This is a genomic window from Kitasatospora purpeofusca, assembly GCF_000718025.1.
In the GTDB taxonomy this organism is placed as follows: Bacteria; Actinomycetota; Actinomycetes; order Streptomycetales; family Streptomycetaceae; genus Kitasatospora; species Kitasatospora purpeofusca.
Genome location: NZ_JODS01000037.1, coordinates 1 through 57,671 on the forward strand (window position 1 = coordinate 1; position 57,671 = coordinate 57,671).

41 protein-coding genes and 1 pseudogene (1 of these 42 running past the window's edge) are annotated in these 57,671 nt (G+C 73.7%); 10 read left to right on the forward strand and 32 right to left on the reverse strand.

Annotated elements, in window-relative coordinates; translation table 11 throughout:
- Window positions 1–281: 281 nt before the first annotated feature.
- From IF01_RS0135290 to eccD, 10 genes and pseudogenes are all read right to left on the reverse strand, one after another.
- Window positions 282–1,967 (reverse strand): ribonuclease J, encoded by a 1,686-nt coding sequence (locus tag IF01_RS0135290; protein WP_030397706.1) that lies wholly within the window; start codon window positions 1,965–1,967, stop codon window positions 282–284.
- A 171-nt stretch (window positions 1,968–2,138) separates the two neighbouring features.
- Window positions 2,139–3,038, reverse strand: a complete 900-nt coding sequence (gene dapA / locus IF01_RS0135295) for a 4-hydroxy-tetrahydrodipicolinate synthase (RefSeq protein ID WP_030397707.1) — start codon at window positions 3,036–3,038, stop codon at window positions 2,139–2,141.
- Between the two features lie 260 nt (window positions 3,039–3,298).
- Complete coding sequence (gene thyX, locus IF01_RS51640; RefSeq protein ID WP_233290508.1) at window positions 3,299–4,561, reverse strand: FAD-dependent thymidylate synthase; 1,263 nt, start codon at window positions 4,559–4,561, stop codon at window positions 3,299–3,301.
- Window positions 4,562–4,657: 96 nt separating this feature from the next.
- A pseudogene (locus IF01_RS50490) lies at window positions 4,658–4,939 on the reverse strand (FAD-dependent thymidylate synthase); the annotation flags it as partial.
- Window positions 4,936–5,439, reverse strand: coding sequence for a hypothetical protein (locus IF01_RS0135305; RefSeq protein ID WP_233290503.1), 504 nt, complete (start codon window positions 5,437–5,439; stop codon window positions 4,936–4,938). The gene IF01_RS0135305 and the pseudogene IF01_RS50490, both read right to left, overlap by 4 nt.
- A gap of 7 nt (window positions 5,440–5,446) precedes the next feature.
- Window positions 5,447–6,193: a 4-hydroxy-tetrahydrodipicolinate reductase gene (dapB, locus tag IF01_RS0135310; protein ID WP_030397710.1), complete on the reverse strand. Its 747-nt coding sequence runs from the start codon at window positions 6,191–6,193 to the stop codon at window positions 5,447–5,449.
- 14 nt (window positions 6,194–6,207) lie between these two features.
- Window positions 6,208–7,596, reverse strand: a complete 1,389-nt coding sequence (locus IF01_RS0135315) for a M16 family metallopeptidase (protein WP_078880579.1) — start codon at window positions 7,594–7,596, stop codon at window positions 6,208–6,210.
- A 69-nt stretch (window positions 7,597–7,665) separates the two neighbouring features.
- A complete protein-coding gene (locus tag IF01_RS0135320; protein WP_030397712.1) occupies window positions 7,666–9,873 on the reverse strand; it encodes a polyribonucleotide nucleotidyltransferase in 2,208 nt (735 codons plus the stop codon).
- Window positions 9,874–10,338: 465 nt separating this feature from the next.
- A complete protein-coding gene (rpsO, locus tag IF01_RS0135325; protein WP_030397713.1) occupies window positions 10,339–10,629 on the reverse strand; it encodes a 30S ribosomal protein S15 in 291 nt (96 codons plus the stop codon).
- Window positions 10,630–10,814: 185 nt separating this feature from the next.
- Window positions 10,815–12,278: a type VII secretion integral membrane protein EccD gene (gene eccD, locus IF01_RS0135330; protein WP_030397714.1), complete on the reverse strand. Its 1,464-nt coding sequence runs from the start codon at window positions 12,276–12,278 to the stop codon at window positions 10,815–10,817.
- Between the two features lie 436 nt (window positions 12,279–12,714).
- Between eccD and IF01_RS0135335 the strand changes: the two genes are divergently transcribed.
- Both IF01_RS0135335 and IF01_RS0135340 read left to right on the forward strand, forming a co-directional pair.
- Complete coding sequence (locus IF01_RS0135335; RefSeq protein ID WP_030397715.1) at window positions 12,715–16,665, forward strand: type VII secretion protein EccC; 3,951 nt, start codon at window positions 12,715–12,717, stop codon at window positions 16,663–16,665.
- Between the two features lie 472 nt (window positions 16,666–17,137).
- Window positions 17,138–18,550: an APC family permease gene (locus tag IF01_RS0135340; RefSeq protein ID WP_030397716.1), complete on the forward strand. Its 1,413-nt coding sequence runs from the start codon at window positions 17,138–17,140 to the stop codon at window positions 18,548–18,550.
- A gap of 118 nt (window positions 18,551–18,668) precedes the next feature.
- Here the strand turns inward: IF01_RS0135340 and mycP are convergent, their stop codons facing one another.
- The 4 genes from mycP to IF01_RS0135360 form a co-directional block, all read right to left on the reverse strand.
- Entirely contained in the window at window positions 18,669–19,904 is a 1,236-nt protein-coding gene (gene mycP / locus IF01_RS0135345; protein ID WP_051742872.1) for a type VII secretion-associated serine protease mycosin, read from the reverse strand.
- Between the two features lie 89 nt (window positions 19,905–19,993).
- Window positions 19,994–20,287: a WXG100 family type VII secretion target gene (locus IF01_RS0135350; protein ID WP_030397718.1), complete on the reverse strand. Its 294-nt coding sequence runs from the start codon at window positions 20,285–20,287 to the stop codon at window positions 19,994–19,996.
- Between the two features lie 77 nt (window positions 20,288–20,364).
- Entirely contained in the window at window positions 20,365–20,667 is a 303-nt protein-coding gene (locus tag IF01_RS0135355) for a WXG100 family type VII secretion target (protein WP_037782395.1), read from the reverse strand.
- 207 nt (window positions 20,668–20,874) lie between these two features.
- Window positions 20,875–22,563: a type VII secretion protein EccB gene (locus tag IF01_RS0135360; RefSeq protein ID WP_030397720.1), complete on the reverse strand. Its 1,689-nt coding sequence runs from the start codon at window positions 22,561–22,563 to the stop codon at window positions 20,875–20,877.
- 169 nt (window positions 22,564–22,732) lie between these two features.
- Here IF01_RS0135360 and eccE point away from each other — a divergent pair, with 169 nt between their 5' ends.
- The 3 genes from eccE to IF01_RS0135375 all read left to right on the forward strand — a co-directional run bounded on the left by eccE (window position 22,733) and on the right by IF01_RS0135375 (window position 27,406).
- Complete coding sequence (eccE, locus tag IF01_RS0135365; protein ID WP_078880580.1) at window positions 22,733–24,130, forward strand: type VII secretion protein EccE; 1,398 nt, start codon at window positions 22,733–22,735, stop codon at window positions 24,128–24,130.
- Window positions 24,130–24,903, forward strand: a complete 774-nt coding sequence (locus IF01_RS0135370) for a hypothetical protein (RefSeq protein ID WP_030397722.1) — start codon at window positions 24,130–24,132, stop codon at window positions 24,901–24,903. The genes eccE and IF01_RS0135370 overlap by 1 nt, the downstream gene beginning before the upstream one ends.
- A gap of 151 nt (window positions 24,904–25,054) precedes the next feature.
- A complete protein-coding gene (locus IF01_RS0135375) occupies window positions 25,055–27,406 on the forward strand; it encodes a MinD/ParA family ATP-binding protein (protein ID WP_030397723.1) in 2,352 nt (783 codons plus the stop codon).
- Window positions 27,407–27,519: 113 nt separating this feature from the next.
- Here the strand turns inward: IF01_RS0135375 and IF01_RS0135380 are convergent, their stop codons facing one another.
- The 10 genes from IF01_RS0135380 to rimP all read right to left on the reverse strand — a co-directional run bounded on the left by IF01_RS0135380 (window position 27,520) and on the right by rimP (window position 41,088).
- Window positions 27,520–28,497 (reverse strand): bifunctional riboflavin kinase/FAD synthetase, encoded by a 978-nt coding sequence (locus IF01_RS0135380; protein ID WP_030397724.1) that lies wholly within the window; start codon window positions 28,495–28,497, stop codon window positions 27,520–27,522.
- A gap of 65 nt (window positions 28,498–28,562) precedes the next feature.
- On the reverse strand, window positions 28,563–32,327 hold the full coding sequence (locus IF01_RS0135385) for a hypothetical protein (protein ID WP_051756843.1): 3,765 nt from the start codon (window positions 32,325–32,327) through the stop codon (window positions 28,563–28,565).
- A 210-nt stretch (window positions 32,328–32,537) separates the two neighbouring features.
- Complete coding sequence (gene truB / locus IF01_RS0135390; protein WP_030397726.1) at window positions 32,538–33,467, reverse strand: tRNA pseudouridine(55) synthase TruB; 930 nt, start codon at window positions 33,465–33,467, stop codon at window positions 32,538–32,540.
- Window positions 33,468–33,577: 110 nt separating this feature from the next.
- A complete protein-coding gene (locus IF01_RS0135395) occupies window positions 33,578–34,690 on the reverse strand; it encodes a DHH family phosphoesterase (RefSeq protein ID WP_078880581.1) in 1,113 nt (370 codons plus the stop codon).
- A 2-nt stretch (window positions 34,691–34,692) separates the two neighbouring features.
- A complete protein-coding gene (gene rbfA / locus IF01_RS0135400) occupies window positions 34,693–35,136 on the reverse strand; it encodes a 30S ribosome-binding factor RbfA (RefSeq protein WP_030397728.1) in 444 nt (147 codons plus the stop codon).
- A 153-nt stretch (window positions 35,137–35,289) separates the two neighbouring features.
- Window positions 35,290–35,586: a DUF503 domain-containing protein gene (locus IF01_RS0135405; protein ID WP_030397729.1), complete on the reverse strand. Its 297-nt coding sequence runs from the start codon at window positions 35,584–35,586 to the stop codon at window positions 35,290–35,292.
- Window positions 35,587–35,722: 136 nt separating this feature from the next.
- Complete coding sequence (gene infB / locus IF01_RS46305; protein ID WP_078880582.1) at window positions 35,723–38,914, reverse strand: translation initiation factor IF-2; 3,192 nt, start codon at window positions 38,912–38,914, stop codon at window positions 35,723–35,725.
- Between the two features lie 212 nt (window positions 38,915–39,126).
- Complete coding sequence (locus IF01_RS0135420) at window positions 39,127–39,372, reverse strand: DUF448 domain-containing protein (protein WP_030397732.1); 246 nt, start codon at window positions 39,370–39,372, stop codon at window positions 39,127–39,129.
- Window positions 39,373–39,498: 126 nt separating this feature from the next.
- On the reverse strand, window positions 39,499–40,500 hold the full coding sequence (nusA, locus tag IF01_RS0135425; protein WP_030397733.1) for a transcription termination factor NusA: 1,002 nt from the start codon (window positions 40,498–40,500) through the stop codon (window positions 39,499–39,501).
- A gap of 57 nt (window positions 40,501–40,557) precedes the next feature.
- The gene (gene rimP, locus IF01_RS0135430; protein WP_030397734.1) at window positions 40,558–41,088 is read right to left on the reverse strand and encodes a ribosome maturation factor RimP; all 531 of its coding nucleotides are present in this window, start codon (window positions 41,086–41,088) and stop codon (window positions 40,558–40,560) included.
- Window positions 41,089–41,898: 810 nt separating this feature from the next.
- Between rimP and IF01_RS51645 the strand changes: the two genes are divergently transcribed.
- Both IF01_RS51645 and IF01_RS0135440 read left to right on the forward strand, forming a co-directional pair.
- Window positions 41,899–42,438: a ferritin-like domain-containing protein gene (locus IF01_RS51645; RefSeq protein WP_078880586.1), complete on the forward strand. Its 540-nt coding sequence runs from the start codon at window positions 41,899–41,901 to the stop codon at window positions 42,436–42,438.
- A 98-nt stretch (window positions 42,439–42,536) separates the two neighbouring features.
- Window positions 42,537–43,454 (forward strand): aminoglycoside phosphotransferase family protein, encoded by a 918-nt coding sequence (locus IF01_RS0135440; protein WP_030397736.1) that lies wholly within the window; start codon window positions 42,537–42,539, stop codon window positions 43,452–43,454.
- On the opposite strand, the gene IF01_RS0135445 is transcribed toward IF01_RS0135440, so the two are convergent.
- The 5 genes from IF01_RS0135445 to dxr all read right to left on the reverse strand — a co-directional run bounded on the left by IF01_RS0135445 (window position 43,427) and on the right by dxr (window position 49,099).
- The gene (locus IF01_RS0135445; RefSeq protein WP_051741697.1) at window positions 43,427–44,020 is read right to left on the reverse strand and encodes a GNAT family N-acetyltransferase; all 594 of its coding nucleotides are present in this window, start codon (window positions 44,018–44,020) and stop codon (window positions 43,427–43,429) included. The genes IF01_RS0135440 and IF01_RS0135445 overlap by 28 nt on opposite strands.
- A gap of 104 nt (window positions 44,021–44,124) precedes the next feature.
- Entirely contained in the window at window positions 44,125–45,000 is an 876-nt protein-coding gene (locus tag IF01_RS0135450; RefSeq protein ID WP_051741699.1) for a GNAT family N-acetyltransferase, read from the reverse strand.
- Between the two features lie 155 nt (window positions 45,001–45,155).
- Window positions 45,156–46,316, reverse strand: a complete 1,161-nt coding sequence (gene ispG, locus IF01_RS0135455; protein ID WP_030397739.1) for a flavodoxin-dependent (E)-4-hydroxy-3-methylbut-2-enyl-diphosphate synthase — start codon at window positions 46,314–46,316, stop codon at window positions 45,156–45,158.
- Window positions 46,317–46,456: 140 nt separating this feature from the next.
- On the reverse strand, window positions 46,457–47,761 hold the full coding sequence (locus IF01_RS0135460) for a M50 family metallopeptidase (RefSeq protein ID WP_037782398.1): 1,305 nt from the start codon (window positions 47,759–47,761) through the stop codon (window positions 46,457–46,459).
- 108 nt (window positions 47,762–47,869) lie between these two features.
- Window positions 47,870–49,099, reverse strand: coding sequence for a 1-deoxy-D-xylulose-5-phosphate reductoisomerase (gene dxr / locus IF01_RS0135465; RefSeq protein WP_030397741.1), 1,230 nt, complete (start codon window positions 49,097–49,099; stop codon window positions 47,870–47,872).
- A 129-nt stretch (window positions 49,100–49,228) separates the two neighbouring features.
- Here dxr and IF01_RS0135470 point away from each other — a divergent pair, with 129 nt between their 5' ends.
- Window positions 49,229–49,894 (forward strand): NAD(P)H-binding protein, encoded by a 666-nt coding sequence (locus IF01_RS0135470; protein WP_030397742.1) that lies wholly within the window; start codon window positions 49,229–49,231, stop codon window positions 49,892–49,894.
- Between the two features lie 73 nt (window positions 49,895–49,967).
- Here IF01_RS0135470 and IF01_RS0135475 read toward each other — a convergent pair whose 3' ends face one another.
- From IF01_RS0135475 to IF01_RS0135485, 3 genes are all read right to left on the reverse strand, one after another.
- Window positions 49,968–51,410 carry an aldehyde dehydrogenase family protein gene (locus tag IF01_RS0135475; protein WP_030397743.1) on the reverse strand — a complete coding sequence of 481 codons (1,443 nt, stop codon included), beginning with the start codon at window positions 51,408–51,410 and terminating at the stop codon, window positions 49,968–49,970.
- 152 nt (window positions 51,411–51,562) lie between these two features.
- Window positions 51,563–53,128 (reverse strand): PucR family transcriptional regulator, encoded by a 1,566-nt coding sequence (locus tag IF01_RS0135480; RefSeq protein WP_030397744.1) that lies wholly within the window; start codon window positions 53,126–53,128, stop codon window positions 51,563–51,565.
- 148 nt (window positions 53,129–53,276) lie between these two features.
- Window positions 53,277–55,340 carry a hypothetical protein gene (locus tag IF01_RS0135485; RefSeq protein WP_051756845.1) on the reverse strand — a complete coding sequence of 688 codons (2,064 nt, stop codon included), beginning with the start codon at window positions 55,338–55,340 and terminating at the stop codon, window positions 53,277–53,279.
- A gap of 240 nt (window positions 55,341–55,580) precedes the next feature.
- On the opposite strand from IF01_RS0135485, the gene gabT reads away from it, so the two are divergent.
- Both gabT and IF01_RS0135495 read left to right on the forward strand, forming a co-directional pair.
- Entirely contained in the window at window positions 55,581–56,936 is a 1,356-nt protein-coding gene (gabT, locus tag IF01_RS0135490) for a 4-aminobutyrate--2-oxoglutarate transaminase (protein ID WP_030397746.1), read from the forward strand.
- A gap of 204 nt (window positions 56,937–57,140) precedes the next feature.
- Window positions 57,141–57,671: the 5' portion of a phosphatase PAP2 family protein gene (locus IF01_RS0135495; RefSeq protein ID WP_078880584.1), read on the forward strand. The gene runs 360 nt beyond the window's last position; 531 of the gene's 891 nt are visible here — the first part of the coding sequence; its start codon is at window positions 57,141–57,143; its stop codon lies beyond the right edge, outside the window.

Sequence of the window (57,671 nt, forward strand, 5' to 3'; positions counted from 1 at the left end):
TTGAGTTCTCAAGGAACGGACACTTCCTTCAGGCGGCTTTCACACCGGCCCTCCGGGCGCTTCGTTCTTTCGTGTTCCCAGCTTATCAGATGTTTTCCGCTCCGTTTTCCGGAGTTTCATTCATCGAATTTGCTTGGGCCTTTCGGCGCTCCCGAACTCTACCAGAGTTTTTCGGGCCGTTTTCCCGCTCCGTTCTCGAATTTCATTTCGAGGACTTCGACTGGGGGCCGTCCCGTGGGGCAACCCGGAGAACATTACGCACCGGGTTGCCCCACGTCAAATCACACCTCGACGACGACCGGCAGGATCATCGGGCGGCGGCGGTAGTTGTCCGCGACCCACTTGCCGAGGGTCCGGCGCACCAGCTGCTGGACCTGACGGATCTCCAGCACGCCGTCGCCCGCCGAGCGGTCGAGCGCCTCCTGGAGCTTGGCCGCCACCGGGACGAACGCGGCGTCGTCGATGCCGGAACCCCGGGCCTGGATGCTCGGGCCGCCGACGATCTTGCCGTTGGTGGAGTCCACCACGACGAAGCAGGAGATGAAGCCCTCCTCGCCGAGGATCCTGCGGTCCTTGAGCGAGGCCTCGGTGATGTCGCCGACCGAGGAGCCGTCCACGTAGACGTAGCCGGCCTGCACCTTGCCGACGATCCGGGCGACGCCCTTCTCCAGGTCGACGCAGACACCGTCCTCGGCGATGACGACCCGGTTGCGCGGGACGCCGGTGGCGATGCCGAGATCGGCGGCCGCCCGCAGGTGGCGCCACTCGCCGTGCACCGGCATGAGGTTGCGCGGCTTGCAGATGTTGAAGAAGTACAGCAGCTCGCCGGCCGAGGCGTGGCCCGAGACGTGCACCTTGGCGTTGCCCTTGTGGACGACCTTGGCGCCCCAGCGGGTCAGGCCGTTGATCACCCGGTAGACGGCGTTCTCGTTGCCGGGGATCAGCGAGGAGGCGAGGACGACGGTGTCGCCCTCGACGATGCGGATCTGGTGGTCGCGGTTGGCCATCCGGGACAGCGCGGCCATCGGCTCGCCCTGCGAACCGGTACAGATCAGCACGACCTCCTTGTCCGGCAGGTCGTCGAGCTGCTTGACGTCGACGACCATGTTGCCGGGCACCTTGAGGTAGCCGAGGTCGCGGGCGATGCCCATGTTGCGGACCATCGACCGGCCGACGAAGGCGACCTTGCGCTTGTACTCGTGCGCGGCGTCCAGCACCTGCTGGATGCGGTGCACGTGGCTGGCGAAGGAGGCCACGATGATGCGCTTGTCCGCGTTGGCGAAGACATTGCGCAGCGCCGCGGAGATGTCCCGCTCGGACGGGATGAAGCCGGGGACCTCGGCGTTGGTGGAGTCCACCAGCAGCAGGTCCATGCCCTCCTCCGCCAGCTTGGCGAAGGTCGGCAGGTCGGTCAGCCGGCCGTCGAGCGGCAGCTGGTCCATCTTGAAGTCACCGGTGGCGACGACCATGCCGGCGGGCGTGCGCACGGCGACGGCCAGCGCGTCCGGGATGGAGTGGTTGACCGCGATGAACTGGCAGTCGAAGGGGCCGATCCGCTCGCGGTCGCCCTCGGCGACCTCCAGCACGTACGGGCGGATGCGGTGCTCGGCGAGCTTGGCCTCGATCAGCGCCAGGGTGAGCTTCGACCCGATCAGCGGGATGTCCGGGTTCTCCCGGAGGAGGAACGGGACGGCGCCGATGTGGTCCTCGTGGCCGTGCGTGAGGACGATGCCGTCGATCTTGTCCAGACGGTCCCGGATGTAGGTGAAGTCCGGGAGGATCAGGTCGACGCCGGGCTGCTCGTCCTCGGGGAAGAGGACGCCGCAGTCGACGATGAGAATGCGGTCCCCGTATTCGAAGACCGTCATGTTGCGGCCGATCTCACCGAGACCGCCGAGCGGGGTGATGCGCAGGGCGCCCGCCTTGAGGGCCGGCGGCGCGCCGAGTTCGGGATGCGGGTGGCTCAAAAGACTCTCCTCACGACGCACGCCATATGTCCGGGGTCCTCCCCCGTGAGACATATGGCGTGCGTTCTCCGTGTCGGTTTTCCTACCAGGTCTGTGCTCTCGCGCCTTCGGTCCGGTCCAGCGGCGGGCCCGTGAGGGTCCGGCGAGCCGGGGCGCGCACGTCTTCGTCTGTTACAGGTCTACCCCGCCGTCGGCGAGATCCTTCTTCAGTTGCGCGATCTCCTCCGGAGTCGCGCCGATCAGGGGCAGTCGCAGCGGCCCGGCCGGCAGACCCTGGAGGTCCAGCGCGGCCTTGGTGAGAATGACGCCCTGGGTGCGGAAGATACCGGTGAACACCGGCAGCAGGCGCTGGTGGACCGCCGTGGCCTTGGCCACATCCCCGGCCAGGTGGGCCTCGACCATGGCCCGCAGCTCGCCGGCCACCACGTGCCCGACCACGCTCACCACACCCGCGGCCCCGACCGACAGCAGCGGCAGGTTGAGGATGTCGTCGCCGGAGTACCAGGCCAGTCCGGAGCGGGCGATCGCCCAGGACGCGGCACCCAGGTCGCCCTTGGCGTCCTTGTTGGCGACGATCCGCGGGTGCTCGCCCAGCCGGACCAGCGTCTCGTGGCTCAGCGCGACGCCGCTGCGGCCCGGGATGTCGTACAGCATGACAGGAAGTTCGGTGGCGTCGGCGATCCGCACCGTGTGCCGGTACAGGCCCTCCTGCGGGGGCTTGCTGTAGTACGGCGTGACCGACAGCAGGCCGTGCGCGCCGGCGGCCGCGGCCTGCCGGGCCAGCTCGACGCTGTGGTGCGTGTCGTTGGTGCCGACGCCGGCCACCACGTGGGCCCGGTCGCCGACGGCCTCCACCACGGCGCGGACGAGCTGGGCCTTCTCGGCGTCACTGGTGGTCGGGGACTCGCCGGTGGTGCCGTTGACGACGAGGCCGTCGTTGCCGGAGTCGACGAGGTGCGCGGCGAGGCGCTGGGCGCCGTCGAGGTCGAGGCCGCCGTCGGCGGTGAACGGTGTCACCATCGCGGTCAGGACCCGGCCGAAGGGCGTCTGGGGGGTGGAGGTCGGAGCCATGTGTCCAAAACTACTCGTAGGCGGTGGGGCGACACCCAGGCCGGTCCACGGTTCGGACGGCCGTGCCTGCGGAACGGTCCGGGATCGTCCCGGTACGGGCCCCGCGGAACCGGTTCCAGCAGCGGAAACATGGGATTCCGGTGCTGCGTGCTCGGGGGTTCAAGCAGCACCGGAATCCGTGTTCACGAGCGTAGGGAGAGGTCAGAAATGCCGCAATCCAGACATGCCCGGCACTCCCCCCGGATGCCCGTCGTCGCAGGTCAGGGCGCGACCCGGCCGTGCTTCTCGAAGGCCGCATGGGTGAGCGGCATGAGCTCCGCCCACTGCTCCTCCATCCGCTCGGCGACCATCTCGATCTCGCGCTGCGGGAACGACGGCACCGCCGCGTACTCCCGCTTGGTCCGCAGCGACAGGAAGTGCATCAGCGAGCGGGCGTTGCAGGTCGCGTACATCGAGGAGAACAGCCCGACCGGCAGCACCGCGCGGGCGACCTCCCGGGCCACTCCCGCCGCCAGCATCTCCTGGTAGCGCTCGTAGGCCTCGGTGTAGGCGGACTCCATCGCGGCCCCGACGGTCCGGTGCTGCTCCGGGCTCCCGTCGACGAACTCGTACCGGCCCGGCCTGCCCTGCTGGACCAGCTTGCGGTCCTCTGCGGGCAGGTAGAAGACCGGCTGCAGCTCGCGGTAGCGCCCGGACTCCTCGTTGTACGAGTTGTGGACGACGATGCCGCCGGCCAGGAAGTTGTGCCAAGGCCCCTCCACCGCCAGGTCGTACGTCATCTCCTCGCCGTCCTCGACGATCCCGGTGACCAGGTCGGCCTCGGCGAGGGCGACCTTGCCACCGCGCCTGGCCAGGGCCTGTTCGCCCGCGCTCTTGGCGGCGTGGCAGTCTCCGCAGGCAGGCGCCAGGTTCTTCTCGTCCAGTGCCTTGCCCAGGTCGAGGGCGACCGGTACGACGTGGTCCAGCTCCAGCGCCTCCCGGGGGAACACGCGGGAACACAGGTAGCACACGTCCTGCTCGTCGATGAGCCGGTTCCGCTGCATCGAGGTCCACACACCGATGCCCCGCCGAAGGCTCGGCGGGACCAGCGCCTCCGACGGACGTGCCGCGGTACCACCGGTCATCACCGAGTCACCGACCGCCAGCTCACCCGCCTTGCGCCAGCCGTCCGGAGTGAGGATCGCGTGGTCCTTGCTGCACCGCAGCTGCTTGCCGCTCGCGGTGGTCAGCCGGAGGAGCTGCTTGACACCCGACTCCATCACGTCGACGATCCGCGCGCGCCCGGCCAGGAGCGTGCGCTCGTCGAAGCAGCGGACGTGGTTTCGCCGGACCGACTCCAGCTTCCGGGTCCGCTTGCTCGGATTCAGGGCGCGGAACTCCGCGACGGCGGCCTCCGCCGCCTCGCGAGTGCCGTGCAGACCCAAGTGGTGGGTCTCGCCCTTCTGCTTGACCTGCGCCCGCCACTTCTCGGACTTCTTGTGCCAGGTCACGCCGCCCTTACCGGCTTCGATCCGGTCCTCCACGCCGACGTGCCACTGCTGGTACAGGTCGGCGATGGTCCGGCGCCTGAGCGACCCGTCCTTGCCCTGCAGCGTGATCTCGGTGTCCCCGGCGAGGCACCAGCCGCTGCGGTGGCGGTGGAACTCGCGGAAGACGAAGATCGGCGCGCTGATGAAGAAGGTCATCGAGTTGTGCTCGAACGGCGTGCCGTGCCGGTCGCGCATCAGGAAGTTGATCAGGCCCGCGGACTTGTCCGGGTCCTGCTGGAGGGCCTCCAGGGACTGCTCCCCCGCCGTCGAGACCCGGGCCGCCCAGATGACGTCCGAGTCGGCGGCGGCGGCGCGGACCAGGTCCGCGGTGATGTCGCTGCGGAACCGGGGGGCGGTGGTGTCCTCGCTCACGCGTTGCTCCTCGCGGGCTTGCCGATGGTGCTGCCGGCGCCGTCCGGGGTGGTGTCGGCGCCGGTGGCGCGGTGCAGCTTGATGGCGTGCTGCATGGTCCTGCGGGCGCGCGGTACGTCGCCGGCGTCGGCGTAGGCCACCGCGAGCCGGAAGAAGACCCGCCAGTCGCCCGGGGCGGCCTCGGCCTCGGCCTTGCGGCGCGCGAACACCGCGTCGGCCGAGGCGCGGTCGATCCGCCCGCCGTCGGTGCGCTCCAGCTCGTCGACCGGCAGACCGCCCTCGGCCTCCAGCTCGCGGGCGAGCCGCTCACTGTCCCGTCCGAAGCGGACCGTCTGGCGCAGGAACCATATGCCGATGACCGGGATGACGAAGGCACACAGGCCCAGGCCGATGCCCAGCGGCTTGCCGGTGGCGACCAGTTGGACGCCCTCGCCGACGCAGATCAGCGCGACCAGGGCCAGGACTCCGGAGAGGACGAAGAAGCCGGTACGGGAGGTCATGCCGCGCTCACAGGTCCAGGAAGTGTTCGAGGCCCAGGGTGAGCCCGGGCGTCTGCACGACCTTGCGCACACCGAGCAGGATGCCCGGCATGAAGCTGCTGTGGTGCAGCGAGTCGTGCCGGATGGTGAGGGTCTCGCCGTCGTCGCCGAACATCACCTGCTGGTGGGCGAGCAGACCGCGCAGCCGCACCGCGTGCACCGGCACCCCGTCGACGTCGGCGCCGCGGGCGCCGGGCAGGCCGTGGGTGGTCGGGTCCTGCTGCGGCGCGCGGCCGGCCTCCGCGCGGGCGGCGGCGATCAGCTGGGCGGTGCGGGTGGCGGTTCCGCTGGGGGCGTCCGCCTTGTGGTCGTGGTGCAGCTCGACGACCTCGACCGACTCGAAGTACTTCGCCGCGGCCTGCGCGAACTTCATGCCGAGCACGGCGCCGACGGAGAAGTTGGGCGCGATCAGCAGACCCAGTTCCGGCGCGGCGGCGAGCAGCCCCCGGACGGTGGCGAGGCGCTCCTCCGTCCAGCCGGTGGTGCCGGTGACCACGTGGATGCCGTGCGACAGGCAGTAGTCGAGGTTGCCCATCACCGAGTCGGGGTGGGTCAGTTCGACCGCGACCTGCACCCCGGCGTCGGTCAGCTCGGAGAGCTCCGAGCCCCGGCCGAGGGTGGCGACCAGTTCCAGGTCCGGGGCGGCCCCGACGGCCTTGACGGCCTCCGAGCCGATCCGGCCCCGGGCGCCGATCACAGCGACTCGCAGCGTCATGGTGAGTAGTCCCTTCAGGCCAGCAGGTCGGCCAGCTTGGCGGCCCGCTTGTCGTTGATCGGGCCGATCAGCGCGAGCGAGGGCCGGTACGCGCCCAGCACATCACGGGCGACCTCGTGCACGTCGTCCAGGGTCACTGCGGCTATCTTCGCCAGCATGTCGTCCACCGACAGGTGGTGGCCGTAGCTGAGTTCGGCCTTGCCGATCCGGTTCATCAGCGAGCCGGTGTCCTCCATGCCGAGCACGGTGGAGCCGGAGATCTGGCCGATCGCGCGCCGCAGCTCCTCCTCGGTGATGCCCTCGGCGACCACCTTGGCGAGCTCCTCGCGGCAGATCCGCAGCACCTCCTCGACCCGCTTGGGCTGGCAGCCGGCATAGATGCCGAACAGGCCGCTGTCCGCGTACGAGGAGGAGTAGGAGTACACCGAGTACGCCAGGCCGCGCTTCTCCCGGACCTCCTGGAACAGCCGCGAGCTCATGCCGCCGCCGAGGGCCGCGTTGAGCACGCCCATCGCCCAGCGGCGCTCGTCGTGCCGGGGCACCCCGGGCACGCCCAGCACCAGGTGGGCCTGCTCGGTGGAGCGGTTGAACACCTCGACCCGGCCGGCGGTGCGCAGCGCCTTGACGCCGCGGCGGGCCTCGGCGGGAGCGGCCTCGGACTTGGCGAGCAGCGGTGCGAAGGCCCGCTCGACCTGCCGGACGACCTTGCGGTGGTCGAGGTTGCCGGCCGCGGCGACGACGAGGTTCTCGGGCCGGTAGCGGCGGTGGAAGAAGTTCGCGATCTGGTCGCGGGTGAGCGACCTGACGGTCTCCTGGGTGCCGAGGATCGGGCGGCCGAGCGGGCCGTTGCCGAAGATCACCTTGGCGAAGAGGTCGTGGACGACGTCACCCGGGTCGTCCTCGGCCATCGCCATCTCCTCGAGGATGACGCCGCGTTCGGCCTCGACGTCCTCGGGGCGGATCAGCGAGCCGGTGAGCATGTCGCAGACCACGTCGATGGCGAGCGGCAGGTCGGTGTCGAGCACCCGCGCGTAGTAGCAGGTGTTCTCCTTGGCGGTGAAGGCGTTCATCTCGCCGCCGACCGCGTCCAGGGCGGCCGAGATGTCCAGCGCGCTGCGCCGCTCGGTGCCCTTGAAGAGCAGGTGCTCCAGGTAGTGCGTGGCGCCGTTGAGCTGGGGGGTCTCGTCGCGAGAACCGACCCCGACCCAGATGCCGAAGGTCGCGGAGCGCACCGTCGGCAGGGTCTCGGTGACGACGCGCAGGCCGCCGGGAAGGACGGTGCGGCGCACGATTCCGGCGCCGTCCGCGCCCTTCAGCAGGGTTCGGGTCGTGCCGGGGCGCTGCGTCGCCGCCGAGGCCAGAGCCACGGGGGTACCTCCGTAGAAAGCAATCCGTCGAAGCATGGGGGGACAACAGGGTGCGGCCCGCACGCCGCTGGGGGCGTGCGGGCCGCGGGATCAGCTAGCGGCGCTTCACTCGGAAGCGGCCTCGCCGTTCTCCTCGCCCTCGACGACCGGGATCAGCGAGAGCTTGCCGCGCGGGTCGATCTCGGCGATCTCGACCTGCACCTTGGCGCCGACGCCGAGGATGTCCTCGACGTTCTCCACGCGCTTGCCGCCGGCCAGCTTGCGGATCTGCGAGATGTGCAGCAGACCGTCCTTGCCCGGCATGAGCGAGACGAAGGCACCGAAGGTCGTGGTCTTGACCACGGTGCCCAGGTAGCGCTCGCCGACCTCCGGCATGGTCGGGTTGGCGATCTGGTTGATCGTGGTGCGGGCGGCCTCGGCGGCCGGGCCGTCGGCGGCACCGATGTAGATGGTGCCGTCGTCCTCGATCGTGATCTCGGCGCCGGTGTCCTCCTGGATCTGGTTGATCATCTTGCCCTTGGGGCCGATGACCTCACCGATCTTGTCCACCGGGATCTTGATGGTGATGATGCGCGGCGCGTTCGGCGACATCTCGTCCGGGGAGTCGATGGCCTCGTTCATCACGTCGAGGATGTGCAGACGGGCGTCGCGGGCCTGCTTCAGCGCGGCGGCGAGCACCGACGCCGGGATGCCGTTGAGCTTGGTGTCCAGCTGCAGCGCGGTGATGAAGTTGCGGGTACCGGCGACCTTGAAGTCCATGTCGCCGTACGCGTCCTCGGCACCGAGGATGTCGGTGAGGGTCACGTAGTGGGTCTCGCCGTCGATCTCCTGGGAGATCAGGCCCATGGCGATACCGGCGACGGCGGCCTTCAGCGGCACACCGGCGTTCAGCAGCGACATGGTCGAGGCGCAGACCGAGCCCATCGAGGTGGAGCCGTTGGAGCTCAGCGCCTCGGAGACCTGGCGGATGGCGTACGGGAAGTCCTCGCGGGACGGCAGCACCGGCAGGATGGCCCGCTCGGCGAGCGCGCCGTGGCCGATCTCGCGGCGCTTCGGCGAACCGACGCGGCCGGTCTCGCCGACCGAGTACGGCGGGAAGTTGTAGTTGTGCATGTAGCGGCGACGCGTCTCCGGGGAGAGCGTGTCGAGCTGCTGCTCCATGCGGAGCATGTTCAGCGTGGTGACGCCCAGGATCTGGGTCTCGCCGCGCTCGAACAGGGCCGAGCCGTGCACGCGCGGGATGGCCTCGACCTCGGCGGCCAGGGTGCGGATGTCGGTGACACCGCGGCCGTCGATGCGGACCTTGTCCTTGATGACGCGCTCGCGGACGGTCTTCTTGGTCAGCGCGTTGTAGGCGGCGCTGATCTCCTTCTCGCGGCCCTCGAACTCGGGCAGCAGCTTCTCGGCGGCGAGCGCCTTGACGCGGTCCAGCTCGTTGTTGCGCTCCTGCTTGCCCGCGATGGTGAGGGCCTGCGCCAGCTCGTCCTTGACGGCGGCGGTCAGCGCGGCGAGCACGTCGTCCTGGTAGTCCAGGAAGACCGGGAACTCGCCGGTCGGCTTCGCGGCCTGGGCGGCCAGCTGGGCCTGGGCGGCGCAGAGGACCTTGATGAACGGCTTGGCGGCGTCCAGACCGGCGGCGACGATCTCCTCGGTCGGCGCCTCGGCGCCGCCCTCGACCAGCTTGATGGTCTTGTCGGTGGCCTCGGCCTCGACCATCATGATCGCGACGTCGCCGTCCGGCAGGGTGCGGCCGGCCACGACCATGTCGAAGACGGCCGACTCCAGCTCGCTGTGGGTCGGGAAGGCCACCCACTGGCCGTTGATCAGCGCGACGCGGACACCACCGATCGGGCCGGAGAACGGCAGGCCCGCCAGCTGGGTGGAGGCGGAGGCGGCGTTGATGGCCACCACGTCGTACAGGTGGTCCGGGTTGAGCGCCATCACGGTGACGACGACCTGGATCTCGTTGCGCAGGCCCTTGACGAAGGACGGGCGCAGCGGGCGGTCGATCAGGCGGCAGGTGAGGATCGCGTCCTCGGAGGGCCGGCCCTCGCGACGGAAGAACGAGCCGGGGATCCGGCCCGCGGCGTACATCCGCTCCTCGACGTCCACGGTCAGCGGGAAGAAGTCGAAGTGCTCCTTCGGCTGCTTGGACGCGCTGGTGGCCGACAGCACCATGGTGTCGTCGTCCAGGTAGGCCACGGCGGAGCCGGCGGCCTGACGGGCCAGACGGCCGGTCTCGAAGCGGATGGTACGGGTGCCGAAGGAACCGTTGTCGATCACGGCCTCGGCGTAGAACACGTTCTCTTCCACCTGGAAGATCTCCTCTTTCGTACGTCTCCGGGAGAGCGTCCCCGCGTAATCGCCTGCGTGCTGACCCTGGACGGTCCGGGCCGGTCTTCGATCGAAGCCTCCGGCGGTCCCCGCTTCGGTCTGCGGGGCCTCCGGCGGCCACTACCGAGGACCGGCGCCTCTCGGCCGGCCGGGTATCGGACGGGCGGTCCGCGTCTGGACGCTCTCTCGGATGCGGGCGGCTTCCGTTTGAAGCCTTCGTCCCGCGGGGGGTTCGGGTCCTGCTGCCCGGTGGCGCGCTTTCGGCGCCATCACCCGGCATGCCCACAACCCTACGGTGCAATCCTCGGCCACCTGGGGAGGTGCGCGCGAGTTGTTATCCCCGGCCGGTGGGCGCGGGCGCCGTGGTGGACGCCCGGCTCACCGGTCGCGGCATACGCGCGAGGGGCGGCTCCCCGGTGTGGGGAGCCGCCCCGAGCGGCGTTCTCAGCGGGCGCCGCCGGCGGCACCGCGGCGGATGCCCAGGCGGTCGACGAGCGTACGGAAACGCTCGATGTCCTTCTTGGCCAGGTACTGCAGCAGACGGCGACGCTGGCCGACCAGGATCAGCAGGCCACGACGCGAGTGGTGGTCGTGCTTGTGGGCCTTGAGGTGCTCGGTCAGGTCCGAGATGCGGCGCGAGAGCATGGCGACCTGGACCTCGGGGGAGCCGGTGTCGCCCTCCTTCTGGCCGAACTCGGCGAAAATCTGCTTCTTGACGTCAGAGGCGAGAGCCACTGCAACTCCTTCGAGGTGATACCGAGCGTTCCTGGTCTACGGCACAGGACTCTGCGAGAACTCGGTGTCGTGTACGGGCGCGGCCGACGGGCATCGTCCCACCCGGGGACGGACACACGGCTGCGCTCGGAGGCCAAGCGTACCAGTGCCGCCGACGCCGACGGTCGGCGGCCCCGGTGCGCGGATCAGCCGGTGGCGCCGCGGACCAGCCGGTAGACGTCGAGGACGGCGAGCACCAGCGGGACCAGCGACATCAGGGTGAGGCTGTCGACCAGGTCCAGGATGCGCCCCCAGAAGGGGGAGACGCCGAGCCGCGGCACCACCAGGGCGATCGCGGTGAGCACGGCGGCGCCGAAGGCGATCGAGGCGGTCAGCCAGACGGTGCGCAGATCGGCGTCGGTGGAGCCGAGGCCGACCCGCAGCACGAACTGCGGGGTGTGCAGGGAGAGCCCGACGATCAGCAGCGACAGGCCGAGCAGCCCGGCGACGGTGAGCGCGAGGACCTGGGCGCTGTAGCGGAACAGCCGGGCCCGGAGCATGGCGGCCAGTCCGAGGACGAGGGCCAGCAGCTCGGGGAAGGTCCGGTCGGTGAAGCCGAGCACCGCGCAGGAGCCGACGACCACCGCGGCGCAGCCGCCGACCAGGCCGACCAGTACCTCGTGGCCGCGGCGGGCCTGGTGGGCGATCCGCTCGTACTGGACCAGTTCGGCGCGGGCGGCGTCCTCGTCGTGGTCGCGGCCCCGGGCGCGGGTCTGGCCGGGGGCGCTGTAGCCGACCGGCAGCCGGGCGAAGCGGGCGGACAGGCCGGGCAGGAAGCCGATCACGGCGACGGCGGCGACGCCGGTGACGGCCGCGATGTGGTGGGCCGGGGTGCCGGGCAGCAGGACGGCGGCGAAGGTGGCGAGCGCGCCGGCCGCGGCCAGGAAGGCGGCGGCCACGAACAGCGAGTCCTTCTCGGGCAGCAGGCCGACCAGCAGGACGGCGACCACCAGGACGGTGACGCAGCCGGTCAGGAACTGGAGCCGGCCGGGGCCGTCCAGCGGGCCGCCGGTGGGCGCGAGGATGCCGCTGCCGGCGATCAGGGCGTGCGGCAGGGCGCCGAGGCCGAGCGCGAGGCCGGCCCAGGCGTCCCGGTAGACCCGGGCGCGGACGCCGGCGAGGGCGGTGAGCACCACCGCGACGACGCCGGAGAGCACGCCGGGCAGGCCGTGCATGTCGTGGCGCAGGTCGGCGAACCAGAGCGCGAAGCCGAGCAGGGTGAGCAGCACGCCGGCGCCGACGAGGCCGAAGGCGCGCATCAGCTCGGGGCTCCAGAACCGGCGGTCGGTCTCGCCGGCGGTGGCGATCGCGTCGGCGACGTCGTCGTAGACGGCGGGCGGCAGCGACTCGGCGAAGGGGCGCAGGTTGAGCAGGTCGCCGTCGCGCACCTGCTGGGCGGCGAGCGAGCGGCCGCCGTCGAGCACGGTGCCGTCGCGGCGGACCAGGTGGAAGCCGGTGGGGACGCCGTCGGGCTGGGTCTGGCCGGACAGCCGCAGTACCTCGGGGTACACGTCCGCGAGCGGGACGTCCTCGGGCAGGGCGACGTCGATCCGGCTGTCCGGCGCGACGACGGTGACCCGGCAGAAACCGGTGGTCGCGGGCGTCGTCATGCCCGCACCTCGTTCGCTCGACGCACTGGGCGCTCCCCCTTGATGACGGTGTTCGGTGACGGGTGCTCGGCGCCGGTGCGCGGTGCCGCCGCCCCCACGGTGCCGGCGCGGCACCGGTGGCCGGCCGGTCCGGCCCTCGCGCGGGCGCCGGCCGGGCGGAACCGGCCGGGCGCGGCCACGAGTTGGCGCGGCGTTACCCTACCCGCTCGGTTCGTGCCCGGCCCCGTGGAGGGCGGGCGGGGCCGCGGGGGCGGGTCCCAGTAGGATCGGCCCCTGCGCAGGGCGGCGGGGGCGGCGCGCTCCTCCCCGGATGCCTGCGGTCGGCGGAGCGGGGGCGGCGTCACACGGGGCGTCCTCACCCGTACGGATCCTGTTGCGTGAGGGCTGATGCCGTAGTGGTCTTGCGAAGCGTTCGTGGTCGGGGGATGGGACGCGTATGGGCGTGATCATGGTCAAGCGGCCGCCCCGGGCCTATCCCCCGGCGGTGCCGGACGAGCCGGTGGAGCTGGTGGCCCCACCCGAGCTGCCCCGTTCGGGCGGTGAGGACTGGGTGATGAGCATCCTGCCGATGCTCGGCATGGGCGGTTCGGCGGTGTTCTTCTTCGCCCCCGGCGCCCAGGCCCCGATGAAGATCATGGGCGGTCTGATGATCGTCTCGACGGTCGGCATGGCGCTCGCCCAGATCGTCCGCGCCCGCAAGGGCGGCTCCACGGCCACCGCGGACGAGCGGCGCGACTACCTCAAGTACCTCCAGCAGATGCGCCGCCAGGTACGCCGGACCGCCGAGCGCCAGCGCGGCGCGCAGCTGTTCCTGAACCCCGAGCCGGACCAGCTGTGGTCGATCGTCGCCGACGGCCGGCGGCTGTGGGAGCGGCGGGGCGGCGACGCGGACTTCGCGCAGATCAGGGTCGGCCGCGGACCGGTCCAGCTGTCCACACCGCTGGTCGCGCCGCAGACCGCGCCGATGGACGAGCTGGAGCCGCTCTCGGCGGCCGCGATGCAGACCTTCCTGAACGCCCACGGCACCCTGCAGGACCTGCCGTTGGCGATCTCGCTGCGCGCCTTCTACCACATCACGGTCTGCGGCGACCCGGACACCGTGTACGGGAACGTCCGGGCGATGATCGCCCAGCTGACCACCCTGCACTCGCCGGACGACCTGCTGATCACGGTCGCGGCGGCGCCCGGCGCGGTGGACGAGTGGGAGTGGACCAAGTGGCTCCCGCACAACCAGCACCGCAAGGAGAACGACGGCGCCGGCTCCCGCCGGCTGATCGCCACCGGGCTCGGCGACCTGGAGCTGCTGCTCCAGGACGAGCTGGCCGGCCGGCAGCGGTTCGTCCGGGACGCCGCCCCGGCCGCCGACCAGCCGCACATCGTGGTCGTCATGGACGGCGCCTCGGTGCCGCACGACTCGCTGCTGGCCGGGGCCGAGGGCGTGCACGGGGTGACCATCGTCGAGGTCGTCCCGGGCGACCTGGACGAGCCGAGCGGGCACCTGATCGTCACCGTCTCGCCGGACGCGCTGGTGCTGCGCTCCGCCTCGGGCGCCACCTACACCGGCAAGCCGGACACCCTCGGCGCCTGGCAGTCCGAGGCGCTGGCCCGGCAGCTGGCGCCGTACCGGGCCTCGGCCGGCGGCGACGACGAGCCGCTGCTGTCCAACCTGGACTTCACCGATCTGATGAACTCCGGCGACCCGGGGTCCTTCGACGTGACCCGCAGCTGGCGGCAGCGGGCGCAGCACGAGCGGCTGCGGGTGCCGATCGGCGTCGGGGCCGGCGGCGAGCACGTGTACCTGGACCTCAAGGAGGCCGCGCTGGAGGGCATGGGCCCGCACGGCCTGTGCGTCGGCGCGACCGGTTCCGGCAAGTCGGAGCTGCTGCGCACCCTGGTGCTGGCGCTGGCGATGACGCACTCCTCGGAGACGCTGAACTTCGTGCTCGCCGACTTCAAGGGCGGCGCGACCTTCGCGGGCATGGCGGACATGCCGCACACCTCGGCGGTGATCACCAACCTGGAGGGCCAGCTCACCCTGGTCGACCGGATGCGGGACGCCATCGAGGGCGAGCTCAACCGGCGCCAGGAGCTGCTGCACCGGGCGGGCAACTACGCGAACATCCACGAGTACGAGCGGGCCCGGGCGGCCGGCGCGGCGCTGGACCCGCTGCCCTCACTGGTGCTGATCATCGACGAGTTCTCCGAACTCCTCACCGCCAAGCCCGACTTCATCGACATGTTCATCCAGATCGGCCGGATCGGCCGGTCCCTCGGGGTGCATCTGCTGCTGGCCTCGCAGCGCCTGGAGGAGGGCAAGCTGCGCGGCCTGGACACCTATCTCTCCTACCGGATCGGTCTGCGCACCTTCTCGGCGGCCGAGTCGCGGGCGGCGATCGGCGTCCCGGACGCCTACCACCTGCCGCCGGTGCCGGGTGTCGGCTACCTGAAGTTCGGCACCGATGTGATGGAGCGGTTCAAGGCCGCCTACGTCTCCGGGGCCTACCGGGCGCCGGGGCAGCAGCGGTCGACCGGCGGCCGGCTGGTGTCCGCGCGGCCGGTGCGGTTCACCGCGGCCGAGGTGCCGGTGACCGAGCCGCTGGTGCAGGAGGAGGTCGAGCCGCTGGTCGAGGAGCAGGACGACGCCCTGGCGGACACCGTGCTGGACGTGTTCGTGCAGCGGATGGCGGGCCAGGGCCCGGCCGCGCACCAGGTGTGGCTGCCGCCGCTGGACGCGCCCCCGAGCGTGGACCAGTTGCTGCCGCCGCTGCAGGCGACCGCCGAGCGCGGGCTGACCGCGCCGCAGTCGGGCACGCTGGGCCGGCTGCGGGTGCCGGTCGGCATCGTCGACAAGCCGCGCGACCAGAAGCGCGACATCCTCGAGCAGGACTACGCGGGCGCGGCCGGCCACGGCCTGGTGGTCGGCGGCCCGCGCTCGGGCAAGTCGACCATGATCCGCACCACGGTGGCCGCGTTCGCGCTCACCCACACGCCGCTGGAGACGCAGTTCTACCTGCTGGACTTCGGCGGCGGCGGCTTCCAGTCGCTCCAGGACCTGCCGCACGTCGGCGGGGTGGCCGGGCGGCTGGACGCGGAGAAGGTGCGCCGGATGGTCTCCGAGGTGCACGGGGTGCTCAACCGGCGCGAGGAGCTCTTCCGCAGCACCGGGATCGACTCCATCGGCACCTACCGGGCCCGCCGGGCCGCCGGCGCGCTGCCGGACGAGCGGTTCGGCGACGTCTTCCTGGTGGTCGACGGCTGGAACACCTTCAAGCAGGAGTTCGAGGCGCTGGAGCCGGTCATCGGCGACATCGCCCAGCGCGGCCTCGGCTACGGCGTGCACCTGATCGTCACCGCGACCCGTTACGCCGAGGTCCGCCCGGCGCTCAAGGACCTGCTGCAGAACCGGAGCGAGCTGAAGCTCGGCGACGCGATGGAGTCCGAGGTGGACCGCCGGGTGGCGCAGGCCGTGCCGGCCGCGCCGGGCCGGGGCGTCACCGCGGACCGGCTGCACTTCCTCACCGGTCTGCCCCGGCTGGACGGCTCCGGCTCGGTGGAGGACCTGCAGAACGGGGTGGCCGGGCTGGTGCAGGCGGTCGCCGGGGCCTGGACCGGTCCGCGCGCGCCGCAGGTGCGGATGCTGCCGACGGTGCTGGACGGGCAGTCGCTGCCGAAGGGCTTCGAGCACCCGGAGCGGGGCGTCGCCTTCGGCGTGGACGAGGCGGAGCTGGCACCGGCCTTCGTCAACTTCGAGACCGACCCGCTGTTCATCGTGTTCGGCGACACCGAGTCCGGGAAGTCCGCGCTGCTGCGGATGCTGGTCAAGCAGATCACCGAGCGGTACACCCCGGACCAGGCCGGGATCGTGGTCGGCGACTACCGGCGCGCGCTGCTCGGCGTCGTCCCGCCGGAGTACCTGGTCGAGTACGCCGCCGCGCAGCCGGCCATGAGCTCCGTGGTCGAGATGCTGCGCGGGGCCTGCTCGCGCCGACTGCCCGGTCCGGACGTGACCGCGGAGCAGCTGCGCAACCGCAGCTGGTACAGCGGCAAGGACATGTTCGTGGTGGTGGACGACTACGAGCTGGTGGCGACCTCCTCGGGCAACCCGCTGGCCGCGCTGGCCGAGTTCCTGCCGTTCGCGCGCGACATCGGGCTGCGGGTGATCGTCGCGCGCAGCGCCGGCGGCGCCGGGCGCTCGCTGTACGAGCCGTTCATGCAGCGGATGCGGGAGCTGGGCGGCCAGGGCGTCCTGCTGTCCGGCAACCGGGACGAGGGTCCGCTGCTGGGCAACGTCAAGCCGCAGGCGCTGCCGCCGGGCCGGGGCGTGTTCGTCTCGCGCCGGGTGACCAGCGGGCAGATGGTGCAGACGGGCTGGCTGCCGGCGCCGTAGCGGCGGAGGGCCGGTCGTCACGGAGCGTGTGGGAAGGGGTCGGATCCTCGGGGTCCGGCCCCTTCCGGCGTCCAGGTTCCGAAACGTTACCTAGATCTTTCCGCCGGAGGGCTGCGGTTCCCGTACCCGACGGGGGCTCGGGCCTGCGGCCAGGGCACTTCCGGTCGACCTGCCTCCGCATCCGGCCATGACCTTGGATTGATGCGCGCAATGCCACATTCACCTTGGATTCAAGCGCCATGTGGCGAAAGTAACAAGTCGGACATACATAGTGATGACGATAAGTGATCATCAGATCGCATGTCTATGCGGATTGCCGCAACGGATTCCGAAGCAATTCCGGCATTGACGCGATCGATACGCCCAAGGTTCCATGGCGGCCCGGGAGCGACAGGACCAGAACCGAGCAGACAGCCAGCGGAGGCGATACCGCTCCCTCTCCAGGACCGCACAGAGCCGATCGGATGCCCCGATGACCGACACGCTTCGCCCACCGACCGCCGCGGCCGCCGCCCCGGCCGACGCGGGCGCCCCCGCCGCCCCGCAGACGCTCAAGCGTTCGATCGGCGTCGTGGGCGGCACACTGCTCACGCTGTCCTGCGTCACCCCGGCCTCCACGCTCTTCGTGATCGTCCCGGAGCTGTTCTCCAGCATCGGCAGCGCCACCGCGCTGGCCATCGCGATCGGCTCGGTGCTCTGTATCGCGGTCGCCTTCTGCTACTCCGAGCTCGGCACCCTGATCCCCAGCGCCGGCGGCGAGTACGCCATGGTCGGCACCCTGGCCGGACGGCTGGCCGGCTGGCTGGTGTTCGTGCTCTCGCTGATCGTGGTGATGATCGTCCCCTCGGTCATCGCCCTCGGCACCGCCGACTACCTGGCCCCCGTCCTGCACGTGGACAAGCCGCTGGCCGGCGCCGCGGTGATGCTCGCCGCCACCCTGGCCGGCCTGCTGGACCTGCGCGCCAACGCCTGGATCACCGGCGTCTTCCTGGTGCTGGAGGTCATCGCGGCCGGCGTCGTGTCCGTGCTCGGCTTCGCCCACGCCAACAGCGGCGCCCCCAGCATGCTGCACGGCGTGGTCACCGGCGAGGACGGCGTCACCACCACGGTGAGCATCGGCGCGATCATCGGCGCCCTCGGCATCGCGCTCTTCATCACCCAGGGCTTCTCCACCGCCGTCTACCTCTCCGAGGAGCTGGAGAACCCGCGCCGCAACGTGTCCCGCACCGTGCTGTGGACGCTGGCGATCTCCGCCGCCGTCATCCTGGTCCCGGTCGCCGCCATCACCATGGGCGCCCCCGACCTCGCCACCCTGAGCTCCGGCGACATCTCCGGCATGGTCACCGCCTGGAGCAACTCGGCCGTCGGCACCTTCATCAGCCTCTGCGTCGCGCTGGCCATCATCAACGCCGGCATCGTCATGGTCATCCAGAACTCCCGGGTGCTGTTCGCCTCGGCCCGCGACAAGGCGTGGCCCGGCCCGGTCAACAAGGCCTTCGGCACCCTGGGCCGGTTCGGCTCCCCGTGGGTCGCCACCCTGGCAGTCGGCCTCCCCGGCGCCGCGCTCTGCTTCGTCAAGGGCGAGCTGCTGAGCGAGATCACCGGCGTCGCCGTCACCGGGATGTACCTGCTGGTCGCGATCGCCGCACTGCTCTCCCGCCGCAACCAGCACAAGCACGCCGCCGCCTGGCGGATGCCGCTGTGGCCGGCCGTGCCGGTGGTGCTGATCGCGGTGCTGGTCTACGTGATCACCCAGCTGGACACCGTGCCGCTGCTGTGGACCGGCGGCATCACCGCCGTCGCCACCCTCTACTGGCTGTTCTACCTGCGCCCCCGGCAGGACACCCGCTGGGTGATCACCGTCCCCGAGGACCAGCAGGCCTGACCCGAGACCCCCACCCCTCCCCCACACGGCAGTGCCCCGGGCTCCCCCTCGCCCGGGGCACTGCCGCGTCCGGGGCAACTTCCGCGTCCGCGCGCTGCCCGGCGGTCCGGGCACGGGTTCAGGGGCGGCGGCGGTGGTCGCGGAGGACGATGCCGCCGCCGATCAGCAGGGCGACCAGCAGCGCGCCCACGCCCAGGACATAGGTCGCGGTGCGGCCGTCGCGGTCGGCCTGGGTCTCGCCGAGGCCGAGCGGGCGGGGCACGATCGGGGCGGACGCCAACTGCACCGGCGGGTCCTCGGCCGGCTTGTCCGGCGGCGCCGCGGGCGCGGTGGTGACGGCCTTCACCGGGTCGACCACGCCCCAGCCGATGTACTCGTTCGACTTGTGGTCGGTGCGCTGCGCGGTCTGCTCGATCCAGGCGCGCACCTGGCTCGGCTTCCAGTCCTTGTGCGCGCCGACCAGCAGCGCCGCCAGCCCGGCCACGTACGGCGCGGCGAAGCTGGTGCCGTTGTCCACGCACTGCCCGCCGCGCGGGACGGTGGAGAGCATGTCGACGCCGGGGGCCGCGACGTCCACGAAATCGCCGTACTGGGAGAAGTAGGTGCGCTCGTTGTTGCGGTCGGAGGCGCCGACGGCGAGCACGGTGCGGAAGGCCGCCGGGTAGGTGTCGCCCTTCTTGCCGTCGTTGCCGGAGGAGGCGACCACCACCACGCCCCGGCTCTCGGCGTTGTCGACCGCGGCCTTCAGCTCCTCGTAGCCGACGAAGCGAGTGTCGGCCGCGCCGCGCACGTCCTGCGAGATGTTGATGACCTTGGCACCCTGGGCGACGGCCGAGTTGACGGCCTCCACCAGCGAGTGCACATCGCCGTTGCCCTCGGCGTCGTTCTGCCGGATGGACAGCACCTTGGCACCCGGGGCGATGCCGACGAAGCCGGTCCGGTCGCTGCGGGAGGCCGCGATGATGCCGGCCACCTTGGTGCCGTGGCCGACCAGGTCGTCCTTGCCGCCGCCCTCGACCCGCTTGCCCTCCTTGTCCTTGAGCAGCGAACCGCCGTCGAGGACCTTCTCGGCCAGCTGCGGGTTCTGGTCGTCCACCCCGGTGTCGATGACCGCGACCAGGACGCCCGCCCCGGTGGTCGCGCCGCCCTGCCAGAGCTCGTCCAGCACCATCCGCTGCAGCGACCACGGCACGGCCTGCACGTTCTGCGCGTTCTTGCCGCACTCCCCCGACGCCGAGACGCCCGGCCCCTCGGCCGCCGCCGGCACCGTCAGCGGGCCGCCGAGCACCGTGAGCGCGGCCACCGCCGCGGCCGCCGTCCGGTACCTGACCACCGGCACCCTGCCACCCCTCATGTCGTCCACCTGGTCGTGCGGTCGTGCCAAAGGCGGGTGCCCGCACGGGGCACCCGCCCTTCGGCGCGTGGTACTGGGGCCGTGAACCGTCAGCCGGTCCAGAGGGTGGCGTTGCGGTTCTCGGTGTTCTGGTAGCTGGAGGCCGCGCTGTCCAGGGACTTGGCGATCGACTCCAGCACCTGCTGGAGGTGCTCGGCGCGCTGGTCCCACTTGGCCTGGTGGGCCTGGTAGCCCTGCTGGGCGGCGCCCTCCCAGCTGCCGGAGATCTTGGTGACGCCGGCCTTCAGCTCCTCGAGCTGGGCCTTGATGGTGCCCGCGGTCCGGCGGACCTCCGAGCTGGCGTTCTTGATGGTCTCGAAGTTGACCAGAATGTGTTCGGCCACGATGTCTCCTAGTCGAGGCTGCGAGGCACCCCATCACCCGAGGGGTGCGTCGCCGGGTGAACGGACAGAGCTGAGGATCAGGACGTGGCTGCGGAGCCGAAGATCGCCTGCTGGTCGGCGTCCGCCTGCGAGTACTTCTGGGTCGTGAGCTCGATCGCGTCCTTGATGGCGCGCAGCGACTTGTTCAGCTCCTGGGCGTCGGTGTTGAACTGACCCTGGAGGTTGGTGTACGCCTGCGCGGCCTGGCCCTGCCAACCACCGGTGATCGAACCCACCAGGTTGTTGAGACCGTTGATCTCGGTGTTGATCTGGTTGATGACCTCGTCCATGTGCTTGGCGAAAGCCAGCATCTCCTGAGCGGTCGTCTTGAACTGACCCATGCTCTACCGTCCCCCATGAGACAGACCTTGAGTCCGGAGGGACTGTTTCCGGCCCCCCGGGCACCACCGGTGTGATGTCCTGCAGCACTGTAGTCGGCACACGCAGCTCGCCCAACACCGGGCGACGGTCGGTTACCAAGCCATGACATCGTGGCCAATTCCTTTGCGGGCAGCGGGGCGAGGCCCGGGCCGACCGCCGCACCGGTGCTAGGCGTTCTGCTGCTGGGCCGCGCTCCTGGCGTTGAGCGCCGGGCCGACCGGCACCAGGTTCGACCACTGCTGCGGCACCGGCGCCGGCTGCAGCCCCTGGTAGCCCAGCCGGGCCTGGTTGCCGCCCAGCTCCTCGGGCTGCGGCGGGCCGGACGGGGTCGCCGACGGCACGGCCGGCCCCTTCGACGCGCCGGGCTGCGCGGGCGCCGGCGCGGACGGCTGGCCGGGCTGGGCCGGCGGCGCGCTCTGGCCGCCCTTGCCGCCCTCGCTGCTGGCCGGAACCGCGTACCGCAGCCCGGTCTCGGTGATCAGGAAGTCCGTGCCGGAGCCGTCCATGGCGTTGTCCAGCGCGCGGTAGAAGAGGCCGTGACCCGGCGTCACATGCGCCGTCGAGGTGCCGTTGCCGTACCGCACCGGGTACTCGGTCCCGGCCCAGACGCTGCGCCGCGGCGTCCGGCCGTCCTCCGCGACCCCGTCGAAGGTGCTGCAGACCACCGCCCGGGCGTCCTTCGGCGCCTGCCAGGAGTTGGCCGGCGCGCCCGTCCGGGTGGGCCAGTCCGCGGCGCCCTCGGCCATCAGCGGCACACTGCTGTTGACGGTGGCGTGCTCGGCCGGGGTGAGGTCGTCGATCCGCGGGCTCTTGTTGGCGTCCTGGTTGTACAGCGGCTGCAGCAGCGGGTTCTGCCGGACCAGCTCCGCCTGGAACTGGCTGACCAGCAGCAGCTGGCTCTTCCCCACCACGTAGTACTTCTCGCCGAACCGCACCAGCCGGCCGACCTTGCGGTCCTCCGGATTCTGCAGCGGCACCGAGGAGTTGGCCGTCCTGGTGTCCGGGACCAGCCCGTCGATCCGCGGGAAGACGATGTCGCTGCCCGGCGCCAGGGTGTCCAGCCAGTCCTTCTTCACCTTCTGCGGCACCGCCGTCGACCCGAAGACGGCCCACATCAGCTGCGAACGGGTGGTGTCGGAGTCCTCCGGGCCGCCGATCGCGTGCCGGCGGCCCTTGCTGTCCACCAGGAACACCCGCAGCTTCCCCTGGCCCGCGGCCGGACCGGAGGCGGTCACCTGCGGGTCGTCCGCCTGCTGCACCAGCAGCGCCTGGCCCACGTCCAGCATCCGGTCCTTCGCCCCGAGCACGTCCGCGTCGGCGCCGCCCGCCACGAACACCGCCTGGTCGACGGTGCTCCCCTGCTCGTCGCCCGGCCGGTCGCAGACCGACCACTTCATCGGCCGGCTCGCGTTCTCCTTGCTGGGCAGCTTGTCCGGCGCGTACGGGATGCCGATCGTCGGGCCGTGGTTGGGATAGCGGTCGAGCACGCCGTCGTCGACCACCACCACCTTGCTGTCCACCGGCAGCACCAGCCGCGCCGAGGCCATGTTCAGCACCTGGTGCAGCCGCTTGGTCTTCCCGTCCGGGTCGAGCAGCACCACGTAGCGGGTGGTGCTCTGCTTGCCCTGGACGATGTACTTGCCCTCGTCCCAGCCCACCGGCGCGCTCGGCTTGAACACCCCCCACAGACCGAAGCCCCCGATCACCAGCGCCCCCACCAGCACGCTCGGCAGGATCGCCTTCACCGGGCGCGGCGCGTCCTCGTCGCTCCCCCCGCCGCCGGGCAGCAGGAAGGCTCCGACCGTGCGCTTGCGGGCGAAGGTGTAGGCGTTCAGCTCGTCCCGGCGCGATGCCATGCTCGTCGTCTCCCCTGTCGGACCCTGCTCCCCGTGGCCTGCCACCCCCCGGGCGAGAACGGGCTCGAACCCTCTACGATGCGGCAGCAGACGGTGAGTACGGTACGGGTACGGTTCACGCACCGGCCAGCCGGGCCGCGACAACCGACCAGAGAGGGGCACTCGGGGGATGCCGAACCAGACCGTTCCGGGGCGCCGGAGCACGTCACGGGGCAGTGGTCCGCGCCGCGCCGCGCGGCGCGAGGGGAGCGACACCGCGGGCTCCTCCGCCCCGGGCCGCGCCGACGGACCCCAGGGGCCGGTCACGGTCCGCGTCCACCCCCGGCCCGGGCTGCTCGGCAGCCGGCTGAGGCTCCAGCAACTCGTGCTGGTCGAGGTCGCGGTGGCCCTGGTCGCGGTCGGATGGACGATCAGCAGGGCGGTCGCCGCCGGCTTCGGCGCCGTCGCCCTCGCCCTGGTCACGCTGGCACTGGTGCCGCTGCGCGGCCGCACCCTCCCCGAGGCGCTGCGGGTGCGCGCCGCGCTCAAGGCCCGCCGCAAGCGGGCCCGCGCCCACCTGCCGCCGCCCGGCACCGACCCGGCGCTCGCGCCCGCCCTGGAACTCGAACCCGCGCTGCGCACCTGCACCCACGCGACCGAGGCCGACCTCGGCGGCCGCCCGGTGCGCCGGGAGACCGGCATGGTCGGCGACGGCACCTTCCTGAGCGCCGTCCTGCTCGTCCAGGCCAAGGACCTGCCGCTGCGTCCGGACCGCACCGCCCGCCCGCTGCCGCTGGACGTGGTCTGCTCGGCGCTGCGGGTCGACGACATCGCCCTGGAGTCGGTCCAGCTCGTCCAGCACACCCAGCCCGCGCCCGCGCCGCACCTGCCCGAGCAGTCGCTGGCCGCCCGCGCCTACCGGGAGCTCGCCGACGGCACCGCCACCCCCGCGCTGCGGCTCACCTGGGTCGCGCTCAAGCTCGACCCGGAGCGGGCCGCCACCGCGGTGCGCGCCCGGGGCGGCGGCGAGGCGGGCGCCCGCAAGGCGCTCCAGCGGGTCACCGACCAGCTGGCCGGCCGGCTGAACAGCGCCGGCTTCGACGTCACCGTGCTCGACGAGCGCGAGCTGATCGCCGCCCTCGCCATCTCCACCTGCGTCAACCCGCTGGCCACGACGGTCCGGCAGGGCACCGGCAGCGGCGGCGGCAGCGGACGGCGCACCCAGGAGACCAACCGGTTCTGGCGGGTCGACGACCGCTGGCACAGCACCTACTGGATCTCCCGCTGGCCGCAGCTGGGCCGCCCCGGCGGCACCCCCGGCCGGATCGCCGTCCCCGATCTGGTGAACCTGGTCACCGGCGCGCCCGCGCTGGCCAGCACCTTCAGCCTGACCGCCGGTCACGGCACCGGCGGCTCGGTCACCCTCAGCGGCCACGTCCGGGTCACCGAGCGCAGCGAGAGCGAGGCCGTCGAACTCGGCCGGCAGCTGGAGGCCCGCGCCCAGAGCGCCGGACTCGGCCTGGTCCGGCTCGACCTGGAGCAGGCGCCCGGTGTGCTCGCCACCCTGCCGCTGGGAGGTGCGTCCTGATGGCGCAGCAGTCCTACCCCGCCCCCGCGCCGCGGGCCGGCGCGGAGCCGGCGCCCCGGACCGGGCGCCGGCTGCTGCCCGGCTTCGGGCTGCGCGGCCCGCGCCGGGAGAAGCACGTGCTCACCCTCGCCGAACTCGACGCGCTGTCCTTCCCGGTCGGCGACGACGGCGTGCTGATCGGCGAGGACGTGCACCGCTCCCGGCCCGCCGTGCTCGGCCTGTTCCGGCCCAGCTCCTACGACCTGGTACTGGTCGGCGGCCTCTGGACGGCGCAGGTCATCGCGCTGCGGGCGGCCGCCACCGGCGCGCGGATCGCCGTCGAGACCGCCCGCGGCCACCTCTGGGGGCCGATGGCGCAGGCCGCGGGCGGCGGGCAGCCGTGCGTGACGGTCCACCAGCCCGGCCGGCTCGGCCCGCAGGGCGCCTCGGTCACCTCGCCGGTGCTCGTGGTGCGCGACCTCGGCGCCCGCCCGCCGCGCAGCCGGCTCTCCGCCACGCCCTGGCAGACGGTCCTGACGGTGGTGCCGCACCTGGGGCCGAACGCCTCCCGGGTGCTCAACGCGGCCGACCTGGTCGGGGTGCAGCGGGTGATGCCGGAGGAGGCCGAGCTGATCGGCCGGGTGCTCTCGCTCGGACCGGCCGAGACCGCCGCCCTGCCCTCGCTCCCGGACGACCTGACGCTCTGGACGACCCGGATGAACCGTCAGTACGTCCGGATCGTCACCGGGCAGGCGGAACGGCAGGTCCTGGGCGGCCCGCGCCGCCTCGACTGACCCGCGCGGAGCCGGTCGGGGCCTGTGTACGGCCCGTGTGCGGCCCGGTCGGAGATGAGACACCGCCTTCAGCCGGGGGTGGCTCACGGCCTAGGCTGTGGGACGGCAACGGCACCGCGAACTTGCGGCGGCGAACACGAGGGAGCCCTAGGTGAGCAGCGATCGGGACGGCGTCTACGTCGGCGACAACGCGGCGGAGGACGACGACGACTGGTCCGACGCGCCCGATTACACTCCCCCGTCCTGGTACGTGCAGACGGATGCCGCGGGTGCTCCGGCGGCCGCGCCGGGCGGCGGCGTGACGCCGGCTCCGGACGGGGCGTCCGCTCCGGCGGCCGCGCCGGTCCCAGCGGCTGCGGCCGCGCCCGTTGCTGCGCCGGCGCCCGTACCTGCGCCCGCACCGGTGCCCGTCGTCGCGCCCGCGCCGGAGGCCGTGGCGCCGCCGGTCGCGGCCCAGCCGCCGGCGCAGCCCCTCGCTCCGTCCCAGGCCCAGCCTCCGGTGCAGCCCGCGACCTATCCGCAGCCGCAGACGCAGCCGCAGCCGGGCGGGGCCGCCGTCCCGGCGGCGGCTCCGGCACCGGCGCCGGTCCAGGGTGTGCCCGCCGAGCCCTTCGCGGTGCCGCCGACCGCCCCGGCCGCGCCCGCCCCGGCACCGGCCCCCGCGCCCGCCCCGGCCCCCATGCCCGGCTGGCCGCCGGCCGACCCGTCCGCCGCCGCGCAGCCCGGCCCCGCCCAGCCGCCGGCCGCCGCCCCGGCACCCCAGCCGTACCCGGCCGCGCCGCAGCAGCCCTTCGCCGCGGCGCCGGGCCATCCCCAGCCGTTCGCCCAGGAGCCGCAGGCCTTCGCACCGGAGCAGCAGCCGTTCACGCCGGAGCAGCAGCCCTTCGCGCAGGACCCGCAGGCCGCCGCGTGGGCGGCCGCCCAGCAGGCCCAGGGCCAGCCCGGCCAGCCCCAGCCCCAGGCCGGTCAGCCGCAGCAGGCCGTCCCGCAGCAGGCCCAGCCCCAGCAGCCGCAGCCCGGACCGGCCGCGCCGCCCGCCGGCGCCGACCCGCGCGCGGGCGGCTGGCCGCAGCCCGCCGCCTACCAGCAGCCCGCGCAGCCCCAGCCGAACGCCCCGCAGTGGGGCCAGCCGCCGGCCGCGCCCGCCGCGTTCCAGCAGGCCGGTGCCCCGCAGCAGACCGCGCACGGCGCGCCGCTCGGTTACACCGCCGCCGTCGAGCTGTCCTCGGACCGGCTGCTGCGCAGCCAGCCGAAGCAGCAGCGGCAGCAGCCGCGGTTCCAGTTCGGCGGCAAGGCCGCGGCCGCCGAGAAGGCCCGCCGGCTGGAGATCATCCGCACGCCGGTGCTCAGCTGCTACCGGATCGCGGTGATCAGCCTCAAGGGCGGCGTCGGCAAGACCACGACCACCACCGCCCTGGGCGCCACCCTGGCCAGCGAGCGCCAGGACAAGGTGATCGCGATCGACGCCAACCCGGACGCCGGCACGCTCGGCCGCCGGGTGAAGCGGCAGACCGGCGCGACCATCCGCGATCTGGTGACGGCCATCCCGCACCTGCGCAGCTACATGGACATCCGTCAGTTCACCTCCCAGGACCTCCACTCCGGTCTGGAGATCCTGGCGAACGACGTCGACCCGGCCGTGTCGACCACCTTCAACGACTCGGACTACCGCCAGGTCATCGACGTGCTGGGCCGCCAGTACCCGATCATCCTGACCGACTCCGGGACGGGTCTGCTGTACAGCGCGATGCGCGGGGTGCTGGACCTCGCCGATCAGCTGATCATCGTCTCCACGCCCAGCGTGGACGGTGCCTCCTCGGCCTCCACCACCCTGGACTGGCTCTCCGCGCACGGCTACGCCGACCTGGTGCAGCGGTCGATCACGGTGGTCTCCGGGGTCCGCGAGACCGCGAAGATGATCAAGGTCGAGGACATCGTGGCGCACTTCCAGACCCGCTGCCGCGGCGTGGTCGTGGTGCCGTTCGACGAGAGCCTGGCGGCCGGCGCCGAGGTCAACCTGGACATGATGCGGCCCAAGGTCCGCGAGTCCTACTTCGAGCTGGCCACCCTGGTCGGCGAGGACATCGTCCGGGCCCAGCAGGCCGCCCAGCAGAACGGCTGGCAGCAGCAGGTCCAGCCGCAGCCCGCCCAGCCGCAGCCCCCGGCGCCGGGCTACCCGCAGCCGCAGCCCGGACCGCAGGGACAGCCCCCGTACGGCCAGCCGTACCCGTACCCCCAGCCGCCGCAGCCCGGCCAGCCGCACGCCCCGCAGCCCGCGCCCGGCACGCCGTGGGCGCCGCAGCCCGGGCAGGTCCCGCCGCCCCCGCCGGGCTACGGCTACCCGCCGCAGCAGAGCGCCCCGTCGCAGCCGCCGGCGCCCGAGTGGCAGCAGCCGCCCGCCCCTCCGGCCGGCGGCGGCTACGGCCACCCCCAGCCGGAGGAGGGCCACCAGCCGCCCCCGCCCGGTTACGGCTACCCGCCGCCGCCCGCGCCGCCGCAGTAGCGGCCGGCCGTAGCCGTCAGCAGTAGCGACGAACGCCGAGGGCCCGCCGACCTCCGTGGTCGGCGGGCCCTCGCGCGCTCCGGCACGCTCTCCGGCGCGGCGGCCGGCCTCCGTCAGCCGGCCTCGGTCAGCTCCCGGGCCCGCTTCACGTCGTCGGCCATCCGGTCCAGCAGCGCCTCGATGGAGTCGAACTTCTCCATCCCGCGCAGGTACACCAGGAACTCCACCGCCACGTGCAGCCCGTAGAGGTCCAGGCCGACCCGGTCGATGGCGTACGCCTCGACGGTGCGCGCGGTGTTGTCGAAGGTCGGGTTGGTGCCCACCGAGATGGCGGCCGGCATCCTCCCTCCTTGCCCGCCCTCGGGCAGGAGGGTCCCAGGCCGTCCGGCGATCAGCCAGCCCGCGTACACGCCGTCGGCCGGGACGGCGCTGTGCGGCACGGTGTCCACGTTGGCGGTCGGGTAGCCCATCTCACGGCCGCGCTGCGCGCCCCGCACCACCTCGCCCTCCACCCGGTGCGGGCGGCCCAGCACCTCCGCCGCCCCGGCCACGTCGCCGGACGCCACCAGTCGGCGGGTCAGGGTCGACGAGAACGGCTCGCCGTCCCCGACGGTGCCGCGCACCTGGAGGTCGACCACCTCGACGCCGCAGTCCGCCGCCCGGCCCAGCTCGGCCAGCAGCTCGACGTTCCCGGCCGCGCGGTGGCCGAAGCGGAAGTTCGGCCCCTCGACCACCAGGCAGGCGTGCAGCGCGTCCACCAGCACCTGCCGGAAGAACTCCTCCGGCGACTCCTTGGAGAACTCGGTGGTGAACGGCAGCACCAGCACGGCGTCGACGCCCAGCTCCTCGATCAGCTCCGCCCGGCGCGGCTGCGGGGCGAGCAGCGGCGGGTGGGTCCCCGGGCGGACCACCTCGCTGGGGTGCGGGTCGAAGGTGACCACCACCGAGCGCACCCCCCGCTCGCGGGCGCGCTCGACCACCCGGTTGATGATCAGCTGGTGTCCGCGGTGCACCCCGTCGAACGAGCCGATGGTGACGACGCTGCGTCCCCAGTCAGCGGGGATCTCCTCCAGGCCACGCCAGCGCTGCACCTGACCGCTCCTTGTTCCCTACGGCGCGTACCTTCTGTACGCTCAAACGCTCAAAACCCGAACCCCTATAGCGTGCCATGCGCCTGTCCGGAGTTCGGCACCGGAAGGCAGGTTGGCCGAACCGCCGGGTGCCGGGCTCCCCCGCCCGGCGGCCGGACGGCCCCGGTACCGCCGGCCCGCTCGGCCTCCGCCGCCGCGTACTGCGGGTCCCGACCGGCCGCGACCAGGGCGCGCAGCCGGTCCAGCCGCGGCCCCACCGGACGGGCCGGCCGCTCGTCCTCCGGCCAGCGCGCCAGCAGCGCGGCGAACGCCGCCGACCGGCCGGCGCAGCGCACCAGCAGCCCGTCCGCGCCCGGCAGCGCGGCCGCCGCCCGGACCACCACCGCCCGGGCCCGGGCCGGCCGCTCCGCCGCGCAGTGCTCGGCCAGCCCGGCGAGGGCGGCAGCCAGCACCTCCGGGTCCCCCTCGGTGGCCAGCAGGGTGTCCAGCAGCTCGCAGCGCAGCGCGTCCGCCACCGGGTCGGGCACCGGTCGGGACAGCACCTCGGCGAACGGCCGGCGGACCGCCGCCGCGCGGGCCGCCAGGGCGCCGCTCAGCAGCACCCGCAGCTCCAGCCGGGCGACGGCACCCTCGACAGCGCCGCGCGCCAGCCGACGGCCCAGGTAGTCGACGGCGACCGGCCCGGCCAGTTCCGGCCGCTCGCGCAGCAGCCGGGCGGCGAACTCGGCACCCCGCCGGGCGGCCAGCGGCGCCCGGGCGTCCGCCAGCACCCGCAGCGTCCCGGCCACCGGGGCGCCCGGCCGCGCCGCCGCCCCGGGCCCGCCCAGGCGGTCGGCCAGCGCGGCCAGCACCGGCTCCGGGTCGCTCTCCAGCGCCGGGGCCAGCGCCCGCGCGGTCAGGAAGCGGTCCTCGCCGCCCCGGTACACGGCCAGCGCCGCCGGCAGATGGACGGCCCGGCTCCCCGGCTCCCGCAGCAGCAGGGCCAGCGCGGCGCCGTGCAGGGCCGGCTCGTCCTCCCGGGCCAGCAGGGTCAGCGCGGTGAACCGCAGCAGCTCCGGCCCGGCGCCGCGGGCGTACGGGGCGGTGTGCAGCGCGTGCACCGCGGCGGCCACATGGCGTTCGGGCCGGGGGTCGTGGCTCCAGCGGTCGACCGCCCGGCAGAGCGCCGAGGGCTCCTCGACCGCCAGTACGGCGAGCAGCGCGTCCGCCCCGGGGTGCGCGGCTCCGGCCAGCACCTCGGTCAACTCGTCGAGGGCCAGGGACCGGTGGGCGAACAGCAGGTCGTGCGCGAGGTCGGCGACGGTGCTCCCGGGGCGGGCCGGCAGACCGCGCGGGTCGTCGAACCACCCGCAGAGCAGCGGCAGCACCCCCGGCGGATCGGCGCGCAGCCGGCCGGCCACCGCGGCGAGGAACGGCCGGTCCGGCCCGTCGGCGGCCACCAGCTTCCGGAGCAGGCCGAGTTCGGCCTCCGGCGGCAGCCCGAGACCGGCCCAGAAGGACGGCCCGAACCGGCCCAGACCCTCTGCCGGAAGCCGCTCGAACCCGCCTGCGGCGGCCGCACGTTCGACGATCCTTTCGGCCAACTGCTCCAGCAGCGGCCGGTGTTCGGCGAGGTCGGGGCCGGCGGTCAGACCGGCGACCAGCAACCGCCCGGCCCACCAGCCGGGTTCACTGCCGGCGGGGCGCAGGTCCACGGCCCGCCAGATCCGGTGCAGCCACGGATCCAGCGCCGGGGCGCCCCAGGTGGAGCCGACCCGCCGCAGCGCGGCGACCACCGGGCCGATCCGGTGCCGCGGCACGGTCCGGATCCCCGCGGGCGGCCCCCCGCCGGGCCCGGGGGGAGTGTCCTCGGCCTCGCCGAGCAGCAGCCGCAGCGCCGCGTCCAGGTCCAGGTGCAGGCCCTGCAGCCAGTCGGCGAACTCCCCGTGCGCGAAGCGGTAGCCGGAACCGGCCGGTACGAACAGCCCCTCCGCCAGCACCGCCGTCGCCCAGCCGCCCGCCACCGGGAACAGCTCCTCGAACACGGCCCGCGCCAGGGCGCCCTGCTCGGCGCCCAGCATCCGCCGCGCCGCCTCGTGCACCCGGCCGGCCACCGCCGCCGCCGTCCGGCGCACCCGCCCGGCGGACACCCCGGCGGGCCGCAGGGCGCCCCGCCGGTGGGCACCCGGCCGCCGGGGGCGGCCGTCCTCGGCGAGCCGCTGGGCCACCCGCAGGCAGCACAGGTCGAGATGGGCGGCGAACAGCCCGGTGCGGCCCACCGGCTCCCCGCGCACCCCCTCCGCCCACAGCTGCCCGGCCAGCCGGACCGCCAGCGGGTGCCGAGCGTCCTCCGCCGCCGGCCAGCCGGGCGGCACCCCGTACCGCCGCCGCACCCGCTCCGCCGCCTCGGCGGGCAGCGGCCCCAGGCGCCGCACCACCACCCGGACGGCGCCCGCGCCGTGCCCCGCCCCGTCGGCCGGCGCTCCTACGGACGCCCCGCGCGGCGCTCCGAGCGGGACTCCGACCGGCACCAGGAACTCGCCCTCGGCCCCGCCCGGCGCCAGCCGCTCCCAGGCCTCCTCCCCGCAGGCGGTCAGCAGCCGGGCCCCGCCCGCCGCCAGCCAGTACGCCGAGGCCCGCAGCCAGTCCGCGTCCAGCGGCACCGGCGACTCCTCCGGGCCGTCCAGCACCACCAGCAGCGGCCGCCCGGCCGCCGCGCAGAGCGCGGCCACCGCCCCCGGGCCGGCCGGCGCCGGCACCCCCAGCTCCGCCGAGGCCGACCCCAGGGCGCGCTCCACCGCGTCGGCGAGCGAGGCGTCCCCCGGCCCGAGGTCCGCGCCGCGCAGCCACACCGTGGGCCGGGGGCGCTCGCCGTCCCCGCGGCGTACGGCGACGGCCGCCGCCTCGGTGCTGCGGCCCGTACCGGCCGCCCCCACCAGGGCCACCACCCCGGCCCCGCCGGGGCCGTCACCGCCGGGGGGATCGCCGCAGGGGCCGTCGTCCACCAGGAGGTCGGCCCACTCCGCGAGCCCGTCCGGCCGGTCCACCCGGTCGGCCGCCAGCGCGGCGACCCGGTCCGGTCCGGCCCCCGCCGCGGCCAGCTGGGCGGCGGCCAGCCGCAGCACCCCGGCCAGGTTGAGCGCGCTGCCGTAGGCGGGCACCCCGGCCGCGTTGCGCGCCAGCGCCTCGGCGAGTTCCGGCACGTCCACTCCGACGGCGGTCACCGGAACGGCGGTGGGCGGCCCCGGCCGGCCCGGGGTCCGCAGGCCGGGCGCGACCACGGCCACCACCGTGCCACTGGCGGCGTCCAGCACCGGCGCCCCGGCCGGGACGACCGCCGCGTCGGCCGCCGAGGGCACGTCGAGCAGCAGCACACCGTCGATCAGGTGGAAGCGGTCGGCCTGCGGGTACACCGCGCCGGTGGTCGCCGCGAGGCCGCAGCGCAGCAGTACCGTCCGCCCGTCCGCGCGCCCCTCGCCCCGGACCGGGACGGGCACCAGCAGCACTCCGCCGTCCCCGGCCGCCGGCGGCGGGGCGACGGGCAGTGGCGGCACGGGCAGCCCGCCGACGGCGTCGGTGCGCAGCAGGGCCAGCCCCTGCCCGGGCAGCGGCCGGACGTGGTCCGGGCCCAGCACCCTGGTCTGTCCCCCGAAGAGGTGCAGGACGATGCCGTCGAGGCCGGCGACCGTCTCGTGCGCGGTGAGAACGGTGCCCAGCGGGTCGAGCACGAAGCCCAGCCCCCGCGGCCGTCCGTCCCGGTCGTGGATCCGCAGCAGCCGACGGCCGGGGTCGCCCGCCGCCGTGCCGTCGTCCTCCCCCGGCAAGCCCCTGAAGCCCAGCAGTCCCGGCATACCCGCAGCCCTCCCCGCAGGACCGGCCGGCCCTGGAGTGGACGCGTCGCGGCGACCTGCGCGCCGCCGGGGAGCCTGCCCGGCGTGGGCGCGGACGGACCGCGCCCGCGCCGTTCACGACCGCGGTTCACCTCGTGCGCTCCCCCGCGCGGGTGAACTTCCCCCCGACAGAACCCCGTGGAGCCCCGCGCGGCCCGGTTCAGCCCCGGTTCAGCCGACGAAGACGGCGACCGGCCGGGCCTGGCCGGCCTGCTCCTCCACCAGCGCCAGGAAGGTGCCGTCTGGCCCGAACACCGCGATCGGCCCGTCGACGCCCATCCCCGGGGCCTTCAGCCGGGCGCCGTGGGACAGCTGCTTCGCCTGGTCGGCGTCGAGGTCCCAGCGCGGGAAGGCGGCCGCCGCCGCAGCGGCGATCGGCAGCACCTCAAGCCCGGTGGCCGCCTCGCCGGTCACCGAGGCCTCCAACTGCTCCAGGGTGTGCGCGGACTCCACCCCGTACGGCCCGACCTTGGTGCGCCGCAGCGCGGTGAGGTGCCCGCCGACGCCGAGCCCGGCGCCGAGGTCCCGGGCCAGCGCCCGGATGTAGGTGCCGGAGGAGCACTCCACGGTGACGTCCAGGTCGACCACCGGCGTGCCGTCCTCCGCGACCGCGGCGCGCCGCTCGTGCACCGTGAAGCGGTGGACGGTGGTCGGCCGGGCGGCCAGCTCGAAGTCCTCGCCCTCGCGCACCCGGGCGTAGGAGCGTTTGCCGTCGATCTTGATCGCGCTGACCTTGGACGGGACCTGCATGATCTCGCCGGTGAGCGCCGCGACGCCGGCGGCGATGGCCTCCCCGGTCACCCCGTCGGCCGGGGTCGAGGCGGTGACCTCGCCCTCCCGGTCGTCGGTGACGGTGGTCTGGCCGAGCCGGACGGTCGCCTCGTAGGTCTTGGCGGTGAGCATCAGATGGCCGAGCAGCCGGGTGGCCCGCTCGACCCCGATCACCAGTACGCCGGTGGCCATCGGGTCGAGGGTGCCGGCGTGGCCGACCTTCCGCGTCCCGGCCAGCCACCGCAGCTTCGCGACCACCCCGTGCGAGGTGATGCCCTCCGGCTTGTCGACGATGACCAGGCCGTCCGGACCGGTGCCTTTGCGCTTCATCAAGTTCTCTCTGTCAAAGCCCTGTACAAACGATCAACCACAGGCTGCCAACCTACCGACCGCACGGCCCCGCCGACCACGCAGCACGGCTGGCGGGGGTCCCGCGCGGATCAGTCCCGGCGGGCCCGCAGCGCGGCGCGGAACCGCCGCACCACCACCTCGACGTCCTCCCGGGCGGAGAACCCCGCCGCGTAGACATGGCCGCCGCCGCCCAGCTCGGCGCAGGCGGCCGCGACGTCCACCGCGCCCTTGGAGCGGGAGGAGCCGCGCAGGGTGCCGTCCGGGTCCTGCTTGAGCACCAGCGCCACCTCGGCCTCGGCCGGGCGGCGCAGGATGTCGATCAGACCCTCGATCTCCTCGACGGTCACGCTGAACAGCACCAGCTCCTGGTACGGCACCCAGGTCCACACCAGGCCGAGGCCCTCCGCCGCGTCCGGCTCGTAGACGGCCCGGTCGAGCGCGCCGGCCAGCACCTTGAGGTAGCCGAAGGAGGAGGTGTCCCACAGCTGCCGCGAGATGAGGTCGTGCCGGATGCCGGTGGCCAGCAGCCGCCCGGCCAGCTCGTGGGTGGCGGGCGTGGTCGCCCGGTACCGGAACGAGCCGGTGTCGGTCGCGACACCGGTGTACAGGCAGGTGGCCAGCGGCTGGTCCAGTTCGACGCCCAGCCGGCGCAGCAGTTCGTCCACCAGCACGGCAGTCGCCGGGGCATCCGGGTCGATCAGCTGGTGGGTGCCGAAGCCGGGGTTGGAGGCGTGGTGGTCGAGGACGACCAGCACCGGGGCCGCGAAGGCCTTGTCGTGCAGCAGGCCCAGCCGGCTCTCCGCGGCGACGTCGAAGCAGAGCACCAGCTCGGGGGTGTCGGGCACCGCCGAGGCCGGCACGATCAGCTCCTGGCCGGGCAGGAAGGCCAGCGACTCGGGGACGATCTGCGGATCGTCGCCGAACGAGACCCGGACCTCCTTGCCGAGGCCCTTCAGGGCCAGCCCGGCCGCCAGCGCGGAGCCGAGCGCGTCGCCGTCCGGGCAGATGTGGCAGATCAGGTCGATCGAGCGGGCCCGGCCGATCTCGGCGACCACCTGCTGCCACAGCAGCTCGAATCCGCTCTCCTCGGCGCGCGGCCCCGGAAGCACCGCGAGGGCACCCTCCACCATGTCGGTGGAGGATGCCCCCGTGGTCGAACCGGTACCGGCTGCCGAACCGGCCGCCGCCGGCTCACCCGCCATGACTACTCGTCCTCGTCGTCACGCTCGGACGCCGGAACCTTGTACGGGTCCGCGTCGCCGGCGAAGGCCGCGCCCGCGGCGGTGGTGCGCACCGCGGCGTCGATGGCCCTGGCCCGGTCGAGCAGGTCGTCGATGTTCCTGGCGTTCTCCGGCAGGGCGTCCGCGACGAAGGTCAGCGTCGGGGTGAAGCGCACCCCGGTCTGCTTGCCGACCTCGGAGCGGAGCACGCCCTTGGCGCTCTCCAGCGCGGCGGCCGTGGCCTCACGCTCGGTGTCGTCGCCGAAGACCGTGTAGAAGACGGTGGCCTCGCGAAGGTCACCGGTCACCCGGGCGTCCGTGATGGTCACGAACCCGAGTCGCGGGTCCTTGATCCGGCGCTCCAGGGTCTGGGCGACGACCACCTGGATGCGGTCGGCGAGCTTGCGCGCCCTTGCGGTGTCGGTCACGTTGCCTCCTCGTGCAGTGGGCCGGGTACTCGGGCGTGCTGCTCGCCCATCGGGGCCCCTGCCCCAAAGTACCGGCCCGCGCCCAGCCTTGTGGGCGCTCTCGGTCCTGATCTGTGTGAGAACGGCGACTCGCGCCGTCCGCTTCCACAGTTCTCATTCGTCGTCGTCGTTGTGGTAGCGCCTCCTGGCGGAGAGCAGCTGAACCTCGGGGCGGCCGGCGACCAACCGCTCACAGCTGTCCAGGATCTCGGTGACGTACCCGGCTTCGCCGGACACCACCGCGAGGCCGATCTCGGCCCGGCGGTGCAGATCCTGGTTCCCGGTCTCGGCAGCGCACACGCTGTACTTGCGCTGCAGTTCGGCCACGATGGGCCGCACGATCGACCGCTTCTCCTTGAGCGAGTGGACGTCGCCCAGCAGGAGGTCGAAGGTGAGTGTTCCCACGAACATGTGTGACAGGTCAGAGCCGACCTGGAAGGCCTCGGGGAGCGGTTCCCGAACGGGACCGCTCCCCGGACCCTACACAGCAGGACCGGGGCCGGTCGACGGAAATACCACCCGTCGACCGGCCCCGGCAGCCACCCGCTTACGCGCGCGGCTTCTCGCGCATCTCGTAGGTCTCGATGATGTCGTCGACCTTGATGTCGTTGAACGAACCCAGGGTCACACCGGCCTCGAAGCCCTCGCGGACCTCGGTCGCGTCGTCCTTGAAGCGACGCAGACCCTCGATGGTGAGGCTCTCCGCCACGACCTTGCCGTCGCGCAGCAGGCGGGCCTTGGTGTTGCGGCGGATGATGCCGTCGCGGACCAGGACACCGGCGATGTTGCCGAACTTGGAGGAGCGGAAGACCTCGCGGATCTCCGCGGCGCCGAGGCGCACCTCCTCGTACTCCGGCTTGAGCTTGCCCTTGAGGGCGTTCTCGATCTCCTCGATCGCCTGGTAGATGACCGAGTAGTACCGGACGTCCACGCCTTCCTTGTCGGCAGCAGCGCGCGCACGGCCTTCGGCGCGCACGTTGAAGCCGATGATGATGGCGTCCGAGCCCATCGCCAGGTCCACGTCGGACTCGGTGATGGCACCCACACCGCGGTGCAGGACCCGGAGCTCGACCTCCTCGCCCACGTCCAGCTTGACGAGGGCGTCCTCGAGGGCTTCCACCGAACCGGAGACGTCACCCTTGATGATGAGGTTGAGCTGCTCGATGGAGCCGGCGGCGATGGCCTTGTCCAGGTCCTCCAGGGACACCCGGACCCGACGCTGCGCGAAGGCGGCGTTGCGGTCGCGGGCCGAGCGCTTCTCGGCGATCTGGCGGGCGGTGCGGTCCTCGTCGACGACGATGAAGCTGTCGCCGGCGCGGGGCACCGAGGTCAGACCGAGCAGCAGCACCGGACGGGACGGGCCGGCCTCGGCGAGGCTGTTGCCGTTCTCGTCCAGCATCGCGCGGACGCGGCCGTAGGCGTCGCCGACCACGATCGAGTCGCCGACGCGGAGGGTACCGCGCTGCACGAGGACGGTCGCCATGGCACCGCGGCCCTTGTCGAGGTGGGCCTCGATGGCGATACCCTGCGCGTCCTGCTCGGGGTTGGCCCGCAGGTCGAGCGAGGCGTCCGCGGTCAGGACCACGGCCTCCAGCAGCTGCTCGATGTTGAGGCCCTGGCGCGCGGAGATGTCGACGAACATGGTGTCGCCGCCGTACTCCTCGGCCACCAGACCGAACTCGGTCAGCTGACCGCGGACCTTGGTCGGGTCGGCGCCCTCGACGTCGATCTTGTTGACGGCGACCACGATCGGCACACCCGCGGCCTTGGCGTGGTTGAGCGCCTCGACCGTCTGCGGCATGACACCGTCGTTGGCCGCGACCACCAGGATCGCGATGTCGGTGGACTTGGCACCACGGGCACGCATGGCGGAGAACGCCTCGTGACCCGGGGTGTCGAGGAAGGTGATCGGGCGCTGCTCGCCGTTCACCTCGGTGACCACCTGGTACGCACCGATGTGCTGGGTGATGCCACCGGCCTCGCCGGCCACCACGTTGGACTTGCGGATGGCGTCCAGCAGGCGGGTCTTACCGTGGTCGACGTGACCCATGACGGTGACGACCGGCGGGCGCGGGGCCAGCTGGTCCTCGTCGCCCTCGTTGGCGCCGAAGTCGATGTCGAACGACTCCAGCAGCTCGCGGTCCTCGTCGTCCCGGCTGACGATCTCGAGCTGGAAGCCCATCTCGTCGGCCAGCAGCTGCAGCGTCGCGTCGGAGACCGACTGCGTCGCGGTGACCATCTCACCGAGGTTGAACATGACGGAGACGAGCGCGGCCGGGTTGGCGTTGATCTTCTCCGCGAAGTCCATCAGCGAGGCGCCGCTCGACAGGCGAACGGTCTGGCCGTTGCCGCGAGGCAGCATCACACCGCCGACGGACGGGGCCTGCATGGCCTCGTACTCCTGGCGCTTCGCCCGCTTCGACTTGCGACCACGGGCCGGACGGCCACCGGGGCCGCGGCCGAAGGCACCCTGCGTGCCACCACGGGCACCCGGGCCACCGGGACGGCCGCCGAAGCCACCCGGACGCGGACCGAAGCCACCGCCGCCACCCGGGGCACCGCCACCGGGACGGGGGCCGCCGAAGCCGCCACCGGCCGGACGCGAGCCCGGACCGGCCGGACGGCCCTGGAAGCCCGGACGGGCGCCACCGGCACCCGGACCACCCGGACGGCCACCGGGGCCACCCGGACCACGGCCACCGGGGCCGGGACGCGGGCCCGGACCGGCCGGACGCTGCGGCATCATGCCCGGGTTCGGACGCGGCATGCCCGACGGGGTCGGACGCGGGCCGGCCGGACGGGGCATGCCGTCGGGACGCGGAGCACCGGCACCGGGGCCACCGGCGCCCGGGGCGCCCTGGCCGCCGGGACGGGGACGGTCGCCACCCGGACGGGGAGCACCGGCACCCGGAGCACCCTGACCACCCGGACGCGGACGGTCGCCACCGGGACGGGGACGGTCGCCACCCGGACGGGGAGCACCGGCACCCGGAGCACCCTGACCACCCGGACGCGGACGGTCGCCACCCGGACGGGGACGGTCGCCGCCCTGGCCGGCCGGAGCACCCGGACGCGCGCCCGGCGCGCCGGGACGACGGTCGCCGGGGCGGGCCATACCGGTGGCGCTGCCCGAGGTGAACGGGTTGTTGCCCGGACGCGGACCGGCCGGACGCGGGCCCGGACGGGCGCCGCTGCCGGCGGCGGGAGCACCGGCGGCGGGGCCGCCGGTGGAGCGCGGGGCCTGGGCGGCCGGGCGCGGAGCCTCGGTCTCACCGGACACGGGGGCCGGCGAGGAGAACTCGGCCGCCGGAGCGGCCGGGGCCGCAGCCGCGGGACGCGGCGCCGGACGCGGGCCCGGTGCCGGAGCACCGGCCGGCCGGGACGCGGGGGCGGCGGCGGGCGCGGCCGGAGCCGCGGGGGCGGCGGCCGCAGGGGTCGGACGGGGACCGGGGGTCGCGCTGGGGCGCGGACCCGGGGTCGGAGCACCCGGCTTGGGTGCGCCCGCGGCCGAACCGGCCGAGGGCTGGGGCGCCGCGGGCTTCCGCGGGCCCGGCTTGGCAGCAGAGCCACCACCGGTGGGGGCAACGCCAAGCGCGTCAGTCAACTTGCGCACGACCGGCGCCTCGATCGTCGAGGACGCCGAACGGACGAACTCGCCCAGCTCGGTGAGCTTGGCCATCACGGCCTTGCTCTCCAAACCAAGCTCCTTGGCGAGCTCGTAAACCCGGACCTTAGCCACTTCACTCCTGTTCATGAGTCCGGGGGTCTCGTCCGCCGGACTGTCGCTACTTCATGGGCGTACCCATCGCGTACTCATCGCGTACTCATCGAGTGCTCATCGCAATCTCGACCTACTTCCACATCGCGAGGTACCTGACTGGTGGCACGACGTACGGCTGCCCGTGCGCCGTGCTTGTTGCGGTGGTTCTCCGCCGCGCGAGCGGCGCGCTGTCACGGGGAGCTGTCGCTCACCCGCACCTCGATGAACCCGCGGAGCCGCTCGGTGTCGAGCGCGCCCTGGAGCCGGAAGGCCCGGGGGAACGCCCGTCGGCGGACCGCGAGGTCGAGACAGGCCGGTTCAGGGTGCAGATGCGCTCCCCGGCCCGGCAGTGCGCCACGTGGATCAGGGACGCAGACGCCCTCGACCGCCGTGACACGCAACAGCTGGTGCTTGGCCGCGCGCTTGCGGCAGCCCACGCAGGTGCGTTCCGGGCGTGCTCGGACATGCGTCCGGCCAGACGAAGGCAAGTCTACCCCTCCGAAGGGACATGGCGCCGCCCCGCCGGTTCCGGGGGGAACGGCGGGGGGCTCCGACAACAACGACTACTCGGCCGGGGACTCCGGCTCGGCGCCCTCGGTGTCCGGTCGGATGTCGATCCGCCAGCCGGTCAGACGGGCGGCCAGGCGGGCGTTCTGCCCCTCCTTGCCGATCGCCAGCGACAGCTGGTAGTCCGGCACGATCACCCGTGCGGAGCGCTGCGCCAGGTCGACGATCTCCACACTCGTCACCCGCGCGGGGGACAGCGCCGCGGCGACCATCTCGCGCGGGTCCTCCGACCAGTCGACGATGTCGATCTTCTCGCCGTGCAGCTCGCCCATCACCGCGCGCACCCGGGCACCCATCGGGCCGATGCAGGCGCCCTTGGCGTTCAGGCCCTGGCGGCGCGACCAGACCGCGATCTTCGTCCGGTGGCCGGCCTCGCGGGCGATCGCGGCGATCTCGACGCTGCCGTCCGCGATCTCCGGGACCTCCAGCGCGAACAGCTTGCGGACCAGGTTGGGGTGGGTGCGCGACAGCGTCACCGACGCCCCGCGGACACCCCGGCGCACGGCCACGACGTAGCACTTCAGCCGGGTGCCGTGGCGGTAGTCCTCCCCCGGGACCTGCTCCTGCGGCGGCAGGATGGCCTCCAGCTTGCCGATGTCGACCAGCACGTTCTTCGGGTCGTTGCCCTGCTGGACGACACCGGTGACGATGTCGCCCTCCTTGCCCGCGTACTCGCCGAAGGTCTGGTCGTCGGCGGCGTCGCGCAGCCGCTGCATCATGACCTGCATGCCGATGCTGGAGGCGATCCGGCCGAAGCCGCTCGGGGTGTCGTCGAACTCCTTCGGCTCGACGCCCTCGTCCAGCTCCGACGCGTCCTCGGTGGCCCAGACCGTCACGTGGCCGGACTGGCGGTCCAGCTCGACCCGGGCGCGGCGGCGCGAGCCCTCGGTGCGGTGGTACGCGGTGAGGAGGGCCGACTCGATCGACTCGACCACGAGGCCGAAGGGGATGTTCTTCTCGCTGACCAGCGTGCGCAGGGCACTCATGTCGATGTCCACGGCTACGCCTCCTCGTCTTTCGTCACGTTCTTCATGGTGCGGTCGGTGCGCAGGTCGTCACTCCGCACCGTCGTCCCCCTCTTCGAGCAGCTCGTCGAGCTGCTCGTCGTCCTTGCGGTTGAACTCCACCTGGACGCGAGCACGGTCGACCTCGGCGTACTCCAGCCGGCGCTCCTTGGCCCGTCCGCGGCCCTTGACCGGCTGCACCTCGACCAGCGCGCCGTCCTCGTCGGCCGCCAGCACCCGGGCGACGATCTCCCCGCCGTCGACCAGGTGGATCTTGGCCAGCCGGCCCTCGGCGCGGATCCAGTGCCGGGGAAGGTCCAGCGGACGCTCCGCACCCGGTGATCCGACCTCCAGCACGTACGCGCCGGAACCCATCACGTCCGACTCGTCCAGGGCCTCGCCGACCAGCCGGCTGAACTCGGCAACGGTGTCCAGGTCCACGCCGCCGTCGGCGTCCACGTCGATCTGCACCTGGCGGCGGCTGCCCGCCTGGGTGACCTTGACGTCCTCCAGGTCCAGGCCCGACTGCGCGGCCAGCGGCTCCAGCAACGCACGCAGCCGGTCGATGTGGGTGGTGCTCATCCGGGTGGACTCCTCGGCCGCGTCTGCTGTTGTCGGAAGGTCGCACCGCACCCACCGGCGCCGTTCCGGCGCGCGGCCGGGTCGCGGCAGCTCGGCCCAAAGCCTAGCCGGTGAACCGCCCAACCACCGATTCCGCCCCCGGCAGCGCCAGCCCCTCCCGGCCCGGTGCGAGCAAGCTCACACGGGCCGCTCGCGCCCGCCGGGAGGGCAATCCACGCCCGCACAGGTGAGGATTCTGTAATCATTCACGCCAGCGAGGGCAGGCCGTCCTCCCGTACCCGCCCCGGAGTGACACCCATGCAGCCGCCCAGCCGCCGGACCTTCCTGGCCCTCGGGCTGCTCCTCACCGGCGGAGCGCTGACCGCCTGCACCGACTCGCCCCACCAGGACCCGGGCCGCCCGGCCGGCGACCACAGCCGCCCCGACCCCGACGAGCCGGTCCGCCGCCGCGCCCTGGACGCCACCGACGCCCTGCTGGCCGCCTACGACGCCCTGCTCCCGCAGGCTCCCCAGCTGCAGCCGCTGCGCGAGGACGTCGTCCGCCACCGCGCGGCCCTGGACACCGCCACCCCGACGCCGACGCCCTCCACCGGCACCGGCACCCCCGGCGCCACCGCGTCGGGCATCACCGCGTCCGGCAGCACCCCCGGTGCCACCGCCTCCACCACGGCCGCCACCGTGCCCACCACCGCCGCGCTGGCCTCCCTCGAACGCCAGACCGCCCAGGCCCGGCTGGCCGACCTGGGCGCCGCCTCCCCGCCGCTGGCCCGCCTGCTGGCCTCGGTCTCCGCGGCCGGCGTCCTGCACGCCGTGGCCCTCGGTGACGCCGCCCCGGCCGCTGCCGCCGCCCCGGCACCGTCCGCCTCGCCGTCCGCCTCCACCAGCGCGTCCACGACCGCCTCCGCAGGCGGCACGACCGCCCCGTTCCAGGACGCCCTCGGCGCCGAGCACGCCGCCGTCTACGGCTACGGCGTGGTCGGCGCCCGCGTCACCGACGACGGGCAGCGCACCGCGGCCCGCACCGCCCTGGCCGCCCACCAGGCCCGCCGCGACGCCTGGCAGCGCCTCCTCTCCGGCGCCGGCGCCACCCCCGACCCCGCGGCCGCCGGCTACCAGCTGCCCTTCCCGGTCACCGACGCGGCCTCCGCCGGCCGCCTCGCCGCCCACCTGGAGACCCGGCTGACCGGCGTCTACGCCGACCTGGTCGCCGCCGTCCCCACCCCCCAACGGCCGCTGGCCGCCGACGCCCTGCGCGAGTCCGCGCTCCGCGCCCGCCAGTGGGGTGCCGCCCCCACCGCCTTCCCCGGCATCGCCGACACCCCCGCCGGGACGAGTACCCCCACCCCGTAACGGAGCGCGGCCCGCGCTCCGCCCCAGCGGCCCCCGGCCCTCCCATCACCGACAATGGAGGCGTACCACCACGGGGGAACCGCTACCGAAAGGCCGGCATGTCGGCAGCAGCACCAGGGCAGATCACCGTCCCCGAGCGGCTCGCGCGCAACGTCACCGCCGTCCGCCCCGAGGAGGCGGAGCGCTGGCTGGCCGCCCTCCCCGCCCTCGTCACCGCCGAACTCGCCCGACTGCGCCTCACCCTGGACCGCGTCCTGGACCCCGGCGGCTCGCTCGCCCTGGTCGCCTACGTCCACCGCGACGACGACCTCGCCCCGGCCGTGCTCAAGGTCTCCCTCCGCACCCCCGGCACCGCCCACGAGGCCGAGGCCCTCAGCGCCTGGGCCGGCCGCGGCGCCGTGCTGCTCCTGGACACGGCGGCCCCCGACCCCGGGACGACCGTCCTCCTCCTGGAGCGGCTGCACGGCGAGATCCCGCTGCGCTCCCTCGCCGAGCCCAAGGCGATGCTGGAGGCCACCAGCCTGCTGCACCGGCTCTGGACCCCCGTCCCCCCGGGGCACGCGTTCCCCGGCCCGCCCGCCCCGGCGCCCGCCGCCACCGCCCCGGAGCTCCCGGCCGAGGCCGGCCCCCTCCTCGCCGAGGCCCGGGAGGCCGCTGCCGACCTCGCCGCCTCCGCGACCGAGGAGTTCCTGCTGCACGGCGACTTCCACCACGGCCATGTGCTCGCCGCCGACCGCGCGCCCTGGCTGGCGATCGGCCCCCGGCCGCTGGTCGGCGAACGCGCCTACGACCTGGCCCGCCTCACCCTGGACCGCGCCGACACCCTGGTCGGCTCCCCCGGCCTCCCGGCCGCCGTCCGCCGTCGGCTGCACCAGCTCGCCGAAGCCCTGGAGGTGGACCGCGACCGCCTCCGCGGCTGGACCCTGGTCCGCGCCGTGGACCTCGCCGGCGCCGCCCTCGCCGCGGGCCGCCGCCCCGACGCCGAGCTCTACCTGGAGTTCGCCGGCGCGCTCTGAACCACGTCCGCGCCGCCCGCCCCGCGCAACGGCAGCGGAGCGCCCATCACCGCGTAGCGCCGCTCGGTGTTCGGGAAGTGCACGGCCCGCGCGAGGTCCCGGTAGCCCAGCGAGCGGTAGAGCCGCCGGGCCGGCGTCTCGGCGTCGATCGCGGAGAGGATGCTGCGGTCCGCCCCCGACCGCGCGGTGAGGGTCCGGATCAGCGCCGAGCCGACGCCGCGCCCCTGGAACTCCGGCAGCACATGCAGTTCGGTGACGGCGAAGACGCCGTCCAGCCAGGCCCCGTACCCCCGGGCGACCAGATAGGGCTCGATCACGGTGCTCCACCAGTGGTCGCGCCGGTTCGGCATCCCGTAGCCGAAGCCGACCAGCCGGCCGCCGCTGACCGCCCCGAGCGCGATCACCCCGGGCTGCTGGGCGTGCCGTCCGACGATGTGGAGCCGGACCATGACCTCCTCGGGCGTGAGCCCGAAGGCCACCGCCTGGACGTCGAGCGCCTGCGGAGCCCATGCCGCGAGGTCGATGGCCTCGATCCGCACCCCGGCCGGCCCAGTCACCCCGGTCACCCAGACATCACCCCAGTCACCCGTTCCATGCCCCGGACGTTACCCCCCGGCCACCCGCCGCGCGGCCCGCACCGGCAACCCGGCCGGCGGCGGCCGGTCCGCCCTCAGAACAGCACGCTCATGAACGCCCCGACCTCGCGGAACCCCACTCGCCGATAGGAGGCCCGCGCCCGCAGGTTGTAGTCGTTGACGTACAGCGACACCACCGGCGCGACCTCGCGCAGCGCGACCTCCAGCACCGCGGCCATCCCGGTCTCGGACAGCCCCTGGCCCCGGTGCTCGGGCGCGACCCAGACCCCCTGGATCTGGCAGGCGCCCTCGGTGACGGCCCCGATCTCGGCCTTGAACACGACCTCGCCGTCCTCGCCGAAGCGGGCGAACGAGCGTCCGGTGGTGACGAGTTCGGCGACCCGGGCCTGGTACAGCAGCCCGCCGTCACCGGCCAGCGGCGAGACGCCGACCTCCTCGGTGAACATCGCCACGCAGGCCGGCATCAGGATGTCGACCTCGTCCCGCCGCACCCGCCGCACCAGCGGGTCCGGGGCGATCTCGGCGGACGGCACCGTGGTGGCGAGCAGCGGCTGGTGCGCCCTGACCTCACGGGCGGGCCCCCAACTGCGCTCCAGCAGCGCCCACAGGGCCGAGGTGGGACCGGCCGGGCCCACGATGGAGGAGCAGCGGCGCCCCTGTCTGCGGGCGCGTTCGGCGAAGGCCTGGACGGCCTGCGGGCCGGCGTCCACCAGGACGAGATTGGCCCCGGCGTAGCAGAGCGCGTCGAGTTCGCCGTGCTCGTCGTACCAGCCCCACATCTCGCCGCCGAGCCGCCAGGGGTCGAGGCCGACGGCCTCCACCCGGGTGGCCACGAAGGCGTTGGCGACGGGGTCGCGGTGGAGCACGGCGAGGGCGTCGGCGAGGTCCGGCGGTTCCAGCACGCGGGTGGTCGCCAGGGCGCGGGCGGCCTGGAACGAGCTGGGGAGCATCACACCTCGATCGAGCATCGAGACAGCACCTTACTGAGACGACTGTGGCCGCACCCTACTCCCTGCCCCCACCCGGACACGGCCGCGGGGCCGTCCGCGAACGGACGGCCCCGCTTCCGGAAGTACAGCGCGGACCTACCCGGCACCGGGGTGGGTCACTCGCCGGCGGTGACGGTCGGCGCGCCGGACTCGACGCCCTCCGACTCCATCTGCTCGGCGATCTTGAACGCCTCCTCGATCAGGGTCTCCACGATCTTGGACTCGGGGACGGTCTTGATGACCTCGCCCTTGACGAAGATCTGGCCCTTGCCGTTGCCGGAGGCAACACCGAGGTCGGCCTCGCGGGCCTCGCCCGGGCCGTTGACGACGCAGCCCATGACCGCGACGCGCAGCGGCACGTTCATGCCCTCCAGGCCGGCCGTGACCTCCTCGGCGAGCTTGTAGACGTCCACCTGGGCGCGGCCGCAGGACGGGCAGGAGACGATCTCCAGGCCGCGCTGGCGCAGGCCGAGCGACTCCAGGATCTGGTTGCCGACCTTGATCTCCTCGGCCGGCGGGGCGCTCAGCGAGACCCGGATGGTGTCGCCGATGCCCTCGGCCAGCAGCGCGCCGAAGGCGACCGCGGACTTGATGGTGCCCTGGAAGGCGGGGCCGGCCTCGGTGACACCGAGGTGCAGCGGGTAGTCGCAGGCGGCGGCGAGCTGGCGGTAGGCGTTGATCATCACGACCGGGTCGTTGTGCTTGACCGAGATCTTGATGTCGCGGAAGTCGTGCTCCTCGAACAGCGAGCACTCCCAGAGCGCGGACTCGACCAGCGCCTCGGGGGTCGCCCGGCCGTACTTCTCCAGCAGGCGCTTGTCGAGCGAGCCGGCGTTGACGCCGATCCGGATCGGCACGCCGGCGCCCTTGGCGGCCTTGGCGATCTCGCCGACCTTGTCGTCGAAGGCCTTGATGTTGCCCGGGTTGACCCGGACCGCGGCGCAGCCGGCGTCGATCGCGGCGAAGACGTACTTCGGCTGGAAGTGGATGTCGGCGATCACCGGGATCTGCGACTTCTTCGCGATGATCGGCAGCGCGTCCGCGTCGTCCTGGGACGGGACGGCGACCCGCACGATCTGGCAGCCGGACGCGGTGAGCTCCGCGATCTGCTGCAGCGTGGCGTTGATGTCCGAGGTCAGCGTGGTGGTCATGGACTGCACCGAGACGGGCGCGTCGCCGCCGACCGGCACGTTGCCGACCATGATCTGACGGGAGACCCGGCGCTTGGCGAGCGGCTTGAGCGGCAGAGACGGAATACCGAGCGAGATCGCGGTCATGTGCGCAGGGTTCCCCGGGGTCGATGTGTGGTCGGCCCGGCCGCTGGGACGACCGAACCCGGGCGCGCCGACGATCGCACGCCCGGGCTCCAACGGTACGCCACGGGAACGGGCGCCCGCGCACCCACCGGCCCGCCGCTCTAACTGATCTTGACCGGGTTCACCAGGTCGGCCACCAGCACCAGCAGGGTGAAGCCGATGAACACGCTGGCCACCACGTACGCGAGCGGCATCAGCCGGGCCACGTCGAACGGACCGGGGTCCGGGCGGCGGAACATCCGTGCGAACCGGCGGCGCACCGACTCCCAGACCGCGCCCGCGATGTGACCGCCGTCCAGCGGCAGCAGCGGCAGCATGTTGAAGAGGAACAGCGAGAGGTTGATCCCGGCGAGCAGGTTGACGAAGTAGGCGACCCGCTGGCTGCCCGGGATGTCCAGCGAGAACACCTCGCCGCTCACCCGGGCCGCGCCGACCATGCCGATCGGGGAGTCCACCTCGCGCGGGGCGCCGTCGACCACCGAGTGCCACAGCCCGGGGATCTTGCCGGGCAGCGCGGCCAGCGACTCCACGCCGTTCTCCGCCATGTCGTACATCCGGTCCACCGACTGCCCGAGGCCGAGCCGGACCACGCCCGTGGTCGGGGTGAAGCCGAGGAAGCCCGCCCGCACCGTCTCGCCCTTGACCGGCAGGCCCTGGTCGTCGTACTTCTGCACGTCGTTGACGGCGATCGTCGGTTCGAGGGTCAGTCGCTGACCGTCGCGCTCGACCACCAGCTCGACCTTCTTGCCGGCCGACTTCCGGATGTCGCCCTGCAACTGCTCGTAGTTGCCGATCCGGTCGCCGTCGAAGGACACCACCCGGTCGCCCGGCCGCAGCCCGGCCTGGAAGGCGGGCGCCGCCGGGGCGTCCGCCGGGCAGGTGTCGGTCGCCTGGCCGGCCTTGACCACGCACTCCGAGACGGTGCCGATGGTCGGCACCGCCATCGAGACGCCGAAGCCCATCATCACGGTCAGGAAGAGCCCGAACGAGAGCAGCAGGTTCATGAACGGCCCGGCGAACATGACGATCACGCGCTTCCACGGCTTGCGCGTGTAGAACAGCCGGGACTCGTCGCCCTCCTTCACCTCCTCGTAGGAGGCTTCCCGGGCGTCCTCGATCATGGACCGCCAGGGCGAGGTCGAACGCTGGGTGATCCGCCCGTCCGCACCGGGCGGGAACATCCCGATCATCCGGATGTACCCGCCCAGGGGAACGGCCTTGAGGCCGTACTCGGTGTCGCCCTTCTTCCGCGACCAGATCGTCGGCCCGAAGCCGACCATGTACTGCGGCACCCGAATGCCGAACAGCTTGGCCGTGGAGAGGTGGCCGAGCTCGTGCCAGGCGATCGAGAAGAGCAGTCCCAGTACGAAGACCAGGATGCCGACCACCGTCATCACCGTTGCCACCGCTGCGCCTCCGTCATTCCGCTCCGATCGTCCTGTCGTCGTACCGGTCCGCCGGGCGGCGCCGTCCGGCGGACCCGCCCCGGTGGCACTGCCCGTCCGGGCGGACCGTCAGCCCGCCGCCAGCTCGCGGGCCCGGGCGCGCGCCCAGTCCTCCGCGTGCAGGACGTCCTCCACCGTCAGCGAAGTTCCCCCGGCCGGGGCACCGTGCTCGGCCACGACCTTCGCAACAGTGTCCACGATCCCGGTGAAGGCGAGGCGGCCCTTCAGGAAGGCCTCCACGCACTCCTCGTTCGCGGCGTTGAACACGGCCGGGCAGGTACCGCCCAGGGTGCCGACCTCGCGGGCCAGCTGGACGGCCGGGAAGGCCTCGTCGTCCAGCGGGAAGAACTCCCAGGTCGCGGCCTTCGTCCAGTCGCAGCCCGGGGCCGCGTCCGGGACCCGGTCCGGCCAGCCCAGGCCGAGCGCGATCGGCATCCGCATGTCCGGCGGACTCGCCTGCGCCAGCGTGGAACCGTCCGTGAACTCCACCATCGAGTGCACGACCGACTGCGGATGGACCACGACCTCGATCCGGTCGAACGGCACGTCGTACAGCAGGTGCGCCTCGATCACCTCCAGGCCCTTGTTCACCAGGGTGGCCGAATTGATCGTGACGACCGGGCCCATCGCCCAGGTCGGGTGCGCCAGCGCGTCGGCGGGGGTCACCCCGGCCAGCTCCGCCCGGCCGCGGCCGCGGAACGGGCCACCGCTCGCGGTCACCACCAGCTTGCGGACCTCGGCCCGGGTGCCGCCGGCCAGCGCCTGGAACAGCGCGGCGTGCTCGGAGTCCACCGGGACGATCTGCCCCGGCCGCGCCACCGCCTTCACCAGCGGGCCGCCGACGATCAGCGACTCCTTGTTGGCCAGCACCAGCACCCGGCCGGCCCGCAGCGCCGCCAGCGTCGGGCCCAGACCGATCGACCCGGTGATGCCGTTCAGCACCGAGTGGCACTCCGTCGCCGCCAGCTCGGTCGCCGCGTCCGGACCCGCCAGCACGGTCGGCAGCGGCCCGCCCGCGGCCTTCGCCGCCAGCGCCTCGCGCAGCGCCGGCTCCGCCGCCGGATCGGCCACCGCCACGGTGCGCACACCCAGCCGGACCGCCTGCTCGGCGAGCAGCTCCACCCGGCCGCCGGCCGCCGACAGGGCCACCACCCGGAACCGGTCCGGATTGCGGAGCACCACGTCGACGGCCTGGGTACCGATCGAACCGGTCGATCCGAGGATCACCAACTCCCGGGGGCCGGAGGGGTCGGTCACCTCGGGGGTGAACCGCAGCTGCGGGTGGGCGAGCGAAGTCATGCGCCCATTGTGGCCTGCCCGACACCCTCCCCCGCACCACGGGTTCCCCCGATCCACCGCGGCGGTCGCGCGGACCCGCCGCACCGGTTCCCCAGGACGGCGCCCGCGCCCCGGGCTACCGTCGGAGCCATGCGCATCGTCATCGCCGGGGGCCACGGACAGATCGCCCTCCGACTGGAACGGCTGCTCGCCGACCGGGGCGACCGGCCCGCCGGAATCGTCCGCCGCCCCGAACACTCCGAGGACCTCGCCGCCGCCGGCGCCGAACCGCTGCTGCTCGACCTGGAGGCCGCCACCGCGCCGGAACTCGCCCGGCTGCTCGACGGCGCCGACGCCGTGGTGTTCGCCGCCGGCGCCGGACCGGGCAGCGGCGCCGCCCGCAAGCTCACCGTCGACCGGGACGCCGCCGTCCTGCTCGCCGACGCCGCCGAACTCGCCGGCGTCCGCCGCTACCTGATCGTCTCCTCGATGGGCGCCGACGCCCGGGCCGAGTACCCCGCCGACGAGGGCTTCCAGACCTATCTGCGGGCCAAGGGCGCCGCCGACGACGCCGTCCGCTCCCGCCCCGGCCTGGACTGGACGGTGCTGCGCCCCGGCCGCCTCACCGACGGACCCGGCACCGGACTGGTCCGGCTCGCCCCCGGCCTCCCGCGCGGCGCCGTCGACCGGCAGGACGTCGCCGCCGTGCTGGCCGCCCTGCTGCACGAGCCCGGCACCGCCGGGAAGACCCTGGACCTGGTCTCCGGCGACGCCACCGTCGCCGAGGCCGTCGCGGCCGCCGCCGGCCGGGACTGAGCGCTCCCCCGGCACCCCGGGTACGCCGAAGGGCCAGACCGCACCGCGGCCGGGCCCTTCGTCAGCACCTGTCTCAGAGGTCCAGGCCGCTGAGGACCATGACCTTCTCGACGGTGTAGTCGTCCATCGCGTACTTGACGCCCTCACGGCCGACGCCGGAGTCCTTGACGCCGCCGTACGGCATCTGGTCGGCACGGTAGGACGGCGCGTCGCCGATGATCACACCGCCGACCTCCAGCTCCCGGTGGGCGCGGAAGGCGGTCTGCAGGTCGTGCGTGAACACGCCCGCCTGCAGGCCGAACGGCGAGTTGTTGACGGCGGCGAAGGCCTCGTCCACACCGTCCACCCGGTGCAGCGACAGCACCGGGCCGAACACCTCGCAGGTCGCCAGGATCGCGTCCGCCGGCAGCTCGGCCAGCACGGTCGGGGCGTAGGTCGCGCCCTCGCGGGTGCCGCCGGCGAGCAGCTTCGCACCCTTGGCCACCGCGTCGTCCACCCAGGACTCGACCCGCTTCGCCGCGTTCTCGTCGACCAGCGGGCCGACGTCCGTGGCGTCGTCGTTCGGGTCACCGGTGACCTGGTCGGCGACCTTGGCGACGACCTTCTCCACCAGCGCGTCGTAGACCGAGGCGTCGGCGATCACACGCTGCACCGAGATGCAGGACTGGCCGCCCTGGTAGTTGGCGAACATCGCGATCCGGGTGGCCGCCCAGTCCAGGTCCGCCTCGGAGGACCAGTCGGCGAGCACCACGGCCGCGGCGTTGCCGCCCAGCTCCAGGGTGGTGTGCTTGCGCGGCACCGAGTCCATGATCTGGTAGCCGACCTTGTCCGAGCCGGTGAAGGAGATCACCGGCAGGCGCGGGTCCTGCACCAGGGCCGGCATCCGGTCGTTCGGGACCGGCAGCACGCTCCAGGAACCGGCCGGCAGGTCGGTCTCGGCCAGGATCTCGCCCAGCACCATGGCCGACAGCGGGGTCGCCGGAGCCGGCTTGAGGATGATCGGCGCGCCGACCGCGATCGCCGGGGCGACCTTGTGCGCGACCAGGTTCAGCGGGAAGTTGAACGGGGCGATGCCCAGCACCACGCCGCGCGGGAAGCGGCGCACCAGCGCGAAACGGCCCACGCCGCCCGGGTCGGTGTCCAGCCGCATGGTCTCGCCGTTGGTCCGGCGGGCCTCCTCGGCGGCCCAGCGGAACACCGAGACGGCACGGCCGACCTCGCCGCGGGCCCACTTGATCGGCTTGCCGTTCTCCGCGGTGATCAGCTGGGCGATCTCCTCGGTGCGCTCGGCCAGCCGCCGGGCCACGTGGTCCAGGGCGGCGGAACGCACGTGCGCCGGGGTCGCGGCGAACACCGGCAGCGCGGCGACGGCGGCCTCCAGGGCCTCCTCGACCTGCGCCTCGGTGGGGATGCTCACCTTGCCGACCAGGCGGCCGTCCCAGCTGTTGTGCACCTCGAAGTCGGCGTCGCCGCTCGCCCGGCGGCCGGCCAGCCAGAAATCGTACGTGGTGGTCACCGTGGTACCGGCCTCTCCTCGTCGTCGTCAGGACCCCACGGACGTGGAGCCGCAATCGAGGGTAGGGCGGCCGACGCGCCGACCGGGTTGGACACGGAGTAGCGTTCGCCCGCGCGGCCACTCCACCGCGTCCAGCGGGCCGACCGCTGCGGCTACTCCTCGCCCGAGCGCAGCGCCAGCCACAGCTCCATCCGGACGTCCGTGTCGTCCAGCGACCGGCCCAGCAGCTCCTCGACCCGCCGCATCCGGTACCGCAGGGTGTGCCGGTGCACCCCGAGATCGGCCGCCGCCGCGTCCCACTGCCCGTGCCGCGACAGCCACGCCCGCAACGAGGCCACCAGATCGCCGCGCGCCGTCCGGTCGTGCTCCCGCAGCGGCCGCAGCAGCCCCTCGGCGAAGGCCGTCACGGCGTCCTCCCCGAGCAGCGGCAGCAGCGAGCCCGCGCCGACCTCCTCGTGGTCCACCGAGCGGCGCCCACCGCGCAGCGCCACCGCCAGCGCCCGCTCGGCCTGCGCGTGCGCCGTCCCGGCGTCCTCCAGCGCGGCCGGCGCCGACACACCCAGCGACAGGCCCTCGTGCTCCTCCACCACACCCAGGCAGGCCCGGTGCACCGCGCCGTTGTCCAGCGCCAGCACCATCAGCCGCGGCCCGTGCGCTCCGTCCTCCCGCGCCACCAGCAGCTTCTCGCCGACCCGCGAACCCGCCTGCTCGGCCCGGTCGCCCAGCTCGCCCAGCGACTCCCCGGCGTCCACCCCCTGGCCGGCCCCGGCCACCAGCACCCGGACCGTGCCCTCCGGCAGCCCGCCGAACAGGCCCGCCGCCACCAGCCGCGCCGTCGCCACCTCCCCGGCCAGCACCATCCGCAGCAGCGCCGCGCCCATCCGCTCCTCGGCCTGCCGCAGCTCCCGCGACCGCTCCAGGGTCAGCGTCAGCAGCGCCACCGCCGCGTTCAGCACATACCGCTCGGTCGGCGTGATCCGGTCCTCGGTGCCCACCGCCAGGAACCCGCGCGCCCGCCGGTCCGCCCCCAGTGACTGGACCACCACGTAGTCCTCGTCCGCCGTGTCTATCCCGGGCGCCCGGCCCTGCAGCGCGGCACTCGACGGCGCCGGACGCCGCCGCAGCCGGTCCACCTCCGCCGCCAGCCGACCGGCCCGCCGCGCCGCCCAGTCCGGCGCCACCACCGACAGCGCGCCCGAACCGTCGTACAACGCCGCCCAGCCGCCCAGCCGGGCCGCCAGCCGGCGCACCACCGCCGTGGTGCCGTCCTTGCCCAGCGCGGCCCGGGTCAGCTCCTCCTGCGCCTCGAAGCTGGTCGTCACCGCCTCGTACTGCTCGGCCGCCAGCGCCGCCGACACCACCTTGCTGATCGCGATGAACGGCGTCGGCTCCGGCACCCGCAGCAGCGGCAGCCCGCGCTGCGCCGCCGCGTCCACCAGCGGCTGCGGCACCTCCGTGTGCGACAGCCCCACCCCGAGCCCCAGCCCGACCACCCCCGCGTCGGCCAGCCGGTGCACGTACGCCTGCAGCCGGGCGGCCGTGCGGCCCAGCTTGATACCGGTGGTGAGCAGCAGCTCACCGCCTTCGAGGAAGGGCGTCGGGTCGTCCAGCTCACTGGTGTGCACCCAGCGGACCGGCCGCTCCAGGTGGTCCGCACCGGCGAGGACCGTCAGATGGAGCGAGGTGTTGCGGACGACGGAGGCAAGTGTGGGGGGCATGGCACCTTCGGGGGAGCGACGCGACCGCGCCGTTGCGGCCGGGCGGGGGGAGAGCCGGGAGTCCAGGGGGATCCCCACTTCTCATTATGGACGCTCCGGACAACCGGCACTGCCGAATCCACCTCCGAGGCGAGCTTCGGGGCCCGCCTCAGCCCCGGAGGTCCACCAGCAGCGGCGGCACCTGCTCCCCCGACACCGCCGTCAGCGACACCACCGCGTGCCCCGCCGGCAGGGCGTGCGCCAGGTCCGAGGGCGACCAGCGCAGCCGCTCCACCTCCCGGGTGGTCACCGACTCCGTCTGCGCCGTCGTCCCCGACAGCGCCTTGCGCCCCAGCCGCCCGGCCCGCCGCACGATGCCGCCCGAGGTGTCCGGGGCCAGCGTCACCGCCGTCTCGCGGACCAGATGGGTGCCCCAGGCCTCCGAGAACAGCTTCCCGTCCCACGGCGCGATGCCCGGGAACGCGGCCCGGCAGCCCACCGCCCCGAACAGCGGAGCCCGCAGCGCCTCCGGCAGGTCCACCAGCGTGCGCAGCAGCAGCACCACCCCGGCGTTCGCCCCGCGCAGCCGCTGCAGACCGCGCACGATCCCGGCGTCCAGCGCCGCCGAGGCGTCGTCCACCACCAGGCCCGCGAACAGCGAGCGGTCCCCGCGCGACCCGGCCGCCTGCACGAACTGCCCCACCAGCAGGCGCGACAGCATCCGCGCCGCCTCCGGGTGGCTGCGCTCCGGCAGCTTCACCCGCACCCGCAGCGGATGGTCCAGCACCCGCATCGCGAACGGCGGCCGGCCCGTGCCGTCGGTCGCGAACGCCCCCTCGAAGGCCGGCCGGTCCAGCAGCGCCAGCCGGTCCGCCAGCAGCGCGCCCGGATCGTCCGCCCGGCCGCGCTGGTGCTCCCGGTGCTCCAGGTCCCGCTCGAAGGAGCCCAGCCGCTCCGCCGCCCGCAGCCCCTTCACCAGGGCCTCCAAGGACTCCGGCTCACCGGCCAGCAGCGCCCGCAGCTCGCGCACGCCCGGGTAGCGGCCGAACGCGGCGTGGAACGGGGCGACCATCTGCTGCAGGGCCGTCCGGGCGGTCTCGGCGCGTGCCGTCAGCTCGTCCGGCAGCAGCGCCTCGGCCAGCCGGGCCGCCGCCTCGTCCGGATCCTGGGCCGCGCCGTAGAGGTCCAGCCCGTAGCGGGACGCGGGGTCGCCCGGGGCGATCACCACGTCGTACCAGGCGTCCGGCCCCAGGTCGGCGTCCGCCGCCCCGATCACCACCGCGCACGCCGTCCCGGCCAGCGCCTGCAGGCACAGCGCCTCGGCCACCGGACGGGCCAGCCGCGCCGTCTTCCCCGTCCCGGCCGGGCCCACCGCCAGCAGCGAGGTGCCCAGCACCACCGGGTCCAGCGCGAAACCGGCCGACCGGTGGGTCAGCGGGTTCTTCGGCACGTCCTGCGCGGTACCGAGCCGCACCTGGCCCAGCAGCAGGTCGTGCCGCTCCGCCCGGCCCGGCAGCTCGCGCGCCTCCGAGGGGTGCGCGAACGCGGCGGCGCCGCGCAGCGACACCTGCTCGACGAAGGCCGGCAGGAAGGCCGGGTCGGCCTGGGCCGACTCCCAGGCCCGCCGGATCCGCACGTAGTCGACGTCCCCGACCGCCTCACCGTCCAGCCGACCGGCCGCGACGCCCGCGCCGCCCTGCCGCAGCACCGCCCACGGATCCCGCCGCCGGGCCGCCTCCGACTGCTCCTCCTCGGCGGCGGGCACCTCCTCCGTCACCGTCCGCGACAGCAGCGGCAGGGCGTAGCGCCGCCACACCTCCGGCCAGCGGCCCATCCGGCCGAAGACCTTGATGACGACGGCGAGGACAAGGGCATTGACCGACAGTCCCACCACCGTGACCGCGGTCGAGGAAGGATGGTCCACCCATACGGTGAGGACAATGACGCGCAGCGCGAGCTGCGTCCCGTAGACAAAGGCCAGCCACCCCACCACCGCGTTCAGCCCCGCCCGCAGCAGCAGCGGCCAGGTGGGGACCTTGGCGGCCTCCGCCCGGTCGGGGTCGAGCTGCCGGTGGTCCTGGCGGAAGACGCCCGGGTCGGCCTCGGGCCGCGGGGCCGAGGCCCAGGCGGCGAGGTCGAAGGGCACGCGGGCCGGGGGACGCGGGTGCGGCATCGGGGTGCGGGGGGTGGCGGTGGTCCGCTCGTCGTGGCTGCGTGCCCCGTCCAGTCCCATCTACGGCCCCGTTCCCTCGCCCGCCGGCCCGACCGCCGTCGGTGCCGCCCATACCCATGCCACCGCCCCGGCGACACGCCCGCGCTCAATGTAGTGGAGCGGAGCCTCCCGGTAGCGGCTCCGTCCGGGCTGGCCGCCCCGGACAAGTCGGACGGCCCAGTGCTACCGAGTGGCGCATGCCTGCCCGGGGAACGCCCCCGTAGCCTGCGAACTACCGAGCCGAGAAGTCTGGAGAAACCCATGAGCGCCGCAACGCCGCTCCCGCAGGAGCGCCGCCTGGTCACCGCGATCCCCGGTCCGAAGTCGCAGGAGCTGCAGGCCCGCAAGCTGGGTGCGGTGGCGGCCGGCGTCGGCACCACCCTGCCGGTGTACGTGTCCCGCGCCAACGGCGGCGTGCTGGAGGACGTGGACGGCAACTCGCTGATCGACTTCGGCTCCGGCATCGCCGTGACCAATGTCGGCAACAGCGCCGAGGCCGTGGTGGCCAAGGCCTCCGAGCAGCTCGCCGCCTTCACGCACACCTGTTTCATGGTGACCCCGTACGAGGGCTACGTCGCCGTCGCCGAGCAGCTCAACGAGCTGACCCCGGGCGACCACGACAAGCGGACCGCCCTGTTCAACTCGGGCGCCGAGGCGGTCGAGAACGCGGTGAAGATCGCCCGCGCGTACACCAAGCGCACCGCCGTCGTGGTGTTCGACCACGGCTACCACGGCCGCACCAACCTCACCATGGGCATGACGGCGAAGAACATGCCGTACAAGCAGGGCTTCGGTCCGTTCGCCCCCGAGGTCCACCGGGTGCCGGTGGCCTACCCCTACCGCTGGCTGACCGGTGCCGAGAACTGCGCCGCCGAGGCCGCCGCGCAGGCGATCGACCTCATCAACAAGCAGATCGGCGCCGAGAACGTCGCCGCGATCGTCATCGAGCCGATCCAGGGCGAGGGCGGCTTCATCGAGCCGGCCAAGGGCTTCCTGCCGGCCATCGTCGAGTACGCGAAGGCGAACGGCATCGTCTTCGTCGCGGACGAGATCCAGACCGGCTTCTGCCGCACCGGCCAGTGGTTCGCCTGTGACGACGAGGGCATCGTCCCGGACCTCATCACCACCGCCAAGGGCATCGCCGGCGGTCTGCCGCTGGCCGCGGTGACCGGTCGCGCCGAGATCATGGACGCGGCGCACGCCGGCGGCCTGGGCGGCACCTACGGCGGCAACCCGGTGGCCTGCGCGGCCGCGCTGGGTTCCATCGAGACCATGAAGGAGCTGGACCTCAACGGCAAGGCGCAGCGGATCGGCGAGGTCATGCTGGGCCGCCTGCGGGCGATCCAGGAGAAGTACGCCGACTCCGACCGGGTCCGCGTCGGCGAGGTCCGCGGCCGCGGCGCGATGATCGCCGTCGAGCTGGTCAAGCCGGGCGGCAAGGAGCCGCACCCGGAGGCCACCGCGGCGATCGCCAAGGCCTGCCACGCCGAGGGCCTGGTCGTGCTGACCGCCGGCACCTACGGCAACGTGCTGCGCTTCCTGCCGCCGCTGGTCATGCCGGAGCACCTGCTGAACGAGGGCCTGGACATCATCGAGGGCGCCTTCGCCACCGTCTGATCCGGCCCGCGGCCCCGGGGCCGCGCCCGAAGACCCGCCGGAGGGATGTCCGGACAGCGCCGAACGGCCCGTGGGGACCTCAGTCCCCGCGGGCCGTTGGGTTTCGAACCCGGTGTGACGCCCCCGGCGCGGACGGTGAAGATGGTGTGCGGAATCGCTGAAGCTCCTCGGCCGCGCAAGGACCTTGACGTAGTGTCATCACAGATGGACAGCGAGCCCCAGCCATGGGCGGAGCCGTCCGCGGCGTCGCCCCAGGGGGCGGCTCCGCGCGAGGGCCGCGAGGACAACCAGGCCGTCCCGTACGGGGCGGTGCACACCGAAAGCCGATCGACCGGCCGTCCGGCCCACACCCCCCGGGACGCACGGAACGGCGATCATCAGGGCCGCCCCGGAGCTCTCCCCCCTGCTCCGGGGCGGCTGCCTCGCGTCCTCGCCCGGCCCGCGGTGCCGGCGGTCCTGGTCCTGGTGCTCCTGCTGGTGTCCTGGCAGGTCGCCGTGGACGGACCGCTGCTGGAGCTGGACAACTGGACCCGGCACGCCGTCCGGGAGACCCGGCACGCGCTGCACAGCACTCTGCTCAACCACCTCGGCAAGGCGTTCTCCGACCTGGGCGGCGGCTCGGTGGCGGTGCCGGTACTGCTGCTGGGCGGGGCGGTCGCGGCCCGGCGGGAGTTCCGGGCCGGGTTCGCCCGGTGGTGGCTGCCGGTGCCGGTGGCGGTGCTGACGGCCGCGCTG

Coding starts and splice junctions, on each gene's coding strand:
- dapB (WP_030397710.1), bottom strand. CDS start 6,193: ATGACGCTGCGAGTCGCTGTGATCGGCGCCCGGGGCCGGATCGGCTCG.
- IF01_RS0135305 (WP_233290503.1), bottom strand. CDS start 5,439: ATGACCTCCCGTACCGGCTTCTTCGTCCTCTCCGGAGTCCTGGCCCTG.
- IF01_RS0135335 (WP_030397715.1), top strand. CDS start 12,715: ATGGGCGTGATCATGGTCAAGCGGCCGCCCCGGGCCTATCCCCCGGCG.
- IF01_RS0135340 (WP_030397716.1), top strand. CDS start 17,138: ATGACCGACACGCTTCGCCCACCGACCGCCGCGGCCGCCGCCCCGGCC.
- IF01_RS0135360 (WP_030397720.1), bottom strand. CDS start 22,563: ATGGCATCGCGCCGGGACGAGCTGAACGCCTACACCTTCGCCCGCAAG.
- IF01_RS0135355 (WP_037782395.1), bottom strand. CDS start 20,667: ATGGGTCAGTTCAAGACGACCGCTCAGGAGATGCTGGCTTTCGCCAAG.
- IF01_RS0135385 (WP_051756843.1), bottom strand. CDS start 32,327: ATGCCGGGACTGCTGGGCTTCAGGGGCTTGCCGGGGGAGGACGACGGC.
- IF01_RS0135440 (WP_030397736.1), top strand. CDS start 42,537: ATGTCGGCAGCAGCACCAGGGCAGATCACCGTCCCCGAGCGGCTCGCG.
- IF01_RS0135450 (WP_051741699.1), bottom strand. CDS start 45,000: ATGCTCCCCAGCTCGTTCCAGGCCGCCCGCGCCCTGGCGACCACCCGC.
- IF01_RS0135395 (WP_078880581.1), bottom strand. CDS start 34,690: ATGGCGGGTGAGCCGGCGGCGGCCGGTTCGGCAGCCGGTACCGGTTCG.
- IF01_RS0135485 (WP_051756845.1), bottom strand. CDS start 55,340: ATGGGACTGGACGGGGCACGCAGCCACGACGAGCGGACCACCGCCACC.
- gabT (WP_030397746.1), top strand. CDS start 55,581: ATGAGCGCCGCAACGCCGCTCCCGCAGGAGCGCCGCCTGGTCACCGCG.
- IF01_RS0135480 (WP_030397744.1), bottom strand. CDS start 53,128: ATGCCCCCCACACTTGCCTCCGTCGTCCGCAACACCTCGCTCCATCTG.
- IF01_RS0135470 (WP_030397742.1), top strand. CDS start 49,229: ATGCGCATCGTCATCGCCGGGGGCCACGGACAGATCGCCCTCCGACTG.
- truB (WP_030397726.1), bottom strand. CDS start 33,467: ATGAAGCGCAAAGGCACCGGTCCGGACGGCCTGGTCATCGTCGACAAG.
- IF01_RS0135370 (WP_030397722.1), top strand. CDS start 24,130: ATGGCGCAGCAGTCCTACCCCGCCCCCGCGCCGCGGGCCGGCGCGGAG.
- eccE (WP_078880580.1), top strand. CDS start 22,733: ATGCCGAACCAGACCGTTCCGGGGCGCCGGAGCACGTCACGGGGCAGT.
- IF01_RS0135315 (WP_078880579.1), bottom strand. CDS start 7,596: ATGCTTCGACGGATTGCTTTCTACGGAGGTACCCCCGTGGCTCTGGCC.
- rimP (WP_030397734.1), bottom strand. CDS start 41,088: ATGAGCACCACCCACATCGACCGGCTGCGTGCGTTGCTGGAGCCGCTG.
- ispG (WP_030397739.1), bottom strand. CDS start 46,316: ATGACCGCGATCTCGCTCGGTATTCCGTCTCTGCCGCTCAAGCCGCTC.
- IF01_RS0135405 (WP_030397729.1), bottom strand. CDS start 35,586: ATGTTCGTGGGAACACTCACCTTCGACCTCCTGCTGGGCGACGTCCAC.
- dapA (WP_030397707.1), bottom strand. CDS start 3,038: ATGGCTCCGACCTCCACCCCCCAGACGCCCTTCGGCCGGGTCCTGACC.
- mycP (WP_051742872.1), bottom strand. CDS start 19,904: ATGAGGGGTGGCAGGGTGCCGGTGGTCAGGTACCGGACGGCGGCCGCG.
- dxr (WP_030397741.1), bottom strand. CDS start 49,099: ATGACTTCGCTCGCCCACCCGCAGCTGCGGTTCACCCCCGAGGTGACC.
- eccD (WP_030397714.1), bottom strand. CDS start 12,278: ATGACGACGCCCGCGACCACCGGTTTCTGCCGGGTCACCGTCGTCGCG.